The sequence below is a fragment of the Citrobacter sp. HN-141 genome, assembly GCF_033341895.1.
GTDB lineage: Bacteria > Pseudomonadota > Gammaproteobacteria > Enterobacterales > Enterobacteriaceae > Citrobacter.
In genome coordinates this window covers 1-55,374 of the sequence record NZ_JAWPBF010000003.1, presented here as the reverse complement: position 1 = coordinate 55,374, position 55,374 = coordinate 1, and the positions used below count along the sequence as shown (strand labels likewise).

Here is a 55,374-nt window from a genome sequence, read left to right as displayed (position 1 = left end):
TTGTCGATTCCGCCGTGGATCGCATCGTGCCGCCATCGGCTTCTGCGACCCACGATCCGCTGGAAGTCACCGTCGAAACCTTCAGTGAGTGGATTGTCGACAAAACGCAGTTCAAAGGCGTGCTGCCGAACATCCCGGGAATGGAATTAACTGATAACCTGATGGCATTTGTCGAACGTAAACTCTTCACGCTGAACACCGGGCATGCTATAACCGCGTACCTCGGAAAATTGACCGGCCATCAGACCATCCGTGACGCGATTCTCGACGAGAAAATCCGCGCAGTGGTAAAAGGTGCAATGGAAGAGAGCGGCGCGGTACTGATCAAACGCTATGGCTTTGATGCAGCAAAACATGCGGCATACATTCAGAAAATCCTCGGTCGTTTTGAAAACCCGTACCTGAAAGATGACGTTGAGCGCGTTGGCCGTCAGCCGCTGCGTAAACTGAGCGCAGGCGACCGTCTGATTAAACCCCTGCTGGGCACGCTGGAATATGGTCTGCCGCACGTTAATCTGGTGCAGGGTATTGCTGCAGCGATGCATTACCGCAGTGCAGAAGACCCGCAGGCGCAGGAACTGGCTGCACTGATTGACGAAAAAGGCCCACAGGCCGCGCTGGCGCAAGTGTCCGGACTGGATGCCAACAATGATGTGGTGGCGGAGGCGGTTAACGCATATAACGCAACCAAATGATACAGAATACGGCGCAGGCCATCCTGCGCCGACATGACAGATTGTCAGATATGCAGGCAATAATGGAACAAACACAGGCCTTTGAAAATCGTGTGCTTGAGCGTCTGAATGCTGGCAAAACCGTACGCAGCTTCCTCATCACCGCCGTAGAATTACTCACCGAGGCGGTGAATATCCTGGTGCTTCAGGTATTTCGCAAAGACGACTATGCGGTGAAATATGCCGTAGAACCGTTACTCGACGGCGATGGCCCGCTGGGCGATCTTTCAGTGCGTCTGAAGCTCATCTACGGCCTGGGCGTACTCAGTCGTCCGGAGTATGAAGATGCGGAACTGTTGATGGCACTGCGTGAAGAGTTAAACCACGACGGCAATGAATATGCGTTCACCGATGACGAAATTCTTGGGCCATTTGGGGAGCTGCACTGCGTGACGGCGCTCCCGCCACCCCCGCAGTTTGATACCTCAGACTCGGGTCTGCACGCCATGCAAATCCAGCGCTACCAGCAAATGGTGCGCTCCACGATGGTGCTTTCCCTGACCGAGCTGATTTCTAAAATCAGCTTAAAAAAAGCCTTTCAAAAATAAAGCGGTGCGCTTTACTTCTCTTCCTGCTGTGGCCGGTACAGCTGTCGATAGTACGCCAGGCGTTGCAGATACAGCTCGGCATTCTCTTGCGGCACTTCAGAAGGGACAACGTTGCGCGGCGGCGTTTTATTCAAATACTCGCGGAAAGCCTGGCTTGAAGCCATAAAATCGATAGTTTTATCAATAAGAATAGAAACGTTCTCACCTATTTTCGCCATGATGACCAATCCTCCATGTATTCTCCGCGTACGGCCTACGCGGTCGATGATTTAAGTTTAGGATCGGTTGAGCAATTACATTGAGGAAAACGTGCTTCACTATGAACCTGCAAATAAAAAGCACCATCGCCGATCTTATCGCTTAAAATTCCATATTAATCAAAACACTAGCATTATCATTAGCGGAGTAATACTTGCGGTATTTGATTATTTATCTTCGATTAGTTGTGAATAATCCCGCTCTGCGCGCATACTATAGGATATTCATCCTATTTTTATCAGAAGCTATCCTATGAAAGAAGTCGAAAAAAACGAAATTAAACGCCTGAGCGATCGTCTGGACGCCATCCGCCACCAGCAGGCTGACCTCTCGCTGGTTGAAGCCGCCGACAAATATGCCGAGCTGGAGCAAGAGAAAGAAACGCTGGAAACCGAGATTGCGCGTCTGCGTGAAGTGCATGGTCAGAAGCTGAGCAAAGAAGCGCAAAAGCTCTCTAAGCTCCCCTTCCGCCGCGCCATCACCAAAAAAGAACAAGCAGACATGGGTAAGCTGAAGAAAAGCGTACGCGGCCTGGTAGTCGTACACCCGATGACCGAACTGGGTCGTGAAATGGGCCTGAAAGAGATGACCGGCTTTTCAAAGACTGAGTTTTGATTACCCTCCGGGCAACGTCCGTTTGCCCGGCCTCCTGCTTCCCCGTCAATTGGCCCTACCAATTATCACCAGATCCGAATACCCCCTCACATTTCGTTAAAATTAGCCTACAATACCGTTGCCAATAAATAACATCTGGTTAACCATTCGTTGTCATTATCCCTACACAACAATATTGGCAGGGCCACTTTTACACATAATGTGACTAAGAGATGAGCAAAGACTCATTCCATTATGTTGAAGGCCCTCAGGAGACCTGCAATGAATCTCTGGCAACAAAACTACGACCCGGCGGGTAACATTTGGCTTTCCAGCCTGATAGCATCGCTACCGATCCTGTTCTTTTTCTTCGCGCTGATTAAGCTCAAGCTGAAAGGTTATGTTGCGGCGTCATGGACGGTCGTGATTGCCCTGTCGGTTGCCCTGTTGTTCTATAAGATGCCGGTCGATCACGCCCTGGCCTCCGTGGTATACGGCTTCTTCTATGGTCTGTGGCCGATAGCCTGGATCATCATTGCAGCGGTGTTTGTCTATAAAATCTCGGTGAAAACCGGGCAGTTCGACATCATCCGCTCATCCATTCTCTCAATTACCCCTGACCAGCGCCTGCAAATGCTGATTGTCGGTTTCTCCTTTGGGGCGTTCCTCGAAGGGGCCGCGGGCTTCGGCGCACCAGTGGCGATAACCGCCGCACTGCTGGTTGGTCTTGGTTTTAACCCACTGTATGCAGCAGGCTTGTGCCTGATCGTCAACACCGCGCCGGTGGCGTTTGGTGCGATGGGAATCCCTATTCTGGTTGCCGGTCAGGTCACCGGGCTGGACAGCTTTGAGATTGGCCAGATGGTTGGCCGCCAGCTGCCGTTCCTGACGATTATCGTACTGTTCTGGATTATGGCGATTATGGATGGCTGGCGTGGTGTCAAAGAAACCTGGCCTGCGGTGATGGTCGCTGGCGGTTCGTTCGCTATCGCGCAGTACCTCAGCTCTAACTTTATCGGACCAGAACTGCCGGACATCATCTCTTCTCTGGTTTCGCTGGTCTGTCTGACGCTGTTCCTGAAGCGCTGGCAGCCGGTACGCATCTTCCGTTTTGGCGATATGGGCGCTTCTCAGGTCGATATGGACCTGTCGCGCACCCGCTACACCGCCGGGCAAATCATCCGCGCCTGGTCTCCGTTCCTGTTCCTGACCGCCACCGTCACACTGTGGAGCGTACCGCCGTTTAAAGCGCTGTTTGCACCTGGCGGCGCGATGTACCACTGGGTGGTCAATATTCCGGTTCCGTTCCTCGACAAGCTGGTTGCCCGTATGCCACCGGTGGTACACGAAGCCACAGCGTATGCCGCAGTGTACAAATTTGACTGGTTCTCAGCGACCGGCACCGCCATCCTGTTTGCCGCCCTGCTGTCTATCGTTTGGCTGAAGATGAAACCCTCTGCCGCACTGCAGACCTTTGGCAGCACGCTGAAAGATCTGGCACTGCCTATTTACTCCATCGGGATGGTACTGGCATTCGCATTTATCTCTAACTACTCCGGGCTGTCTTCAACGCTGGCGTTAGCACTGGCTCACACGGGCAGCGCGTTCACTTTCTTCTCGCCGTTCCTCGGCTGGCTGGGGGTGTTCCTGACGGGCTCTGATACCTCGTCAAACGCCCTGTTCGCAGCGCTACAGGCAACGGCGGCGCAGCAAATCGGTGTTTCTGACGTACTGATGGTAGCGGCAAATACCACCGGCGGCGTAACCGGCAAGATGATCTCTCCGCAGTCTATCGCCATCGCCTGTGCGGCAGTGGGACTGGTTGGCAAAGAATCTGATCTGTTCCGCTTCACCGTCAAACACAGCCTGATTTTCACCTGCATGGTGGGTGTGATCACCACACTGCAGGCCTATGTCTTAACCTGGATGATTCCATGATTGTGATGCCCAGACGCCTGTCAGACGAGGTTGCATCTCGTGTGCGGGCGCTGATTGAAGAACAACAGCTGGAAGCGGGCATGAAGTTGCCCGCTGAGCGCCAACTGGCCGTACAACTGGGCGTATCACGCAACTCGCTGCGTGAGGCGTTAGCCAAGCTGGTGAGCGAAGGGGTGTTGATCAGCCGCCGCGGCGGTGGGACGTTTGTCCGCTGGCAGCATGAGGCGTGGTCTGAACAAAACATCGTTCAGCCGCTGAAAACGCTGATGGCAGACGATCCCGATTACAGTTTCGATATTCTGGAAGCCCGTCACGCCATCGAAGCCAGCACCGCCTGGCATGCCGCCATGCGTGCCACAGCCGCCGATAAAGAGAAAATCCGGCTCTGTTTCGACGCCACGCAAAGCGAAGACCCCGATCTCGCCTCGCAGGCAGACGTGCGTTTTCACCTCGCCATTGCCGAAGCGTCGCACAACGTGGTGCTGCTACAAACTATGCGCGGTTTCTTCGACGTCCTGCAGTCTTCGGTTAAACAGAGCCGCCAACGTATGTATCTGGTACCGCCCGTTTTTTCACAGTTGACGGAGCAACATCAGGCTGTGCTGGACGCCATCGTTGCCGGGGATGCCGACGGCGCCCGGAAGTCCATGATGGCGCACCTTAGTTTCGTCCACACCACAATTAAACGATTTGATGAAGATCAGGCCCGCCAGGCGCGTATCACCCGCCTGCCCGGTGATCCTGGTGAGAATAGCAGGGAGAACAACACATGATTATTTCAGCAGCCAGCGACTATCGCGCCGCAGCCCAGCGCATCCTACCCCCTTTCTTGTTCCACTATATTGACGGTGGAGCGTACGCAGAACACACCTTGCGCCGTAACGTGGCAGACCTGTCGGAAGTGGCGCTGCGCCAGCGCGTGCTGAAGAACATGTCCGACCTGAGTCTGGAAACCACTCTGTTCAACGAAAAATTGTCGATGCCGGTGGCATTAGCCCCGGTCGGTTTGTGTGGCATGTATGCGCGTAGGGGTGAAGTTCAGGCCGCCGCCGCCGCTGACGCCAAAGGTATTCCATTTACGCTTTCTACGGTTTCTGTCTGCCCGATTGAAGAAGTCGCCCCGACCATCAAACGCCCAATGTGGTTCCAGCTGTACGTCCTGCGCGATCGCGGCTTTATGCGTAATGCCCTGGAGCGCGCCAAAGCGGCAGGCTGCTCCACGCTGGTCTTTACTGTCGATATGCCCACGCCTGGCGCCCGCTACCGTGATGCCCATTCCGGTATGAGCGGCCCGAATGCGGCGCTGCGCCGTTACTGGCAGGCGGTCACCCATCCCCAGTGGGCATGGGACGTTGGTCTGAATGGTCGTCCGCATGATTTAGGCAATATTTCGACTTATCTTGGCAAACCTACCGGCCTTGAAGATTACATCGGCTGGCTGGCAAATAACTTCGATCCGTCTATTTTCTGGAAAGACCTCGAGTGGATCCGCGAATTCTGGGAGGGTCCGATGGTGATCAAAGGGATCCTCGATCCGGAAGATGCCCGCGATGCCGTACGCTTTGGCGCAGATGGCATTGTTGTTTCTAACCACGGTGGTCGCCAGTTGGATGGTGTACTGTCTTCTGCTCGTGCGCTGCCCGCCATTGCCGATGCGGTCAAAGGGGATATCGCTATCCTGGCCGACAGCGGGATACGTAACGGTCTGGACGTCGTGCGTATGATTGCGCTGGGTGCTGATAGCGTCCTGTTGGGTCGCGCTTACCTGTACGCGTTGGCGACACACGGACAGGCTGGTGTGGCGAATCTGCTGAACCTGATCGAAAAAGAGATGAAAGTGGCCATGACCCTGACTGGCGCGAAATCGATTAGCGAAATCAGCCACGACTCGCTGGTTCAGGAACTGGGCAAAACCCTACCTCCGCTCGCTCGGGGTGATGCTGCATAATCACACCCTCATACTGCCTCTTCTCTTGATGGTCGGCCTGTTTTTCGGTCCGACCATTTTTTATGCAAAAGTAACGACTACTTAACATTTACAACCAATATATTTGACAACTTTTTATCCGCCTGCCAAATGTATATACAAGCTAATACAACAGCATTTTATACATGTACCCTAAATAATTCGAGCTGCAGGAAGGCGGCAACGCAGCGAATCTCAGAAGCGTACATAAGTACGTGACTGGGGTGAGCCAGTAAAGCCAACGCACATGCAGCTTGAAGTATGACGGGTAGATAACAACCATCATAACGGGCGAGGGTAACATGGCTTATTCCGGAAAAGTGAATATCCAGCAGGCGATAGATGACACTCCTTTTTCACGGTTTCACTGGGTCATTATTGTCCTGGGCTTTCTGGTTTTAGCCATTGATGGCTTCGATACGGCGGCAATGGGCTACATTGCCCCCACACTCTCTGCTGACTGGGGCATCAAGAAACAAGATCTGGGACCGGTATTGAGTGCCGCGCTATTGGGACTCTCATTTGGCGCACTGCTGGCCGGGCCAATTTCCGATCGTATGGGACGTAAGCGCGTACTGGTCTTTTCCTGCCTGTTCTTTGGACTCGCCAGTCTGGGTACAGCGTATGCCGAGACGCTAAATATGTTAACGTTCTGGCGGTTCCTCACCGGCCTTGGACTCGGTGCCGCAATGCCCAATGCCATCACGCTGGTCTCAGAATTTGCCCCTAAACGCTGCCGTTCAATGGCCATTAACACCATGTACTGCGGCTTCCCCCTTGGTGCTGCGGGTGGCGGGGTTATCTCCTCCTGGCTCATTCCCAGTTACGGCTGGCACAGCGTACTGCTGGCTGGCGCAATCGCCCCACTGGCGCTCACCGTGTTATTAGTGCTGTTCCTGCCAGAATCGGTGAAGTATTTGGTTCACCGTGGCAAAGAGATCGCACAAATCAAACGCATTGCCCAACGCTTTATGTCGGGGAGCCTGGAGCAGGTCACCCAGTTTTACCTGGAAGAAGATCGGGTGGCGGTCAAAAAAGGCAGCGTAGCGCAGCTATTCAGTATGCCCTGGCTGCCGGGTACGCTGATGCTGTGGATGACCTACTTTATGGGGCTGGTGATCTATTACGTACTGCTCAGTTGGATGCCAACGTTAATGCTGGGAATGGGCTACCCGCTGGCAGAGTCCGCCTGGCTGACATCGCTATTCACCTTCGGTGGCACGGCAGGGATCCTGCTGGCCGGCTGGTTGATGGATCGCTGGGAAGCACACAAAGTGGTATCACTCGGCTTTATGCTGACGATGCTGTTTGCCCTCGCGCTCGGCTTTGAGCATAACCACATCGTCCTGTTCGGCGCACTGATCTTCCTGATGGGGATTACCATGAACGGCGCGCAGTCCGGGCTACAGACGCTGGCTGCAACGTTTTATCCCACTCATTGCCGCGCAACCGGCATTGCCTGGATGCAAGGTGTGGGCCGCTTTGGTGGAGTAGCCGGCACCATGATGAGCGCCCAACTGCTCTCCCTGCAATGGCAGGCCGACAGCATCCTGATGTTCCTCAGCCTTCCAGCGCTGGTCGCCGCTGCCGCAACAATTTACAAGCTGCAGCGCTATAAACCGCACGCGCTGACCGTCGCATAGTACCCGCTCTTTCTGCTATTCTGCCCCCCGTTATCAAGGGGGCAGTATGCTTAACATCGTTTTATTCGAACCAGAAATCCCGCCAAATACCGGCAATATTATCCGTCTTTGCGCCAACACCGGCTTTCGTCTGCATATTATTGAGCCAATGGGCTTTACCTGGGACGACAAGCGGCTGCGTCGCGCGGGGCTGGACTACCACGAATTTACCGCCGTGCTACGCCACCCTGATTACGCCGCCTTCGTCGCCGCAGAACATCCGCAACGTCTGTTCGCCCTGACGACCAAAGGTACGCCTGCACACAGTGCGGTAAGCTATCAGGATGGGGATTACCTGATGTTTGGCCCGGAAACACGCGGTCTTCCAGCCAGCATTCTTGATGCCTTGCCTGCCGAACAAAAAATTCGTATTCCGATGATGCCGGACAGCCGCAGCATGAATCTGTCAAATGCAGTGTCGGTGGTAGTGTATGAGGCCTGGCGCCAGTTAGGTTATCCCGGCGCGGTATTACGTAGTTGATTTTAGTCGGATGCGGCTAGCGCCTTATCCGACCTACATTAATTTGATGTTATTCGTTTCGAGCGTTATCGGCGCAGACAGATTGAACACGGACTGCGCTTGCCGACCTGCGCGTACACGCAGTACGTGAGGATGACGAGCACAGCCCAGGTTCAATATGGCAAGTAAGATAGCTCGAAATCAGATGCCATCGCCGTATTCGAACGTATGATGTATCCCATTGAAATGCTGATCCATATCCATGGACGGTTTATCGCTGTCGGGCTTGCCGACGATGCGGGCCGGAACGCCTGCGGCGGTAGTGTGCGGCGGTACAGGCTGGAGAACGACAGAGCCTGCGCCAATCTTCGCGCCGCGTCCAACCTCGATATTGCCAAGGATTTTCGCGCCAGCGCCAATCATCACGCCTTCACGAATTTTCGGGTGACGGTCGCCGCCTGCTTTACCGGTCCCGCCAAGCGTGACGGATTGCAGAATAGATACGTCGTTTTCAATGACCGCCGTTTCACCCACCACAATGCCTGTAGCGTGGTCGAGCATAATTCCGCGACCAATTTTTGCCGCCGGGTGGATATCCACCTGGAAGGTAACAGAGACCTGATTTTGCAGGAAGATCGCCAATGCCTGACGCCCCTGATGCCATAGCCAGTGGCCGATGCGGTAGGCCTGCAGCGCATGGAAGCCTTTCAGATACAGAAGTGGGGTGGAATATTTATCGACTGCCGGGTCACGCGTGCGCACAGCCTGGATATCGCAGGCCGCCGAGGCAATCATTTCAGGATCGGCCGCATAAGCCTCTTCCACAACTTCGCGAATAGCAATAGCGGGCATGATCGGAGAAGCAAGTTTGTTCGCCAGCATATAGCTCAGCGCACTGCCGAGATTCTCATGCTTGAGCAGCGTTGCGTGGTAAAAACTGGCCAGCATTGGCTCACATTCCGCCAGTGCCCGGGCTTCCGCTTTAATATTTTTCCAGACAATATCCAGTTCTTCACACGGCATTGCTTACTCCAGAAGGTAGCAAAACGACCGACCCGTTCTTCGCGGGTCGGGTCGTTATATTCAACAGTTTCCTTGCAGCTAGTGGCGACTCAGCTCGTCCTTGCGTGCACGACCTAGTAACGTCAATGCTGCCTCGCGCGCGTTTTTTCCGCAATACAATACTTGATAAATTTCCTCGGTTATTGGCATTTCGACACCAAAACGGTGCGCCAACTCACGAACTTCTTTTGTATTGCGATAGCCTTCAACCACTTGACCAATCTTGTCCTGCGCGCCCTGCACATCCATACCCTGTCCGAGCATCATGCCAAAGCGGCGGTTACGCGACTGGTTGTCGGTACAGGTCAGCACCAGATCGCCTAAACCAGCCATCCCCATGAAGGTGGCAGGATCAGCGCCCAGTGCCGCACCAAGCCGCGACATTTCGGTAAGCCCACGGGTGATCAATGCCGTTCGTGCGTTTGCACCAAAGCCGATACCGTCAGACATCCCAGCGCCAATCGCAATCACGTTTTTCACCGCGCCACCAAGCTGCACGCCAATGAAATCCGGGTTACTGTAGACGCGGAAGCTTTTGCCACAGTGCAGTAACTGCTGAAGATCATCAGCAAACGTCTCGTCCGTTGAGGCCAGAGAAATCGCCGTCGGCATGCCCGCCGCCAGTTCTTTGGCAAACGTAGGACCGGAGATAACGGCCAGCGGAATTTCATCCCCCAGCGCTTCACGCGCGACATCCTGCAACAGGCGTCCCGTTTCTGCTTCCAGTCCTTTTGTCGCCCAAACCAGTCGCGCGTCAGCACGCATCAACGGTTTAATTTTGCGCAGCACCTCACCAAAGACATGGCTCGGCACCACCACCAGAATGTTACGGCTGGCGGCCAGCGCAGTAGCTAAATCACTTTCCAGGCGCAGCGTTTCGGGAAAAGGCACATCAGGGAGGAACGCGACATTGCAGCGATCGCGCTCAAGGGTCGCGATATGTTTGGGATCATGGCCCCACAGGACAACCTGGTGGCCGTTTCTTGCCAGGGTGATAGCAAGAGCGGTGCCGTACGAGCCGGCACCAATCACAGTCATTGAAGCATTACTTTGGTTCATCAGGCATCCTGATGTTCTTCAGTACCTTCGCCAGCCTGCTGCTGTAAATAGTTCATGAACAGCGCATCAAAGTTGACCGGCGCAAGGTTCAGTTGCGGGAACGTACCGCGTGAAACCAGGCTGGTGATGCATTCTCGGGCATACGGGAACAGGATGTTCGGGCAGTATGCACCCAGGCAATGCGCCATCTGAGTCCCTTCAATACCACTGATGGAGAAAATACCGCCCTGCTGAACTTCGCACAGGAACGCAGTTTCTTCGCCCAGAGAAGCCGTAACGGTGACACGCAGCACTACTTCATACACATCATCTGCCAGTTGGGTAGATGCGGTATCAAGATCCAGTTTAACCTCTGGCTGCCAATCTTTCTGGAAAACATGCGGTGCATTTGGCGCTTCGAAAGACACATCCTTGGTATAAATACGTTGGATCTGGAAAGCCATTTCAGTGTTATTTTGTTCTGACATGTTTAGAAAACCCTTAGTGTTGTCCTTTAAATACTTCGGTACGCCTTAACGCAGCAGGGGATCCAGTCCACCACGCGCATCCAACGCATACAAGTCGTCACAACCGCCAATGTGCTGTGCATCAATAAAAATCTGCGGAACCGTCGTACGGCCACTGCGCTTGATCATCTCTTCACGCTTCACGGCATCACCGTCAATCGGAAGTTCCTGGAAACTCACACCCTTACTGTTCAACAGCGCCTTTGCGCGATGGCAAAACGGGCAGGTTGCTTTGGTATAGATCTCAATATTGGCCATGACTTATCTCCAGTGTTCTTTTTACCCTGCGGTACGAAAGAAGACGGGTAAATTACTTGCCGCGAACCAGTGGCAGATTCTCGCCACTCCAGCCCGCTACGCCGTCTTTCAGTACAGATACCTGCTCAAAACCGGCTTTAATCAGCGCAGTTGCGGAATCCTGGCACTGCATGCCTGAGCCATCAACCACAATAACAGGTTTGTTTTTGTGTTTTTCCAGCTCGCCAAAATTATTGGCTTTGATTTCGCTCGGCAGCAGGTTCGTGGAACCTGCGATATGACCTTTGCGGAAGTCGTCACGCTGACGTAAATCCACAATCACCGCATCTTCTTTATTGATTAGACGTGTCGCTTCGCCGCGTGTAATTACCTTCACTTTTGAGGTCAGGCTCTTAAACGTGGTAAACAATACCGCCGCCAGTAACGCAATCCAGGCGATACTCAAGACAGGGTGGCGGCTAACAAATTGCATAATTTCTTGCATGGGGGGTAACAACTCCCGACTCAGTGATTAAAAAAACCAGGAAAGGAGTATACCTGCGCGTTGGCGCAAATACAGCCAGAGCATGCATTGGATTGCATTTTTGCGGGGCGCTACGGAAAAAAAAACACAAATCGCCCCCCTACCCGAACCGCTCTGGTCGATTATTTGATCTTCTGGGGCTACTTTATCGATTCAGCTGTAGTAAAATTACGCAATTATTTTTTATCTATTAAGTGTGAGGTTGTCGCAATGTCGGTTTCTAAAAAGCCTATGGTACTGGTGATTCTGGATGGCTACGGCTATCGTGAAGACAGCCAGGATAACGCTATTTTTAATGCCAAAACCCCGGTAATGGATGCTCTGTGGGCAAAACGTCCGCATACCCTGATTGATGCGTCTGGCCTGGAAGTTGGCCTGCCCGATCGCCAGATGGGCAACTCCGAAGTGGGTCACGTCAACCTTGGCGCGGGCCGTATCGTGTATCAGGATCTGACCCGTCTGGATGTGGAAATTAAAGAACGGACTTTCTTCGCTAACCCGGTGCTGACCAACGCAGTCGACCAGGCCAAAAATAGCGGCAAAGCGGTACACATTATGGGTCTGCTCTCTGCCGGCGGCGTTCACAGCCACGAAGATCACATAATGGCGATGGTAGAAATGGCCGCTGAACGTGGCGCTGAGAAAATCTATCTGCACGCTTTCCTTGATGGCCGTGATACCCCGCCGCGCAGCGCTGAACATTCACTGCAGAAATTCGAAGAGAAATTTGCCGCGCTGGGCAAAGGCCGCGTAGCGTCCATCATCGGTCGTTACTACGCTATGGACCGCGACAACCGTTGGGATCGCGTTGAACAGGCTTATGACCTGATGACGCTGGCAAAAGGTGAATTCAAGGCACATACCGCAGTAGCGGGTCTGCAGGCTGCCTATGCTCGCGACGAGAACGACGAATTCGTAAAAGCGACCGTGATCCGCGCTGAAGGCCAGGCTGATGCCGCAATGGAAGACGGCGATACGCTGATTTTCATGAACTTCCGTGCTGACCGTGCGCGTGAAATCACCCGTGCGTTTGTTAACGCTGACTTCGACGGCTTCGCCCGTAAAAAAGTCGTTAACCTCAACTTTGTGATGCTGACTGAATACGCTGCCGACATCAAAACCGCGGTGGCTTACCCACCAGCGTCACTGGCCAACACCCTTGGTGAGTGGATGGCGAAGAATGACAAAACCCAGCTGCGTATTTCTGAAACAGAAAAATACGCGCACGTGACCTTCTTCTTTAACGGCGGTGTAGAAGAACCGTTCAAAGGCGAAGACCGCATCCTGATCAACTCGCCAAAAGTCGCTACCTACGACCTGCAGCCAGAAATGAGCTCTGCAGAACTGACCGAGAAGCTGGTTGCTGCGATTGAGAGCGGTAAATACGATACCATCATCTGTAACTACCCGAACGGCGACATGGTTGGCCATACCGGGGTGATGGAAGCGGCGGTTAAAGCGGTTGAAGCGCTGGATCACTGCGTGGAACAAGTGACTAAAGCCGTTGAATCCGTTGGCGGCCAACTGCTGATCACCGCAGACCACGGTAACGCAGAGCAGATGCGCGATCCGTCTACCGGTCAGGCACATACCGCGCATACCAACCTGCCGGTTCCGCTGATTTATGTTGGTGGCAAAAACGTCAAAGCAGTTGAAGGCGGTAAACTTTCTGATATCGCCCCAACTATGCTGACGCTGATGGGTATGGAAATCCCGCAAGAGATGACTGGTAAGCCGCTGTTCATCGTGGAATAATCCCTCCCCATGAGGGGAAAGGCGATTAATACCATCACTCGGGCCGTGAAACCGCGTAAGATTTCAGTCAGGCCCTTGTTCTACGCCAGCGCGCTTAGCGCTGGCGTATTGCTGTGCGCCTTTTCCGCCCACGCGGACGAACGCGACCAGCTCAAATCTATTCAGGCCGATATCGCGGCAAAAGAACGCGCGGTACGCCAGCAACAGCAACAACGCGCCACCCTCCTCGCTCAGCTTAAAGCTCAGGAACAAGCCATCGCCGTTGCCGCAAGGCAGTTGCGCGAAACGCAAAACTCACTGGCACAGCTGAATGCGCAAATCGCAGAGATGAATGCAGCACTCGCGAAGCTGGAAAAGCAGCGGGCAGCGCAAGAACGCAGCCTGGCTGCGCAGCTAGATGCAGCGTTTCGCCAGGGTGAACACACCGGTATTCAGTTGATCCTCAGTGGTGAAGAGACTCAGCGCGGGCAACGCCTGCAGGCCTATTTCGGCTATCTGAACCAGGCGCGCCAGGAGACTATCGCACAGCTGAAGCAAACCCGCGAAGAGGTCGATTCGCAAAAAGCCGAGCTGGAAGATAAGCAAAGCGAACAGCAGACGCTGCTGTACGAACAGCGTGCTCAGCAGGCAAAACTGGAGCAGGCGCGTAATGAACGCCAAAAAACGCTCGCGGGCCTGGAATCATCCATTCAGCAGGGCCAGCAGCAGTTAGGCGAGATGCGAGCCAACGAATCCCGTCTGCGCAACAGTATTGCGCGAGCCGAAGCCGCCGCGAAAGCCCGCGCAGAGCGTGAAGCGCGTGAGGCGCAGGCTGTACGTGATAAGCAGCAGGAAGCATCACGCAAAGGCTCAACCTATAAGCCAACCGAAAGCGAGAAATCACTGATGTCTCGTACCGGCGGGTTGGGTTCACCACGCGGTCAGGCCTTCTGGCCCGTTCGTGGTCCAACGCTGCATCGCTATGGCGAACAGCTGCAAGGTGAGCTACGTTGGAAAGGGATGGTTATTGGTGCCTCCGAAGGTACCGAAGTCAAAGCCATCGCCGATGGTCGCGTCATTCTGGCAGACTGGTTGCAGGGCTATGGACTGGTCGTCGTGGTTGAACACGGTAAAGGCGATATGAGCCTGTACGGTTACAACCAAAGCGCATTGGTCAGCGTGGGTACGCAGGTTCGCGCCGGGCAGCCTATTGCACTTGTGGGTAGCAGCGGTGGTCAGGGCAGGCCAGCACTCTATTTCGAAATTCGCCGCCAGGGTCAGGCGGTCAATCCACAGCCGTGGTTGGGAAGATAAGTTTTGCCTCAGTTTCGTCGTACTTTGCTCTCACTCGCCAGCCTGCTGGCATTCGCAACACCTGTTTTCGCCGGCAAACTTGCTATCGTCATTGATGATTTCGGTTATCGTCCGCAAACGGAAAACCAGGTGCTGGCAATGCCTTCCACTGTCTCCGTTGCCGTTCTGCCAAACGCGCCACATGCACGTGAAATGGCGACTAAAGCGCATAACAGTGGACATGAGGTGTTGATCCATCTGCCGATGGCTCCACTGAGCAAGCAACCGCTGGAGAAAGACACGTTACGCCCGGAGATGAGCAGCGAAGAAATTGAACGGATTATTCGCGACGCGGTAAGCAAAGTGCCGTATGCAGTGGGACTGAACAACCACATGGGGAGTGCGATGACGTCCAGCCTGTTCGGCATGCAGAAAGTGATGCAAGCTCTGGAACGCTACGACCTCTACTTCCTCGACAGTATGACCATCGGCAACAGCCAGGCCATGCGCGCGGCGGCAGGAACCGGGGTGAAGGTCATCAAACGCAAAGTCTTCCTCGACGATACACAAAACGAAGCGGATATTCGCCGTCAGTTTAATCGTGCAGTCGATCTTGCTCGCCGTAACGGATCAGCGATTGCCATCGGGCACCCTCACCCTTCTACGGTACGCGTATTGCAGCAGATGCTGTATAGCCTGCCAGCCGATATTACGCTGGTTCGTCCGAGCAGTCTGCTCAATGAGCCGCAGGTCGATACCTCCAGGCCTAATCTCACTCCACCGAGAAACGGTACGCCAGATGCGCCCCGTAATCCTTTCCGTGGGGTAAAATTGTGCAAACCGAAACAACCTTTGGAGCCGGTTTACGCCAACCGATTCTTTAGCGTGCTAGGGGAAAGCATCACACAAAGCACGCTGGTGCAGTATATGAGACTGCAGTGGCAGGGCTGGGGGAACACATCTTCACCCAGCACCATGAACGCTAACGTAGATTAAGCGCTTTTCGGGCAATACGCGAAGGCGTTGATGTTTTATCGCGCCATTTCCATAAACGGAATGTCCATAGCAGTGCCTGATACAATACTTTGGCACTGCGTACGTTAGTTATCATGCGCTTATACATACCCGAGACAAAAATCTCTGCGATCATACGCTGACGAATATGCACATCCTGTTCTTTACGGACCGCATGGCATACGCGTAATGCTTCATAGGTGACTTGCTGATGAAATTCCGGATAAATAGTAATCCGATCGGCATATTCACGATTCAGCCTATCCAATAACCGCGTAATTTTAATATAGTGTCGCTGGTAGTTGAGATTTTTTAAACCTTGTCGTTTAAGACGGCTGATTGATTGATCATGTAAGAAGTATTTATATAAAGATTGTTCGGTATATCGCACACGTACAGCGTTAAACATAAACTCCGTCGTCCAGACAATATCCTGGTGATGTAACCCCGGAATAAACGTTATTTTATTTTTCTCAATAACATCCCGGCGATAAATTCCCATCCACACCACATGTGTCCAGCGGCGTGAAGCCAACGCCATACGTAACCAGTCAGGGCCGGTCAACACCCCCGTAGACCGAAGACGATCCGTCGGTATTGATTGCCAGGTGTGTCCCGTTTCGAGAATGCACCAGTCGGAATTACACTGGGCTAAATCCAGGTCATCCTTAATTGCCATGGTCATCAGGGTTTCGTACATATTGGGATAAACCAGGTCATCGGCATCAACAAATGCAACATATTCCCCTTTGGCCGCTTCCAGGCCGCGGTTACGCGCTACGGATGCCCCTGTGTTAGCCTGATGCAACAACCGCACGTGGGAATAGTTATCCGCATAATGTTGTGCAATATCAACAGAGTTATCCGTTGAACCATCATTCACAATGATGATCTCTAGCGCAGTCCATGTCTGTGCGATCAACGATTCCATGCAATCCCGAAAACTATCACCCACGTTATACAACGGAATAATAACACTCAACATACTTGTGCGGTTTCTCATCAGCTAACCCAGGTTTGTCATTACGCTGATGACTTTTACTACAGTTTCATTAAGGAATTATTAAGGTTAGAACGTATTTATGGGCAGAAACGCTGCAGCGAAAGCATCCGGCTTGAGAAAGATGCCCTGCCACGCCTGCGTTTAGCAGGTTGATGATAGCTCAGATCGTCTACATATCGGTGTGCACAACCTGTATACTCTATCCCTATGAATTAACGTACTCTATAGGCTGATATTGAGGGAAAAGATGGCCATCAGTAAGACACACGAAAAAGGTTATACGGTCTATTGCAAAGAGACCAGAAAAGACCTTAAGTCACTGATGAATAAATACATCAAAAAAGAAATCAGTGGCAAACCGCTGAGCAGTGGTAACGCATTGCGCAGCGTGGAGTTGGTCGAGTACAACTCACAAAAATTTATCATCAAAAATGACCGTGAAGTTGATCCTCGATTTGAGAAAAAATTACAGAGCTTTATCTCCGGCCCTTTCTATTCCCGACTGATCAGGAAGCTGGACAAGCTCCCGCCGGAAATGCGCATCTGTACTGCCGATCTCTATTATGCTGCTGAGAAAACACGTTTTCGCCAGTGCTATGATGTTTATACTATTCATGAATATATTGAAGGGGTTCCTTTAAGGAAAATTAACCAGCAGAATGCTGACGAGGTAAAGCAATGCGTGCTGCGTCTTCACAAAGCAGGACTGGCATCAAATGATATTCACCCTGGGAATTTCATTCGCACACCAACGGGTGAGTTAAGGATTATTGACCTGTCCTGTAAGGGAAATATGAAGGTCTGTCAGGCAAATGACATTCTGGCATTACAACGAAAATATAATATTAACGTTAACGGCAGAGGGTTAATTTATAAACTCATCCTGCTTAAAGAAAATATAAGATCGTTATCCAGAAAGATCCGCGGAAAATAAAATCTATGGTTTATACGGCCAGATAGCAATATCTGGCCGTAATTAACATTGAATGCACGCTGCGCACTCAATCCCAGCTCAGGATCACTTTCCCGGACTGGCCTGAACGCATGGCATCAAAGCCCTGCTGAAACTCATCAATCGAGAATCGATGGGTGATGATCGGCGACAGATCAAGACCGGACTGGATCAGTGCCGCCATCTTGTACCAGGTTTCAAACATTTCGCGACCATAGATACCTTTAATAAACAGACCTTTAAAGATAACTTTCGTCCAGTCTATCGACATGTCTGATGGCGGGATCCCCAACATGGCAATACGGCCACCGTGGTTCATGGTGTCCAGCATGGTGCGGAACGCTGGCGGCGCTCCGGACATCTCCAGGCCCACATCAAACCCTTCGGTCATCCCCAGTTCAGCCATCACGTCGGTCAGATTCTCTTTCGAGACGTTGACTGCGCGGGTAATACCCATTTTACGCGCCAGCTCCAGACGGTACTCATTAACATCGGTAATCACTACGTGGCGTGCACCAACGTGCTTCGCTACCGCGGCAGCCATAATGCCAATCGGACCCGCACCGGAAACCAGCACATCTTCGCCAACCAAATCAAACGACAGCGCCGTGTGTACCGCGTTACCGAATGGATCGAAGATGGAAGCTAAATCATCGGAGATATTGTCCGGGATTTTAAAGGCGTTAAACGCCGGGATCACCAGATATTGTGCAAAACAGCCTGGACGGTTTACGCCGACACCGGTCGTATTGCGGCACAGGTGAGTACGGCCACCGCGGCAGTTACGGCAATGTCCGCAGGTAATGTGGCCTTCACCAGAAACGCGATCGCCGATTTTGAAGCCTTTAACTTCCTGGCCGATGCCAACAACTTCACCGACATATTCATGCCCTACAACCATTGGAACCGGGATGGTTTTTTGCGACCACTCATCCCAGTTATAAATGTGAACGTCAGTCCCGCAGATGGCTGTTTTACGGATTTTAATCAGCAAATCGTTATGGCCGACTTCCGGTTCAGGAACGTCGGTCATCCAAATGCCTTCTTCCGCTTTCAGTTTGGATAACGCTTTCATTTCACATCCTCAGGCAATTACGCCCAGTTGTTTACCAATGCGTGTGAACGCGTCGACTGCACGCGTAATCTGTTCAGGGGTATGTGCCGCAGACATCTGGGTACGAATACGCGCCTGGCCTTTTGGAACCACTGGATAAAAGAATCCAGTAACGTAAATCCCCTCTTTTTGCAGTTCGCGGGCAAACGCCTGTGCAACAACCGCATCACCCAGCATGACCGGAATAATCGCGTGATCGGCCCCAGCCAGCGTGAAGCCTGCTGCGGACATTTGCTCACGGAATTGACGCGCATTCGCCCACAGACGATCGCGCAGGTCGCTACCCGCCTCAACCATCTCCAGCACCTTAATGGAAGCGGCAACAATGGCCGGAGCCAGTGAGTTAGAGAACAGATACGGACGAGAACGTTGACGCAGCCACTCAACAACTTCTTTACGTGCCGCAGTGTAACCACCCGATGCGCCACCGAGTGCTTTGCCCAGCGTGCCGGTGATGATGTCCACACGACCCATCACGTCGCAATACTCATGAGAGCCACGGCCGTTCTCACCCACAAAGCCTACCGCGTGGGAATCATCTACCATCACCAGCGCATCATATTTGTCTGCCAGATCGCATACGCCTTTCAGGTTAGCGATAACGCCATCCATAGAGAACACACCATCGGTGGCGATCAATACGTGGCGGGCACCAGCTTCACGCGCTTCTTTCAGACGCGCTTCCAGTTCCTGCATATCGTTGTTGGCGTAGCGGAAACGCTTCGCTTTGCACAGGCGCACACCATCGATAATAGAGGCGTGGTTCAGGGCGTCAGAGATAATGGCATCTTCTGCTCCCAGCAGCGTTTCGAACAGGCCACCGTTGGCGTCAAAGCAAGAAGAGTAAAGAATGGCATCTTCCATACCCAGGAACGCAGCCAGTTTTTGCTCCAGTTGCTTATGGGTGTCCTGAGTGCCACAAATAAAGCGCACCGAGGCCATACCAAATCCGTGAGAATCCATACCCGCTTTTGCCGCTGCAATCAGTTCCGGGTGGTTAGCCAGCCCTAAGTAGTTGTTCGCACAAAAGTTAATAACATGGCTTCCGTCAGCCACGGTGATATCAGCCTGCTGAGCAGACGTAATAATGCGCTCTTCTTTAAACAACCCTTCCGCGCGTGCGGTTTCCAGATCGTTCGTTAACTGCTTATAAAAATTCCCACGCATTGCAATTCTCCAGACTGGGCAAATTTCAGCACATATTACCCAATGCTATTGGTTTGTACGAGATGACTCATCATGACTTGTCTAAAATGCAGCATAAATCACGTGTACCCACATAACCTTTCAGGAATGACAGACCTGGCATCACAACCTGACTTACGTTGTCGCGTCATCAATGACCTGAGACGCTGATGACGGTGCCAGAGTAAATCCTGCCATAGCAAAGGCCTTATTAACCTTAATGATATAGTTGTCTTCGTAGAATTCCTCAATCGCCTGCTGAATCTGCTCGCCGGCAGGCAACGCTTTGTCATCAACGATTTCCTGCAGCAAGGAAACAAATTTTTCTGGTTCATCAGTCGGGTATAAATTACCGTTTATCCCTTCTTTGATAATGTCTGCTGGCCCCGTTTCACAATCAGAGCTAATGGCATAAACACCGTGAGCGCTGGCTTCAACCAGAACCATAACGAAACCTTCAAAATGGGAAGTTAGCAGCAGGCAAGTGATATTTTTCAGCGTATTTTGAATATATTCCCACGGTGATTTCTGCCAACCATGCCAGTGAATGTTTTCGCTAATCCCCAACGTTTCAGCTAATGCCGTTAAGGTATCAACATCCGGGCCGGTGCCGACAATATCTAAGGACCACTTCCCTTTTAGTTTAGCCAACCCATTGAAAAGACTACGTACATTTTTCTGTCCATCTGCTACAACCCTGCCTACATACACAAACCGGGCATGCTTCTCAGGGGTAGGGATACGGATATCGCATCGCGCAACGGGATTGTAAATCGTTGCAATAGTGCTTTTTTCTATTCCCATCTCAATGAGTTGCTGAGTTATCCCAGAGCTAATTGAAAGATGATAGTCAGCTTTATTAATGTACTTGATTTTTTTCTTGTAATTATTTTTGTAGAAGTTAAAAATAGAGAAGTGAAACCATGAAAATATTTTAACCTGCTTGCTTGTATATTTTCTTGCAACGTGACTGATATAACATGAAAGCGTATCCAGGGATATAATTACATCAGGACTTTCCTGATGTATAATTTTTCGCAAACCATAAGCAAAACTTAGTCTTCTTAATTTAGTTATTTTTATATTAGAAGAAAGATGACAATAGCGCTGCCCCGTAAGCCAGCCAATATTGACATTGCTATTATTATTTTTCTTAAAGAAAACAAAGGAGACATCAATATCAGGGTCTTGCATCCGCAGCAGCTTCACCAGATTAATACATACTGTCTCCATACCGCCGAGGCCACTTGTTTCATAACCTGTAATAATTATCTTCTTAAGTTGCATATGTTATTTTCATTCCAACGACTATTGTCAGCCCCAACACAGTGCTTTACCTTGCTTATTGATTCGTTGATGGCTCCGAAAAAGCGGGCACCGCGCACTTGAACACTCATTCACAACACGAATCATACACCACTCTGCCTAAACCATTTCAATCAAGAATATAAACATTGAAAGCAATAACCAGCACAAATTCTACACGCTACATGACGCGACGTACTGCTGAAGCCGAAGCCATGTAGTGATATGATTAGAGGTATTCGTGTCTGAGATTGTCTCTGACTCCATAATTCGAAGGTTACATTTATGATCATCGTTACCGGCGGCGCGGGCTTTATCGGCAGCAACATCGTTAAGTCCCTGAATGACAAAGGCATCACCGATATTCTGGTGGTGGACAACCTAAAAGACGGCACCAAGTTTGTGAATCTGGTGGATCTGAATATTGCTGACTATATGGATAAGGAAGACTTCCTGATCCAGATTATGGCTGGAGAAGATTTCGGCGATATTGAGGCAATTTTCCACGAAGGCGCGTGTTCTTCCACGACCGAGTGGGATGGCAAGTATATGATGGACAACAACTATCAATACTCCAAAGAGCTGCTGCACTACTGTCTGGAGCGTGAAATTCCTTTCCTGTATGCCTCTTCTGCAGCAACGTACGGCGGTCGTACCTCTGACTTCATCGAATCTCGTGAATATGAGAAGCCGCTGAACGTCTATGGCTACTCAAAATTCCTGTTCGACGAATATGTACGCCAGATCCTGCCAGAAGCAAATTCTCAGATCGTTGGCTTCCGTTATTTCAACGTCTACGGGCCGCGTGAAGGTCACAAAGGCAGCATGGCGAGCGTAGCTTTCCATCTCAATACTCAGCTCAACAACGGCGAAACACCCAAGCTGTTCGAAGGCAGTGAAAACTTCAAACGTGATTTCGTTTATGTCGGCGATGTTGCGGCAGTAAACCTGTGGTTCCTGGAAAACGGCGTTTCCGGCATCTTTAACCTCGGTACTGGTCGCGCAGAGTCTTTCCAGGCCGTCGCGGATGCCACGCTGGCATACCACAAAAAAGGCAGCATTGAGTACATTCCGTTCCCGGAAAAACTGAAGGGCCGCTATCAGGCATTTACTCAGGCGGATCTGACTAACCTGCGCGCTGCGGGCTATGACAAACCGTTCAAGACCGTTGCCGAAGGCGTGACGGAATATATGGCCTGGCTGAACCGCGACAACGCTACAAATTCACAAAATCATTCGAGCGGTATCAAGGCGGCAACTAAGTGAATCTCCGGGAGCTTACAAGAGTAAGTGACCGGAGTGAACGCAGGCAGCCAACGCAGAGACAGCTTGAAGGATGAAGTGAATGAAGATTTTGGTGGTAGGCCCGTCATGGGTGGGCGACATGATGATGTCGCAAAGTCTCTATCGCACGCTCAAGGCGCGCTATCCCCAGGCAATAATCGACGTGATGGCACCTGCATGGTGCCGTCCGTTATTATCGCGCATGCCTGAAGTCAACGATGCTATCGCCATGCCGCTTGGACACGGCGCACTGGAGATTGGCGAGCGCCGCAAACTGGGCCACAGTTTGCGTGATAAACGCTACGATCGCGCGTACGTCCTGCCGAACTCATTTAAATCCGCACTAGTACCCTTCTTCGCGGGTATTCCTCATCGTACCGGCTGGCGTGGCGAGATGCGGTATGGTCTGCTGAACGATGCACGTGTACTGGATAAGGAAGCCTGGCCGCTGATGGTCGAGCGCTATGTCGCGTTAGCGTACGATAAAGGCGTGATGCTCACAGCCAAAGATTTACCACAGCCGCTGCTGTGGCCGCAATTGCAGGTCAGTGAAGGCGAAAAGTCACTTACCTGTAGCCAATTTTCCCTCTCAGCTGAACGTCCAATCATCGGTTTCTGCCCTGGTGCAGAATTTGGTCCAGCGAAACGTTGGCCACATTACCACTATGCTGAACTGGCAAAGCAGTTGATCGACGAAGGTCATCAGATTGTCCTGTTTGGCTCGGCTAAGGATCATGAAGCTGGCAATGAGATTCTGGCTGCACTGAGCGTTGAACAGCAGGCATGGTGTCGGAACCTGGCTGGTGAAACGCAGCTGGAGCAGGCCGTTATTCTTCTCGCCGCCTGCAAAGCCGTGGTCACCAATGACTCCGGTTTGATGCACGTGGCTGCCGCACTAAATCGTCCGCTGGTCGCTCTGTATGGCCCCAGCAGCCCGGATTTCACTCCACCACTCTCCCACAAAGCTCGCGTGATTCGCCTGATTACGGGGTATCACAAGGTGCGTAAGGGGGATGCTGCACAAGGGTATCACCAGAGCCTGATTGACATCACGCCTCAGCGCGTACTGGAAGAACTGAATGACCTGTTGTTACAAGAGGAAGTCTGACGGATGCGGGTTCTGATCGTTAAAACATCGTCCATGGGCGATGTGCTGCATACGTTGCCCGCACTAACAGATGCGCAGCAGGCCATTGCGGATATTCAGTTTGATTGGGTAGTGGAAGAAGGGTTTGCTCAAATCCCCTCCTGGCATCCGGCCGTTGACCGTGTGATCCCGGTGGCGATTCGCCGCTGGCGTAAAGCCTGGTTTTCCGCCCCCATTAAAGCGGAGCGCAAAGCTTTTCGCGATGCGGTGCGTTTACAAAACTATGACGTGGTTATCGATGCGCAGGGGCTGGTAAAAAGCGCCGCGCTGGTCACACGTCTGGCGCACGGCATTAAGCATGGTATGGACTGGAGTACCGCGCGTGAACCGCTGGCGAGTCTGTTTTATAACCGTAAGCATCATATCGCCAAACAACAGCATGCTGTTGAACGTACTCGTGAGTTGTTCGCGAAAAGTCTGGGATATGCCAAACCCCAGTCGCAGGGTGATTACGCGATTGCACAGCATTTTCTGAATGAACGCAATGCCGATGCAGGGCAGTATGCCGTCTTCCTGCACGCCACCACTCGTGATGACAAGCACTGGCCGGAAGCAAAGTGGCGGGAGCTCATTGGCTTATTCAATCACGCAGGAATACGTATTAAGCTCCCCTGGGGTGCTCCGCATGAAGAAACGCGAGCCAGACGACTGGCAGAAGGATTTGATTACGTAGATGTTTTACCGCGCATGAGTCTTGGGGATGTCGCCCGGATATTAGCCGGCGCTAAGTTTGTGGTATCCGTTGATACCGGATTAAGCCACTTGACCGCCGCACTGGATCGGCCGAATGTTACGCTATATGGCCCTACGGACCCGGGGTTGATTGGGGGATACGGGAAGAATCAGGTCACATGTCGTGCCCCGGAAGGAAAGCTTGCTTTGCTTGAACCCACTCAGGTTTATTCTCACATAGCGCTGCTGTAATTATTCAGGTTTCGCAGATATGTTAAATTCGTTCTTATACAATCGCTTTGCTATTTAACATATCTGCAGCTGACTAAAACTATGCACTATATCGTATTTCATCCACGATTAAGCATTGTTGCATTCATCTACTTCCACCAACATAAACCAAGAATAATTCGTCGGGCATGCCAGTATGAGGAGGAAATTTTACGTCTGAAAAGTGATTTTTTCTTTTTCTTGTGACTCTTTATCTCTTTACGTTCTTTCTCTAACCAGCTCCCGGACAACTCTTCAGGGTGATGGACAAAGTTTGCCAGGTATATATCAGAAAAATACCCCTGGCGCATCAGATATGCCCATTCGTCTATGATGAAAAAGTTATTTTCAAAACGGGAAACAAGTTTTTGAGCTGTTACAGAATTCATTAAATAACCGCAGGCTCGCAAAACATATCCATGACCAAATATGACTTTGCCGAAGGTCTGGCCACCAATTTTCTTGAGTTTAAGCAAATTTAAGACAACTTTATTCTTATACCTTAAACCATCCTGCCCACCAAGTAGGTATAACGCGTCTTTATTGAGAACACTTTCATCGACAGTCGATATAAATTCCTTAAAATCCTGATCGATAATTGCGTCATCTTCAAGAATACAAACCCAATCTTGCCCACTCTGCCCAAACTGTTTAAATGCCTTCATATGGCTTAGTGAGCAACCCAGTTCACCATCAGTAGGCGTATGGTTTTCCCTGTGCTGAAAGTCAGTTAACGGTATCTTGCGCTTTTCTTCGGCAGACAAATTTTTCCCATAGATAGCATCAACAAACGAATACTCGATATTTAATTCATTCATTATATCTGATACGCGTTTTCGTCGGGCATCGTCAAAAGGAAGCGAAATGACCAGCACGTGCATGAGTTCAAACCCTCTAATATAATTAAGCCGGCACAGTCATCATGAAATAAAGGTTAACAATTACTGGCCAGCTGAATAAACTTAACTAACTATTCTATGTAGCTATACAAAGTCTATTATTCCATATTTATAGTTTATTTTTCGATGTATGATTAATAATCTTATCAGTTTTTCTTGCATAGGTTGCAAAGAGTTCAGACTCATCACGAATAATTTGATTAATGTCTTTTTTAAAGTATATCTTCAGAAATCTGAAGTAGTCTCTTTGCGTTAACCCGATGTTTAACGAGGAGAAGTACAAACCAATCAGATCTTTATTGCGCCAACGAATAGGAACCGCATTTCTTATCTGAGCTCGGTGCAGATCAATAACCGACAGTTTGAACGCATTATCCTCAAAATTGGCCGGTTGATGCAATAAGAAGTGACAGAGATAGCAATCGCGGTGATTAACGCCTCCCTGATGCATCCTTCTGACCATAATGGCAAGACGCTCAATTAATGCCATTTTAATTTTCCGCGCGGGTGGATTCACCAACCAATTTGCGCAATAGTCTTCCAGGCTAACCGCCGGACTCAGATCTTCAGTTATAATAAATGAGATACGGTTGAGCGGATTTATACCTTGTTGCCCGAAACCAACACCGTACATTGTATCAACGTCCAGTTCCTGCAAACGGTGTATAGCATTCCATTCTCTATCAGCTCCGAGTACCGGCAAACGTAAAGAGAATAAGTTTTTGATAACTTCCTTCAGTTTAGTTCCCTGGTGCCATTTCAGGAAATAGCTTTTACCTGCAATCTCAAACCTTATCGTTCTACGCGTTTCGAGCTGCCTAAATGTTTCTCCCTGCAGCTTCTGCACTTCAGAAAAAGCATCTTTCCCTTTCCACAAGGATAAAAATGGTTCTTTTAACTCAACCATGGGCACCACCTATAATAATATCAGCTGCTTTCTCAGGTAGACTATAAAGGTCTTGAGTATCAGCAAAGTGTTGTGCATTCTCTTTCCATGCTTTTCTCTGCCCTGAGTCAGTTAAAGATAAATAAACAGCTTCATTTAATAATTTTTGTTCAAATGGTTCATCAATAACAATCCCGCACTCAGCATCTCTAACATAATGAGCATATCCGCATACTGCCGTTGTTATGACAGGTAAACCTGCTGCAATTGCTTCAACCAGCACGATCCCTGCGGCCTCCTGGTATGCCGGATGAATCAATAGATCGGCTGCTGCCATTAACTCTGAGACATCATTACGACCAGGGAAGAACTTGATATTGTCAGCAACAGCATACTCTGTTGCCAGCTTTATATAGCGATCAGGCTTATCCTGACCCACAACAAAAAGAATCGTTTGTTTGCGGACAGCTTCCGGTAAGGAAGCGATCGCCTTGATAGTTCTGTCGACACCCTTACGGGTAAAATCAGAACCGATTTGTATAATTAAATACTGGGAATCACTGATATCATTTTCTTTCCTGAAGCTAGCTCTACAATTTGTTGGCTGAGAGCTGTATTTTCTGTCAGGATAAATCCCCGGCGGAAGGATATGAAAACGCGCTGGCTCAGTATGATAGTGCTTCTGAAAATCCGCAATTTGCTTATCTGTTAGCATTAACAGCTGTGTTGATTTTCCCTCAGCAAATGTAGCTTTTTCAAAGGCGGCATAATGTCGGTATCGCGGTGTCAGACGATAGAGCAAACCTTTTTCTTGCGCGACTTTTTCTGCGTAGCAGACATCAGCAGCATAATAAACATCTAACCCAGGCATTTTATTGAACCCAACGATCCGGTCTGCTGGATTACTCTCAAGATGTTTACTTACCCACCGATGATACTCAGCATTTTTCCCGTTGTTGGAGCATGACCTCACAGGAACAATGATGATCTCCAGGCTGTCTGGAATATTTCCTTGCCATGATTGTGTGTAAACCCGAACATGATGTCCACGTGATGCGACTGTCGACGCTATACGCAAAAAATCACGCTGTAACCCACCAAAAGGGAAATATTTATACAAACAGAAAGCAATAACCATTTTATATATCCGGATGCTTTATTAATCGAGTTTAGGTAACCGTAACGCTATGGCTGCAATCACGTCTTCCGCAGGTATAGCTGATAAATATTTCTTACTTCGATCAAGTTTTTCACGCACAGGCATTGGTTGGTAATCACCAGCCCAAAATTGAACCACATCATCAGACCATGGTCGCCAAGCGATATGATCGGTGGCGCCGAAAAGACAAATGATGGGGGTTTTAACAGCTGCGGCAATATGCATCGGGGCAGAGTCGACACCAATAAAAAGCACAGCATGATCAATTAATGCAGCAAGCTCAGGGAATGTTGTCTTCCCGGCAATTTCAGTTAACGGTTTGGTTTCACATGCCCTGGCAATCTCATCGACGCAGGCAATATCGCTGGCACCGGGTCCAGAAGTCAGTACAACCTGATACCCCAAATGATGTATCGCATCAATCACCAGGGAGAATCTATCATTCTCCCACGACTTGAATTCTTGTCTCGCCGTAGGCTGTATAACAACATACTTCTGGGTATCAACTTGAGGAAGTTTTTTCCGAACAGATTGCCAGACTTGCTCACCATAAACCATTTTCAGTACCGGGACTGATTCTTTTAGATTTAATGGCGTCAGCACAGACAAATTACGTTCAACCCAATGATCGCCACTTAGAGGAACGTGATGAGTAAAACTGTCGCGCCAGAATTTCTTATTTCTGTGCGAGAAATCATGTGTCAACTTTATTGGGCAATCCAAACAACGACACAGTAAAGCAACTATCCACTGATCGGTAAGGTTGACCACTAAATCATAATGATTACCACGTAGTACCTTGATCAGCGCTAAGAAATTTTTTGCTTTCTCAAAAGCAGAGCTCTTTTTATTTTTTATCCCATATAAAGCATGGATATCGGGATTTTCAGATAAAATAGGAATGGTATCTTCGTAGAGTAAAACATCAATATCAGCATCAGGATAATTTTTTTTAAGCGTGCTGATGACCGGTGTGGTTAGCAACATATCGCCGTGAAAGCGCATTTTTATTACCAGGATCTTTTTCACACTCTACCCTTTCAGGTTATTGTTAATTTTCAAATCACGCTACCGCCCCAGGCTCAACAGCTACCTGTGTACTGCAGATCACACCATCTTATTTTATCGCTTATATTATACCACTAATCACTTGACAATTCGATATCTATAGAAATTTTCTATGTGAATTAGAAAAAAATGAATATTTACAGTATATGAGACTATCTATCATGTTATGAATATTGAGCCTATATTCTCAACTACGTCACATAGGCTCATTTTAATTTTAATTCGTTACCCTGCCGACTCATTTTTGTCATACAACATCAGGATAGCTATGCTGTATAATAAAAAGACATTTATGAACATCTTTTCAAATAAACAATATACCAGAATATAGCCAACAAGAGAGCACAGTAATGAAATGCTAAAAATATCTTTTTGGCTTCTAGCTCGGATATATATGTCTTTAAATGTAATGAAAAAAGCCGCAGTAAACAAAAAGAGACCAATTACCCCAACATTATAAAGAATTATAATAAAGAATGGTTCATCTATATTATAGCCATTGTTCCGTTCAGAATATACCCCGTCATTTTTCGGCGCATTATGGTCCTCTAAATACTGATTGTATGTAGAATTTCCATATCCAATACCAAAGACGGCATTGTTGATATTTTCCATTACTAACGGGAAACGGTCTAAGATAATTTCATCACGACTGGATGTGATGTTATTCATTTGCAGCGTTTGATCGACTTTAATTTTTACCTGACCCACGGTGTTGTAGGCCCCGATAAGCAAAACAACCATTATAACTAGCAAGCCACAGGCGGCAGCCATAAATCTCTTGATGGTTTTACCCACCAGAAATGAAATCAGGAAAATCTCTACAACAACTGCTAATATCCCTGCCCGACTCCCGGTGTATGATAAAAAGACAAATGCAAGTGCGGAAATGATATATAATACTGTTTTCAGGAAGTGATTATTGAATAAGATCGCCCCTGTTAATACAAAAGGAAATAGCATAACAACATAGAATGCGAAACCATAGCGAAGCTGTAGATACAGTTCCTGCGGGTTATTTTTTATAATTCTTAAAATCGGCACCACTAAGATAATATAGGATAGAGTAAGTATCGCACCAATGACAAAGACCTGTCTCAGTGAGGTTGTATGCTTACTGAATGCGCCAAAAAACAACATCATCACTAACGGGTAACGCCAGTCTTTTATCAATATGATAAAAGCATCAAGAGACTTATCTTCATAGGTGAAAAATACTATACAGAAAACACACCATAACGTGAAGAGTAACAATAATTTTCTCTTCTGCATGAGATCGAGCACAATGTTTTTAATATCTATTTTATTGGCTTTAATATAGTAAATAGATAAAACTACAGCGAGCACAGAGGTCATATTTAGCACCCCTTGATTATCTATCGTAAATAACCCAAAAATCATTAAAACCAATACAAGTTTGCTTAAAATCAAGATATTACCATTTTGACTGTATCTTACTTGATTCATAAAATTCAAATCTCACTTCTTCAAATTGCCTTGTTAATCAACGACAAACACTCGCTCGCACGATTTATGGGGCATATCTTATTATATAACATCGTAAAAATCCCCCATTAATTTTAGTCTCTTCCTCTCACCGTGTACCTTCATTCTGGTCACAAAAAGATTTTCACATAACATAATGATTAATAAAAGAAATTTAGTCTCCAAGTATCTCTTTCCTTCCTTTACAGTTTGTTCTATTCTATGCCGACAGGAGAGCCATTTTGTCTTACATAAACACGCGTGCACTCTGAAAGAATCAAAAGGAAAAAGATGTGAAAGAAAATATAATAAAATATATTAAGAATGCACATATTGAAAATGACGATAAAAAAAGTACATGTGTCAATATTACCTATGGCGCTGACAAACCCTTTCTCTACGGTACGGGCGTTTCAATAACATCGGTACTTTTAAATAACCAGGATCTGAACTTCCACTTCCATATTTTCACTAATTATCTTGATGAACATCAACTTCATCTTTTTTCTGTCCTGGCAAGTCAATACAATACCCGCATTACGTTTTATGTACTGGATGATAATGAATTAAAAAATCTACCTACTGCATCTAAGGCATGGAATTACTCAATCTATTTCCGACTTATTGCAATCGATTACTTTGCCGATAAACTCAGCAGCATTATATATCTAGACTCTGATATTATATGTAAAGGAAGTCTTGCCTCGTTACTCACGGAAGAATTTAATGGCAATGTATTAATGGCTGTTCATGATAGCTTTGTCGATACGTCTGCTGTTGCCGGCATAAATCCAGGCCTGTACTTCAACTCAGGCTTTATGTATTTTAATCTTCCAGAATTAAAAGATACTAATTTGACTCTACAGGTCATTTCAAAGGTCAATGAAAACCGTTTCTCACATCCCGATCAGGATGCGTTGAATATTCTCTTTAATGATCGCGTAAAAATTCTGGACCATAAATTCAATTCATTCTTTAACATCGATACGTTAGCCAAGAAAGGGGGGGATGCCTTTAAAATCACATCACAAACGGTATTCATTCATTATGTCGGCGTCACTAAACCCTGGCATGACTGGGCGCAATATTATGCTGAAGTAGAATACTTCAAAATAGCCAGAGCGAATTCACCGTGGAAAGATATTCCTTTATTGGCACCCACTACGTATAAACAGCTATCGCGAAAAAGCACACATTTAAAACACAATGGCCAACTCCTCGGTGCTTTTATTTTCTATGTTAAGTATTTAGTTAACAAGTACCAAACACAGAAAAAACTCTAATACATTGATATTATTGTATTTTTAGGAATGGTTATGTTTCTGGCATATTCTATAAAGTGTTCGGTTTTTATGACCATAACCATTCCGTTTTTAGCCTTCCACTGCAGAGATTACCAAGCGGGACAACACAACTCAGGCCCCCTTTCTCGTGATCCGTACAGTTTCCTCAAAAAATCAGCAAAAATGATGGTAAAGCCATAGTTAAATACATAGAATCCCCAGCACATCCATAAGCCAGCTACTATTATGCTAGAATTGCTTTACACCGCTCTTTTCTACCTTATTCAGCCTTTGATCTGGATACGGCTTTGGGTGCGCGGACGTAAAGCTCCGGCGTACCGTAAACGCTGGGGTGAACGCTACGGTTTTTATCGCCGCCCACTGAAACCAGGCGGCATCATGCTCCATTCAGTTTCCGTGGGTGAAACGCTGGCAGCAATCCCATTAGTCCGCGCTCTGCGACATCGTTACCCGGATTTGCCGATCACGGTAACAACCATGACGCCAACCGGTTCTGAGCGCGTGCAATCTGCTTTTGGCACAGACGTTCAACATATCTATCTTCCCTATGATTTACCGGATGCACTGAACCGTTTCCTGAATAAAGTTGACCCCAAACTGGTGCTAATTATGGAAACCGAGCTCTGGCCAAATCTGATCGCCGCTCTGCATAAGCGCCATATTCCGCTGGTCATCGCCAACGCACGCCTTTCCGCTCGTTCAGCCGCTGGCTACGCTAAATTAGGGAAATTTGTTAGCAGGCTATTACGCCGCATTACGCTGATTGCTGCACAAAACGAAGAAGATGGCGCTCGCTTCATTACATTGGGAGCCAGAAGCAATCAGGTCACCGTCACCGGTAGCCTGAAGTTCGATATTTCCGTCACCCCACAGCTGGCCGCTAAAGCGGTTACGTTACGACGCCAGTGGGCACCTCATCGCCCGGTATGGATTGCGACCAGCACGCATGACGGGGAAGAAAGCATCATCATCGCAGCTCATCAGGCGCTGTTACACCAGTTCCCGAATCTTTTATTGATTCTGGTACCCAGACACCCTGAGCGCTTCCCGGATGCCATTAACCTCGTACGCCAGGCTGGTCTAAGCTTTACCACACGCTCTTCTGGCGAAGTTCCGTCCTCAAGTACCCAGGTGGTTATTGGCGACACGATGGGTGAGTTGATGCTGCTGTACGGCATTGCCGATCTTGCTTTTGTCGGCGGCTCTCTGGTTGAGCGTGGTGGGCACAACCCACTGGAAGCAGCGGCACATGCCATTCCTGTATTGATGGGCCCGCATACCTTTAACTTCAAAGACATTTGCGCCCGACTGGAACAGGCAAGTGGGTTGATTACCGTCACCGACGTCACCACGCTGGTGAAAGAGGTTTCGTCCCTACTGACCGATGAAGATTATCGTAATTTTTATGGTCGCCATGCGGTTGAAGTACTGTATCAAAATCAGGGCGCGCTACAGCGTCTGCTGCAGCTGCTGGAACCTTACCTGCCACCCAAAACGCATTGAGGGCTGTCATGCAAAAACGGGCGATTTATCCAGGAACCTTCGATCCCATAACTAACGGCCATCTTGATATCGTGACACGCGCGACAAGCATGTTTGATCACGTGATCCTGGCAATTGCCGCAAGCCCCAGTAAAAAACCGATGTTCACGCTGGAAGAACGCGTTCAACTGGCCCAGCAGGCAACGGCGCATCTGGGTAATGTAGACGTCATGGGATTTAGCGATTTAATGGCAAACTTTGCCCGCGATAATCAGGCTAATATTCTGATTCGTGGCCTGCGCGCGGTAGCAGATTTTGAGTATGAAATGCAGCTGGCGCACATGAACCGCCACCTAATGCCGCAATTGGAAAGCGTCTTTCTGATGCCTTCTAAAGAGTGGTCGTTTATTTCATCATCGCTGGTTAAAGAAGTCGCCCGCCACCAGGGTGACGTGACCCACTTCCTGCCCAATAATGTTCATCAGGCGCTAATGGATAAGCTGAAGTAGCGCATTTAGCCGGGTAAGCCGACAAGGTTTATCCGGCCTGCAATGAATGTTATTTCTGACAGCGACGGCAGTAGAACGTCGTTCGCTGAGCGTGCTTAGTCGCAACAATTGGCGCTCCGCATACGCGGCAAGGCTCACCTTCATGTCCATAAACCTGTAATTCCTGAGCAAAATAGCCTGGCTTACCGTCACTTTGCAGAAAATCTTTCAGCGTCGTTCCACCCTGCTCGATAGAGCGCAGCAATACAGCCTTAATCACGCGCACCAGCAGCTCACACTCATCTTTCGACAGTGATGATGCCAGGCGGTCAGGATGAATGCCAGCCGCAAAGAGAGACTCACTGGCGTAGATATTTCCCACCCCCACCACCAGCTTGTTATCCATCAGCCAGGGTTTTATCGCCGTTTTCTTCTTTGCGCATTTCTGCTGGAGATAAACAGTGTTGAAATCGTCGCTCAGCGGCTCTGGGCCAAGATGAGCGAGGACATTATGTCCATCCAGTTCTTTTGTCCACAGCCAGGCGCCAAAACGCCGAGGATCGGTATACCGCAGGACTTTGCCATTACTCATCACTAAGTCGACGTGATCATGCTTTTCTGCGGGAAGTTCTTCAGGAAGAATACGCAGACTACCCGACATCCCCAGATGAATGATAATCCAGCCATCCGCCAGTTCCAGCAGCAGGTATTTCGCGCGGCGCTGTACGCTCAGTACAGGTTTATCGCTCAGGCGATAGATTTCCTCAGATACCGGCCAGCGCAAACGACCATTACGCACAGTGGCGTGTAGAATCGTCGCCCCTACCAGATGCGGCTCAATACCACGGCGACTGGTTTCGACTTCAGGTAATTCAGGCATAGCATCTCCGGCGCTGTAACAGGTCTCATTAATATGGGGACGGCCAGAAAACAAAAAACCCCGCCGAGGCAGGGTTTTTCTTTACATCAAAACGAAAATTATTTGATTTTCGCTTCTTTGTATAAAACGTGCTGACGAACAACTGGATCGAATTTTTTCAGTTCCAGTTTTTCCGGCTTAGTACGTTTGTTCTTCGTAGTGGTATAGAAGTGACCAGTACCAGCAGAAGAAACCAGCTTGATTTTCTCACGAATACCTTTAGCCATGATTTATTTCCTCTTAGTACTTAGTACTTTTCGCCACGGGCACGCAGTTCGGACAGAACTGTTTCGATGCCTTTCTTATCAATTACACGCATACCTTTAGCAGATACACGCAGGGTGACAAAACGCTTCTCGCTCTCAACCCAAAAACGGTGAGAGTGCAGGTTAGGCAGGAAACGGCGTTTAGTCGCGTTCAGTGCGTGGGAACGGTTGTTACCGGTCACCGGACGCTTGCCAGTAACTTGGCAGACTCGGGACATGTCTATTCTCCAAAAATCAAATTAGCTCGAGCTTCGTATGGGGTATCGGCGCCTCGTCAGGCTTTACAGCCCGGTCATCGCATAGTTCTAAGTGAACTCTCGATTGCCAGGCCCAAATGCCAAACCCGAGATTCTCAAAGGTGGCGTAGTATACGCTGACCCGGCGTTATGCTCAAGTCCCGAACAGACAAAGATCCCGATGGATCGCGTAAAGTGCGTTAAATCCAACCGCGTTCCGCAAAAGAAACGTACTCTCCGCGCCCAATGACCAGATGATCAAGCACCCGGATATCCATGAACTGACAGCATTTCACAACACGCTCGGTGATGAGTTTATCTGCTTTACTCGGCTCTGCACAACCAGAAGGGTGATTATGCGCAAGGATCACCGCTGACGCATTCATTTTTATCGCTTCGCGGACAATTTCTCGCGGATGCACCTCAACATGGCTAAGCGTGCCGGAAAAAAGTTTGCTGTGTTTAATCACGCGATGTTGAGAATCCATAAAGATCACCAGAAAGATCTCGCGTTCCTCTTGCGCGAGCTGGCTTTGCAGAAATTCTCGCGCCATTTCCGGGCTAAGTAACGCGCGCTCCTCCATCACTCGCACGTTATGGTAGCGCCTTGCCAGTTCGGCAATCCCTTTAAGCTGTGCATACTTCGCAAGGCCAATGCCGTGAACGTGGCTAAACGCCATATAGTCTGCTGATAACAGGCCATACAGCGAACCAAAATGCTGAATCAATTCTTTTGCCAGCGTCAGCACATCTTTACTCAGAATCCCGGTGCGTAAAAAAAGCGCCAGCAGCTCAACATCGCTAAGTGAACCAGCCCCCTGCGCCAACAGTTTTTCCCGGGGCATCATACGTCCTGTATTTTCCATGCTTCCCCCTCCTTTCGCGTCCGCATAGTGGCATAACGCCTGTCGCGAATCGACGCTCTGTTATCGCTTCTTCGTAGCGGCTCGCAAACTGAAGCGCGGGCAAAAGCACGACTCATTGCGGATTGTGATAAAATATCCGCCTTCTGGTGAAACCCAACAGGAAAGATCATGATGAGCCTGGCCGGTAAAAAAATCGTACTTGGCGTCAGTGGCGGTATTGCTGCGTACAAAACCCCTGAGTTGGTGCGTCGTTTACGGGAACGCGGCGCTGACGTCCGCGTGGCGATGACCGAAGCGGCAAAAGCGTTTATTACTCCCCTGAGCTTACAAGCGGTTTCGGGTTATCCCGTTTCCGACAGCCTGCTTGACCCCGCAGCCGAAGCCGCAATGGGTCATATTGAACTGGGTAAATGGGCCGATTTGGTTATTCTGGCCCCCGCCACGGCAGATCTGATTGCTCGCGTCGCAGCAGGTATGGCCAACGATCTGGTTTCAACAATCTGTCTGGCAACTCCTGCTCCTGTTGCAGTGCTGCCGGCCATGAACCAGCAAATGTACCGCGCCGCCGCCACTCAACATAATCTTGACGTCCTCGCCTCCCGCGGTTTGCTTGTTTGGGGACCCGACAGTGGTAGTCAGGCATGTGGCGATATCGGGCCTGGCCGTATGCTGGATCCCTTAACAATTGTGGATATAGCGGCAGAACATTTTTCGTCTGTAAACGATCTGCAACATCTCAACATCATGATTACCGCGGGCCCAACGCGCGAACCGCTGGATCCCGTGCGTTATATTTCCAACCACAGCTCTGGGAAAATGGGATTTGCTATCGCCGCCGCTGCCGCAAAACGCGGGGCAAACGTCACGCTGGTATCGGGTCCTGTTTCGTTACCCACACCGCCATTTGTGCAGCGCATTGATGTAATGACCGCGCTGGAAATGGAAGCAGCCGTGCAATCTTCAGTGCAGCAGCAGCATATTTTTATTGGCTGCGCCGCAGTTGCTGATTACCGCGCGGAGACCGTCGCCCACGAAAAAATCAAAAAGCAGGCGACGCAGGGCGATGAATTAACAGTAAAAATGATCAAGAACCCGGATATTATTGCCGGCGTTGCCGCACTGGATGCTAACCGTCCTTTTGTCGTTGGGTTTGCCGCCGAAACAAATAATGTGGAAGAATATGCCCGGCAAAAACGCCTCCGCAAAAACCTTGATGTGATCTGTGCGAACGATGTTTCGCTTTCTACTCAAGGATTTAACAGCGACAGCAACGCATTACACCTTTTTTGGCAGGATGGAGATAAAGTCTTACCGCTTGAGCGCAAAGAACTCCTGGGCCAATTATTACTCGACGAGATCGTGACCCGTTATGATGAAAAAAATCGACGTTAAAATTCTGGACCCGCGCGTAGGGAAACAATTTCCGCTCCCGACGTACGCCACCTCTGGTTCTGCCGGACTTGACCTACGTGCCTGTCTTGATGACGCCGTAGAATTAGCGCCTGGCGCAACGACTCTGGTGCCAACCGGGTTAGCCATCCATATCGCCGATCCCTCACTGGCCGCGGTGATGTTGCCACGCTCTGGTCTGGGTCATAAGCACGGTATCGTACTGGGTAACCTGGTCGGTTTGATTGATTCCGACTACCAGGGTCAGCTGATGGTATCCATCTGGAACCGTGGCCAGGATAGCTTCACCATTGAACCTGGTGAACGTATTGCACAGATGGTCTTTGTACCGATTGTGCAGGCTGAATTTAATCTGGTGGAAGAGTTTGAAGCCACCGATCGTGGAGAAGGCGGCTTCGGCCATTCCGGGCGCAAGTAACCCGTAAAGAAGCATCCCGCAGCGTAATAACGCAATAACATACCGCAAACAGTCGTTTGCGGTCGCTGTGTGGATGCCTGCCTGGCAAGTGCTTATTTTCAGGGGTATTTTGTAACATGGTAGAAAAGCAAACTGCGAAAAGGAATCGTCGCGAAGAAATACTTCAGTCTCTGGCGCTGATGCTGGAATCCAGTGATGGAAGCCAGCGCATCACGACAGCAAAACTGGCAGCCTCTGTGGGCGTTTCCGAAGCGGCATTGTATCGCCATTTTCCCAGCAAGACCCGCATGTTCGATAGCCTGATTGAGTTTATCGAAGATAGTCTGATTACCCGTATCAATCTGATCTTAAAAGATGAAAAGGACACCAACGCACGTCTGCGCCTGATCGTTCTGCTGATTTTAGGGTTCGGTGAACGTAACCCCGGTCTGACGCGCATTCTGACCGGGCATGCGCTCATGTTTGAACAGGATCGTCTGCAAGGCCGTATTAACCAGCTTTTTGAACGCATTGAGGCACAGTTGCGCCAGGTTCTGCGAGAAAAAAGAATGCGTGAAGGCGAAGGTTACACCGTAGATGAAACGCTGCTGGCCAGCCAGTTGTTGGCTTTCTGCGAAGGTATGCTGTCCCGGTTTGTACGTAGCGAATTTAAATATCGTCCAACGGATGATTTCGACACCCGCTGGCCGTTGGTGGCTGCTCAGTTGCAGTAACGGATTCGTTTAGTCCGGCCTACGGGGTTACGTAGGCCGGATAAGCGCAGCGCCATCCGGCAGTTCTTAAACGCCGAACTCTTCGCGATATGCTCGCACGGCTGCCAGATGCTCTGCCATTTCAGGCTTCTCTTCCAGGTAGGCAATCAGGTCTTTCAGGGTAACAATAGAAATCACCTTGCAACCATAGTCTCGTTCTACTTCCTGGATAGCTGAAATCTCGCCACGTCCACGTTCCTGACGATCGAGAGAAATCAATACGCCAGCAAGCCGTGCGCCATTCGCCTGGATAATCTCCATTGACTCACGAATCGCTGTCCCGGCGGTGATCACATCATCAACCAACATCACACGACCTTGTAGCGCGCTCCCTACCAGGTTACCGCCTTCGCCGTGGGTCTTAGCCTCTTTACGGTTAAAGCAGTACGGCAAATCTTTGTCGTGATGCTCCGCCAGTGCAACAGCTGTTGTGGTAGCGATAGGAATACCTTTGTACGCCGGGCCAAAAAGCAGATCAAAATCAATACCGGAATCCACCAGCGCCTCGGCATAAAAACGGCCTAGCAGTGCCAGATCGCGCCCGGTATTAAACAGCCCGGCGTTGAAGAAATAGGGGCTTTTGCGCCCGGATTTCAGCGTAAATTCGCCAAACTTTAGTACCTGCTTGCTAAGCGCAAACTCAATAAACTGGCGCTGATACGGTTTCATGGATTCGCTCCTCATCTCACTTTATTACAGACAAAAAAAAGGCGACTAATCAGTCGCCTTTAAAATCAATTTTCTAACGCCGCCTTCTGCGTCGCTACAATGGATTCGATTCCCCCTCGGGCCAATGCCAGTAGGGTGAGTAGCTCTTCGTGGCTGAACGGCTCGCCTTCTGCCGTACCTTGCACCTCAATAATGCGACCGTCCTCGGTCATCACTACGTTCATGTCGGTCTCTGCAGCAGAATCTTCAACGTATTCCAGGTCGCAGAGTGCTTCGCCATTCACAATACCTACGGAGACCGCCGCAACCATCCCTTTCATTGGGTTGGTTTTCAGCTTACCGCTTGCTACCAGTTTGTTCAGCGCGTCAGCCAAAGCGACACAAGCACCGGTAATGGATGCGGTACGCGTACCGCCATCAGCCTGGATAACATCGCAGTCCAGCGTAATGGTGAACTCGCCAAGGGTTTTCAGGTCAACTGCGGCACGCAGCGCACGCGCAATAAGACGCTGAATCTCCATGGTGCGGCCACCCTGCTTACCTTTCGCCGCTTCGCGCGCGTTACGGGTATGCGTGGCACGAGGCAGCATGCCATATTCGGCGGTGATCCATCCCTGGCCCTGGCCTTTCAGGAAACGCGGAACACCTTCATCAATAGAAGCGGTACACAGCACTTTGGTATCACCAAATTCGACCAGCACGGAGCCTTCAGCGTGTTTTGTATAATTACGGGTCAGGGTGACGGGACGCACCTGATTGGCACTACGACCTGCTGGACGCATGATAAAATCTCCGGCTTGAAACGAATGTGGCTGCGCATTATACGGACTTCCGACGGTTATTCCTATCCTGACAAGACGTGGATGGCTATAATCCTTCCATCTCATCGTCAAAAACAGGAACGTCTATGATCCGCAGCATGACCGCCTACGCCCGGCGTGAAATCAAGGGTGAATGGGGTAGCGCTACCTGGGAAATGCGCTCGGTAAACCAGCGTTATCTGGAAACCTATTTTCGTCTGCCGGAGCAGTTCCGTAGTCTTGAACCTGTTGTGCGTGAGCGCATCCGCACACGTCTGACACGCGGTAAAATCGAATGCACGCTGCGTTTTGAACCTGATGCCAGCGCGCAAGGCGAGCTTATTCTGAATGAAAAGCTCGCTAAACAGCTCGTTAGCGCTGCTAACTGGGTCAAGATGCAGAGCGATGAAGGCGAAATTAATCCGGTCGATATCCTGCGCTGGCCGGGTGTAATGGCCGCTCAGGAGCAAGACCTGGATGCTATTGCCGCTGAAATCCTCGCCACGCTTGACGGTACACTGGATGATTTCATTGTCGCACGTGAAACTGAAGGTCAGGCGCTGAAGGCGCTGATCGAGCAACGCCTGGAAGGCGTCAGCGCTGAAGTGGCGAAGGTACGTGCGCATATGCCGGAGATTCTGCAATGGCAGCGTGAACGTCTGGTGGCCAAACTGGAAGACGCGCAGGTCCAACTGGAAAATAACCGTCTTGAGCAAGAACTGGTGCTGATGGCGCAGCGCATCGATGTGGCAGAAGAGTTAGATCGTCTGGAAGCCCACGTCAAAGAAACCTACAACATTCTGAAGAAAAAAGAGGCCGTTGGCCGTCGTCTGGACTTCATGATGCAGGAATTCAACCGTGAGTCGAACACTCTGGCATCCAAGTCCATCAATGCCGAGGTGACGAATTCCGCGATTGAGCTGAAGGTATTGATCGAGCAAATGCGCGAGCAGATTCAGAATATCGAGTAAGCTATCAGCAAGATTCAAGACGACGCATAAATCACATCAAGCCCGCAATTCAGCGGGCTTTTTTGTTATCATGGGCTATCATAAAGACGCAACAAAGCGCATGATTGTCGTGTACATAGTGGTGTACATAATGCGGTTTATGTACATCGGTTTATGTACACACCCCTATTCAATGTTCAGGTATTCGCAATGCCAAAGATTACAGACATGCAGATCCGCGCATGGATAAAGGCTGGGGACAGATTCGACGGCAAGGCCGACGGCAACGGCCTGTATATTTGCTACCCCAAAAACTACACAGTCCCTTTCTGGCGATTCCGCTATAAGTTCGCAGGGAAACAACGGGCGATGGTAATCGGCTCATATGCCGAGCTATCACTATCAAAGGCCAGAGAGACGGCGAGAGAGCTTTCGGCGCGTGTTGCGCTGGGTTATGACGTCGCGGGAGAGAAGCAGGAACGGAAAGCCGAAGCGCTGGCGAAGATGGAAGCAGAGAGAAACGCCATGCGCGTTTCAGAACTTGCCGCTGAATACTTTGAGCGTCAGATCCTGCCGCGCTGGAAGCACCCCGATATACTCCGCCGCCGTATCGACAAAGATATAAACCCCTGCATTGGCAGCATGAAGGTAGAGGACGTGAAGCCGCGCCATATTGATGACATGCTCAAAGCGATAGTAGACCGTGGAGCGCCCACCATAGCGACGGACGTTTTACGTTGGACGCGCCGCATATTCGACTACGGTATCAAACGGCACGCGCTGGAGATAAACCCCTGTTCTGCCTTTGAGGTTTCGGACGCTGGTGGGAAGGAAGTTAGCCGTGACCGCTGGTTAACACGTGGCGAACTAATCCGACTGTTTCAGGCCATGCGTATGGCGAAGGGATTCAGTCGCCAGAACGAAATCACGTTCAAATTACTGTTAGCGTTATGCGTCCGCAAAATGGAGTTATGCGCCGCCCGCTGGGAGGAGTTCGACCTTGATCAAGCCGTCTGGCGCTTGCCAGAGGAACGCAGCAAAAACGGCGACGCTATAGACATCCCATTAGCACCGCCAGCCGTCGAATGGTTGAGAGAGCTTTACACGTTTTCATGCAATACCGCGTGGGTACTGCCAGCCAGAAAGATGCAAAGCCGGATGATTCCCCATATTCAGGAAAGCACCCTGCCCGTGGCGCTGGCAAAGGTTCGCCATGAGATGCCGGATGTACCTAACTTCACAATTCACGACTTCCGACGCACTGCCCGCACGCATTTAGCCGCGCTGGGCGTTGATCCGGTAGTGGCTGAAAGATGCCTTAATCACAAAATTAAAGGCGTGGAGGGTATCTATAACCGTCACCAGTATTTTGATGAGCGTAAAGCGGCGCTGGCGCAGTGGTGTGATTTGCTGGTGGCACTGGAACGCGGTGAAGATTACAACGTGACGCCTATCATAAAGGCGCATAAGCTATCGTAAGAACAGATTGAGCCTAGTTCGACGGGACGAAAAGCGGATAGCCTTACCGCCTGACTCAATCCTATTTTAGGCATTGCGTGAAAGGTTACGCTATGAGCAAATTGTTCCAGTTAAAAAGTTGGTTGACCATCGAGGAAACCGCAAACAGGTTAACCACAACTCTCGGTGAAAAGGTATCTGTAGCGGATTGTCTACAATTGGCTGTAGAAGGCCACATTACAATTTCAGCAATGCTGGATGAAGGCCGTTACGCTATCGCTTCACAGGTCATCAAAACATCACAACGAAAGGTTTGTGAAAAATGGATCATTGAAACCAATAGCGACGGCGCAGTAATTAGAACCATTGCTGGTGATGAGTTCTATTCTAACGAGCAACTAGATTATGAATACGAAGATATAGAAAGAGTCAGTGATGTTTTTCGTATAAATCATGGCATATACGATCTACCGATGGTTGGGGCAGAATCTTTAGATGTTATGCACGAGTTTGACCTTTCACGCGACAAGGTTCCCCGTGAATTTCACAACATGGAAGGTGCTTTCCTCTTAACAGAATTTGGTCTGGTGAATATTCTGAACGCGTTCAATGAATATGCCATCAAGTCAGATGAAAATGGAAAACCTAAACTGTACGACAAAGAATCACAGAGGTTTGTTGACTTTAGCCTCGATGGTTATCATCCCTTTTTCTATCCTGCTGATGGGCTGGGTAATGTCGAGTTCGTATTCAGAAAAGAAAATATTGCAGAATTTGAAAAGAAAACACTCAGTGATAACAACAGTCTCCTGAACCTCGATGAAAGCCTTTTACTGCTTGGCGCGGTGCTCAACGCTTTAAAAAAAGCCGAACCAACCTCTAAAAGGTGGACACAAGAAGCCCTCAAAGCAGAAATGCTGGATAGGGGTTTAAAATTAAGCTCCCGTTTACTGGATGAATATTTCTCATCGGCTAACAAATCTTTTAAATCATAAAGATAATTTCGCAGCGAAAATCCATTTTTCGTTGCGATGACATCTAATCCCCCTGCTCACATGATTACCGTAACTTCAACAGCTATCACAGGAGTTACAGGACATATGACAGCACATAACGCAGCGCAATCAGCACTTCCTACTACTGGCTATATTCGCCGCTTCCGTATGCCGGAATTGCTGGGCGTTTCCATGCCTACTATTGATCGCTGGGTGAAGAACGGCACACTGCCGCGCCCGGTGAAACTCACCGATAACGTGACCGCCTTTGATGCGGTAGAGATTAATAACTGGCTGGCTGAGCGCCGGGGAAAGGTGGCGTAATGGAAAAGAAAAACCGCCCCGTACAGCAGGCGGCTAACTCAGATATTCGCACGTCTGATATTACGCCGACCACCAGCCCGGTACAAGTACCTAAGCGAACCCCAAAGAAACACCGCGCCCGCGTCTACATGCTACGCACTGGCGTAGAGGGATGGACAGAAAACGACATTCTGCGCTACTGCCGCCTTTCATCCGGTCGCAACTATGCAAGCGAGCTGGAGCGCCGTCTTGATATTCTCCTTGAGCGTATCGACGAGAAGAACCCGGACGGCATCGGCGCACATCTGCGCTACCGGTTTGCCTGCCGTGGTGACGTTCTCCGGGTAATTCAGCTACTCAACCATAACGCCGCCTCTGGTGGCTATACCGGATTATCTCAGCAGGATATTACCGACATTCTGAACCTCTACCCGGACGCGTTTAACGCCGCATAACGGAGCCGAAAATATGACTATCGAAAAAAGCCGATTCAATTCGGAGGCCGCCCCACAATCCTGCGTTACCCAGAAAATTATTCCTCAAGCGGTCGAGGGCGATATTTCTGTTATCCGGTTTGGTGGCATCAAAGTTCGCATCGTCAATATGGGCGGTGATCCGTGGTTTATTGCCAAGGATGTTTGTGCGGCACTGGAAATTGTGGATCACAAAGTGCCTATGCGCCGACTGAACGACAACGAAAAGGAGGGGTATTCAATACCCACCCTTGGTGGCATTCAGACAATGACAATTGTCTCTGAGTCTGGTTTCTACAAACTGATCGCCCGCAGCCGTAAAGCGTCAATCCCCGGAACGGCTGCCAACCGATTCAGCGAGTGGGTATTTGGTGAGGTTATCCCGTCTATTCGTAAAACCGGCTCCTATGGTGTGCCGTTCGCCTTCCTGAACGACCACAGCAAACGCAAAGCAGCTTACGACAAGAAGGCCAGCAAGCGCGGTAAAGACCTGCAAGCCTGCAAAGGTGAGAAGTTCCGCCTTATCGCCGAAGAATCGGAGCTATGGCGCAAATATCAGCCTCAATTGCCGGAGGTTCACTAATGCCCACCGTCCAGAATAAAGCCTTTCCCCTGGCTGGCAGCAAAGAGCCGGACGTGAACGGGCTACCGTTGTCGATGGTTCACCAGTGGCAGGAGTACCCGACTAAACGCTCGTTTGCCGTTTCCGTACCCACGGAGCTACGTCGCCAGTATTACCCCGATGATGCCACTTTTGGTAAAGCGATGCGTGAGGCGGGTTATGTTCCGGTGCGCACCCGAAAACTGACCGGGAAACAGGCGAGCTACTGGCTGTACCGTGTAACGGGCGATGATAAAGGGGTATGCACAGCAGAACCCGCGCCCCGCAAGGCTTCCGCGCCCGTTGTCCAGACCATGACAAAGCCGCATCCGTGGTTTAAACGCGTGGCGCTCGATGGTAAATGGCAGCACGTCTACGCCGACCATATCCGCTTTCTGACGAAGAAGCGTCACCGTGTAGATGGTGTACGTGTGCAGGGTTATACCGCTGGTGGGCTAACCGTAAAGGTGATTGCATGATGTATGCAAATGTTAACGCTAACGACTCAGCAAAACCCAAACGTTATAAGCCAGAAACGGGGGGTATTCTTCCCCAAATGGCTGATGTTGTGGAATGGATTGCTACCGCTGACAACCGCGCCACATGGACTTTCGAGACCAGTACGCGCAAGGGTGAAGGTGTATTTTCGGAGTCCATAAAAAAGGGCTTGCCGACTATCGCCAACCCGGTTTATGGTTATAGCGCACCAGCAAAATCTGGTGCCGGGATTGGCGTCCCGGAAATGATTAAGGCGACACACGACGCGCCTAGCGTCTTTTTTTGTGCCGTTAATCCAACTCACGCTTTTTTCAGCGATGCGGGTATTATTATTCGCGCCGCTCACGAAATAATGGTGGGCTGGATGGGGGCTTCTACGGAAGCGCCGGTTTCCTTGATCGCCGGTTACGCCAACCCTGTTCAGTCCACCACCAGCAAGATTGGCGTCTTTGGTGGTGGGTTTAAAACCCTGATCAAGGAGGCTGCCGCTATGCTGGCTACTACCCCTACCCAAAATCCGCAATTCATCTGGTTAATCGCTGCTGTTCGCCGTGATATGCCGACCATTACCGCCAAAATCCATCATATCGCTGCTGAAACTGAGCGCGAAGCCCGCCGCACTCTGGCGCGGGATCACGTCTGTTTCTTTGCAGGCCGTATCCGTCTGGAGGTGGCAGCATGAACATTAACGCTTTATACCGCCATCCGTCCGAGCTTGAAGCCGAAGCGATGTTATCCCGCGAGCAGGCTTACCCGGATGATTTTACGCTGGCAGACCGAACAGCAGAACGTATGACCCGCGCCCGCAATGGGCTGGCTCACGTTATGACCGATTTAGTCACTCAACTCGACGATGAACAAGCCGCTATCGTGTATTGCTGGTTGAGTAAAGTCCTGACGATTATCGATATAGCCAGAATTGATGCGGAGGCCAGCGCATGAGCCAGTTACAACTGATTGATGCTGCCTGCCAGATTGAACAGGCACAGGCTGTTTTATCCATGTGGCTGGAGAGCACCACCAATAAAACAGATCCCGATTTACCGCGCCTGATTGGTTCCATTCTGACGCTGTTACACGGTGTACCCGAAGCAATGAGCGAGGCTGAAAGCAAGCTGGCTGACCATGTAATGCGTGAATATCGGGAGGGCAAAGCATGAGCAACGTGCTGACCATTAAACCGGGAAATCCCGACCTGTTCCACGCAGAAGCCACACCGCACGGCGTAAACATCATGACCCGCAATGATGCCGGGATGTATGAGCATGTTTGCCTTATTCCCTATTCAGACGCGGTAACTCATCTCGATAGCGGCAGGTATGACGACATCCCTGATGAAGGATTTACCCTGCATCTGGCAGTGGCTGACGGCGGGGAGCGTGGCTGGTTCGACTTCACCCAGCAGCATGAAGTAACCATGTGGCGCTGGCTGATTGCGGCATGTTTCGTTGCCGAAATGAAGCGCGAGAACGGCACAACCACCGTTACAGAGTCTGACGGCACATCGTCGCAGGTGGCGATTTACTCCAATGGCACAGCGGGCATTGTGGTTTACCCGTTTGCTGAACGGCTGGCGATGGCGAACAACATCGAGGGCGCAATGATTGAGCGATACGGCGCTGAGCAGGGTACGGAAAACGCCATTGTGTTCTACCGCGCCATGCTGGATGCGGAGCGCGGAGAGTTAACCCCGTTCGGGCGTGAAACGCTGGCAGAGCTACACGATCACTTCATTGCTGATCTGAATGAAAACGGCTGGCCTGAAATGCCAGTGGCGCACTGAGGGGGCAATATGATTACCAAAAACTTCCGACTGAATGCGCTGGCGAATCAGTATGCCGCAGCGCTGTATGACCATATCAAGACCACCAGCGGCGGCGATTATTTCATGATTGATGCGGATGGCGAGCCTGTTCGCGTGGAGATCGCCGGGGGCGTAAATGGCGTCCGTGACCTTGTAGACGGCTACGCGCTGGAAGCGCTGAAAGAGCATTACCCGCAATGGGAAAGCGTAGGGATCGGGCTACTGGAAAAGTGCGTTAATGCTGGTGGCCTGACTGATACCGGGCGCGAGATATGGCAAAGCATGACCGCCGACATGGGCGCAACGGTAGGGGGTCACAATGCGTAATATCGACCTTATCCGCGAAGTGACCAGCGCCGCAGCAGGGCGCTGGCCTTATGTGCTGGCTGGCCTGTCTATCGACGTGCCTGATTCATCGCGCTGCCATTCCTCATGCCCTGCATGTGGCGGTACGGATCGCTTCCGGTTCGACGACAACGGGCGCGGCGCTCACATCTGCAACCAGTGCGGCGCTGGCGACGGTTTAGACCTGATTAAGAAGGTGAACAACTGCGACACCACAGAAGCGGCGAGGCTTGCCGCTGATGTGCTGGGTATTGATTACCGGGCAGCGGAAACCGATCCGACAGCAGCCAGCCAGAGGCGGGAGCAAATGGAGTCTGAGCGCCAGCAGCGCGAGCAGGAGCGCCAGAAACAGGCCGCAGAAAGCGCAGGGCAGCGCCGGGCTACGTTTGCCAGCCTGTATGCAGAAAAGCGCCAGAGCGTCACACAGGGCGAATCTGAATACCTGATTGCTAAGGGGCTGGACGGGTTCACTTTCCCGCTATTGCCTGATGGTTCAGTCCTGCTTGAGCTGGTGGACGAATCCGGCGCAGTGGCAGCAGCGCAGACCATTACACCGCAGGGAGAGAAGCGACTTCTGACAGGTTCAGCGAAGCGCGGAGCATATCACGCCGTAAACGCACCAGAACAGCCGCAGAGCGTATTAATTGCCGAGGGGCTGGCTACCGCTCTGTCTGTTCACCTGATGCGCCCGGAGGCGCTGACAGTGGCAGCAATCGACGCTGGCAACCTGCTACCCGTTGCCGAAGTGATGCGCCGTAAACACCCGAAGGCGCAAATTATTATCGCCGCAGACAACGACCACCACCAAAACGGAGAAGCCAATACAGGCAGGGAGGCCGCAGAGAAAGCCGCCTTATCCGTGGCTGGCTGGGTATCAATGCCACCGACAGACTACAAAGCCGACTGGAACGACCACCACCAGCAAAACGGGCTGGAAGTCGCTACGGCTGCGTTTAATGATTCGATGTACCAGATTCAGGGGGGAGCCGTGAAACCACAACTACAGGCCATTGAGGGCGGTAAATCCCGCCGTAAAGCCGATGCCGGAGATATTGCACAAATGGCAGCCAGCCAGAAAGCGCGGTTGCTTTCATCTCGCTGGGATATGTTGGCGGTTAACCCTGATAGTGGCGCTGTTTACTGCTACGAATCTGGCGTATGGGTGAAGCTACCAGACAGCGAATTAGAAAGGGTTATGGTGGCAATTTTCGACGAGCACGAAGCCCACTACACCGAAAAGGGGATTAAATCGGTTGTCGCAACCATGAAACTGCAAATCCCGGTAATTGGTGAGCGGAGCGGGGATCTGATTGGTTTTGATAACGGCGTTTATGACCTCGCCACACAGACGTTTTCCGCCCATTCGCCGGGTAACTGGCTGATGAACCACAATGGGATCACCTACACCCCGCCAGCGCCGGGGGAGAATATTTCCACCAGCGCCCCCGATTTTACCCGTTGGCTGAATCATGCAACGGCTGGCGACCATCATAAGGCCGAGCGTATCAAAGCAGCCTTGTTTATGGTGCTGGCGAAGCGTCACGACTGGCAGCTATTCATTGAGGTAACTGGCGAGGGCGGCAGTGGGAAATCCGTATTCAGCAGCATAGCAATCACGCTGGCAGGTGAACACAACGCCGCCAGCGGTAGCATGATGACGCTGGACACCGCACGGGGACGGGCGCAGTTCGTAGGAAAAAGCCTGATTATTATGCCTGACCAGACCCGCTATGTTGGAGAGGGCGCGGGGATTAAGGCCATTACGGGCGGCGATCCGGTAGAGATTGATGGGAAATACGAAAAGCAGTTCACAACCGTGCTAAATGCCGTTGTTATGGCAACCAATAACGAGCCGATGACATTCACGGAGCGAAACGGGGGCATTGCCCGCCGCCGCGTGATATTCCCGTTTAATAACCCGGTATCAGACGCAGACAAAGACCCGGATTTAACCGCAAAAATCAGGCGAGAAATCCCGGTGATTATCCGCCACCTGCTAACCACCTTTGCCGACCAGAACAAAGCAAAGGCACTATTACTTGAGCAGCGCGATTCTCAGGAGGCGCTAGACGTTAAACGCGGCACAGATCCGGTTATCGATATGTGTGCGGCACTTTTTTTCATGAACGAACCCAAAGGCATGATGATGGGCGGAGGTACATGGGCAGGCCAGCCAGAGCCGAGGACGTATCTTTATCATCTTTACCTGGCGTTTATGGAGTATCACGGTCTGGGTAAGCCGCTTTCCGTCAATAAGTTTTCACGCGCCATAAAATCAGCAGCAAAAGAGTACCGAGCCAGCTACCTGACGAGAAGCATTAACGGCAGAGCGCAAACCAACGTGGGCTATAACGAGATGGCTGAGGAGTTCATTCCCCGTGCTTACGGTGTGGAGAGCGGGCAGAGTGATGATTGAAACTTTTACGGCAGCACTTATCCCTACTGCCCTACTAAAAACGAGACGAGGCCAGACGTAGCAAGGATTTAAACTAGGTAGGGATATATATTTTTATCCCTACTTATCCCTACATATCCCTACCAAATAAAACAGGCAGTAAAATGCCGTTGAAGTGATTTAGTAGGGATAAGTAGGGTTATGTAGGGCAACAAAATTGAATGCCTACCAGTCTGAAAGCCTTGCCATTCGTGGCCTGAGCCAGTTAGTAGGGATTGGTAGGGATATTACACCCCCAAAAAGATTCTATGGGGGGTAGCTTAAAACGAAGGTGGGCAATGAATACAGAAACCAGCCAGAAAATGACCTATCAGGAGCGTGAAGCATTGAAGGGGTTTACTGACAAACGCGCATTACAGGGCGACACCCAAAGCCTGCAAATGTCCTTGAGGATGATCGCCCACTGGATGAGGCAGCCAGCAGAAATTGGATTTACAGAATATGCAGCACACTGGACGGCAGCTCAGGCCGGACGTGATGACGGGAATCACTCGACCGCAGCAATGGCGGAGCAGTGGCCTTTAAGGGAAGAAATGAAAATTAGTCCCGGAGGTAGTGACTACATGAGGAAATATCTATGACCGCACAAATTTCAGCATATGGGCGGCTGGTGGCAGCCCCCCAGACTCGCACCACAACGAACGGTAACAACATGGCTATGGCGCGACTGGCGGTGTCACTCCCCTGTAATGCGGCAGAGGCGGGAGAGTCAACCTTCTGGCTGGGCGTTATTGCTTTTGGGAAGCAGGCCGATGCGCTGGCAAAGCACCAGAAAGGCGACCTTGTGAGCGTGGCAGGCAATATGCAACTCAACCAGTGGACAGGGCAGGACGGCGGTACACAGCAGGGGTATCAGGTAGTAGCCGACAGTGTGATCAGCGCCAGAACGGTACGCCCCGGCGGGAAGGCAGGACAGCAGGGACAGGCAACGGACGCGCTGAGACGTGCGCAGCAGTCATCCCGTGATGAATACGACCAGCGCCCACCATTCGACGATGAAACGCCATTCTGAGGGAGATAAGCATGGTCAACGATAGTAAAGCAGAGGCTCTGGAAGCAAAGGGGCTGTATCGCAGGGCTGCGACGCGCTGGCAGGAAGTCATGATGCTTTGTGCTGAGGACGATGATCGGGAATGGGTAAAGCAGCGCCGTGATACGTGTCTGACGAACGCGAAGCGCCCGCCAGTGAAAACCGATGATTACGGCGATCTGCATAAAGCAGTCACTGAGACACAACACCGCATGGGGATAGCGCAACCGAACGGTAACGCCTTCCGGTTAAATGGCGGTAAGAGGCAGCCGTAGGCCACCAGCGGGGGGCGATGGTTCGCAGCCAGGTTCGCACCAGAACGGCTGTAAATTTTGGACTGTATTGGACGGATTTAAAACCTTTGTAGCGCTAAACCCGCTCCAGTCGAGGGCTGGAAGCCAGAGCGTGATTCAGGTCGTCCAGAATATTCAGGTTCGCGCCACTGATTCGCAGTACGCAGTCAGGTAGGCGGCGAAAAGCGCACGAAATTTGGATTGTTCTGGAAGGATTGCGGCGAGGGATCGACAGAAAAGCTTCTCCAGTAAAGGGCTAAAGCAATATTGACTCACTAACCCATCCAAAAACACGGAGCATGGTACGCAGTCAGGTACGCAGCAAAACTGCGCATTCAACGTGCGTACTACCTGACGAATCCTAACGGTGGTATTGCAAACAGAAATTGCGAATTCGCAAAATAGCTCAGAGGGCTGATATTACTAGCGCAGGTTAATCCATTCGCAGTTGGTAGCGCCACGGATATGCTAAGTTTTGCTAAGGTTTTGGGCGCAGTAAATTGCGCAGGAAGTGGTTGAGAAAAGTTGAGTTCTCGCCAGTATTCACAGGTGCGCAAAATTGCGCAATATGAAACCAATTCGCAGCTGCCTATCAGCCTGTAAGGCGCAGCATATCTAGGTTTCTACAGTTGTGCGCAGTACGCAAAGTGGAAAATCCTCCGAATACGAAACCCGAGCATTGCGCAGTAAATTGCGAATTGCGCAGTTAACAAAATATCTGCGCAAAACGAAACGGATACCAATGTGCAAACCATCCTCAAACCCGTGCCATTACTGGATTTATAGATATACAGTGCGCAAAATAGTGCGCAATTCGCAGTCAAATATGCATATTATTTCGTATTCAATTTGCGCACCGTTCGCAGTTAATGCGCAGTAATTCGCAGGAGGTCAGCCAGTGAGAGACAGAACGCGCAGCTATACCACCGACCTGCCCCGCATAGGGTTGCCATTCCTTGCGAACATGCGTAGCAGGCTGGCTGACGCTGAACCCGGGACACAGCTTTCCTGTCAGACAGAGTGCGGAACCCTGTATATCCTCCGACAGGCAGACGGCTATGCCATGACAATCAACGGCGTTACGCGACCAATCAGAATCACTACTACACAGGCTGGCTACGGCGTTCGGCAATGGTACGTTTGCCCCCACTGCATAAAGCGGGTAGCGAAGCTGTATATCGGCAAAAAAGATATTGGCTGCCGGGGATGCTGGAAACTCCACTACAAAAGCCAAAGCGGGGATAAGTTAGATCGGATGCGCATGAGCATACGCCGGCAGCGGTACGCCATTTGGGGAGACGGTGAGCAGTTTCGCAACCTGTTTAACCACCCGAACACTTTTCCTAAGCCAAAGGGGATGCGCTGGGAGACGTTCGAGCGGAAGTTAGCCAGGCTTATACATTACGAGGCTGCATACTGGCGGGCATTCAGTCCGGTTGTCGACAGGATAACCGGCCATATACGGTAGCAATCCGTTTAACGGCTAATACAATGACCGGACACCACCAGCCAACGAGCAATCACCATGACACCACGCGAAATAGCTTTATTGACCACCGCCAAACTGGAGCACGAAGGCCACCAGCTAACCCCGGCAGATCAACGGGAGATAGAACGTTCAGTTAATGCCGATATAGCCCGGCGTGACAAATTCCGCGAAATGATGCGATCACCCGCCTATCAGTGGAGGAAGCCAGAGCCGCGCAGGTAGATACGGGATTATTCCGCATGTAACTTATGCGTATTAAGCAAATTACCTTTATTCACCTTTACAGAATTGTGAGTGCGTCAGTATCGTTATCCTTCCGATTCGCATTTATTCAGGATTTGCATGTACCAGCTAAAGATAACCATCCGAGACAGCAAACCACCAATATGGCGGCGTGTGTTGGTTCCAGAGCAAATCCCCTTTAGTAAACTTCATGCCGTGATCCAGTTAGCTTTTGGCTGGAATGACGAACACCTGTATATGTTCGAGAAAGGGCGTAAAGGTTATCCCGGTAGCGAGTATCGCGTATGGGGTGAGGATGAAAGCATGGGTAACGCGGCAACCACGCCACTATGGGCGGCGCTCCAGAATGAGGGTGACAAGCTGGTTTACACGTATGACTTTGGCGACTGGTGGGATTGCCTTGTTGTACTGGAGAAGCAAACACATGATACCAGCATCCAGCCTGTTAGCTGTTTGCGTGGGAAGGGGACTACCCCGGCGGAAAATTCGGGTGGGTTGCATGGTTACAATGAATTGCTCTTACAGGCCAGAGAGTCTGATAATCCTGAACAGGCCGAGATCCACGATTTCCTGATGATGGATATTGAGCGCCGGGTTTACGACCTAAGCAGCATTAACGACAGATTGCAGGCTCTTAACTGATCCGCATGTATTCACCTGGTATTGCGTTATCAGCGCCGCCAGTATCACAACTAACTGCACATTTTCAGTGAGGTGATCACGCCGGGGGGTAAAACTATTTGCGATATAATGTTACTTTGTGATGCTTCACGCTCCCTCTTAAGGCGATGGATATGGCTAAAGATCTTACTACCTCCGCACACGACCGACAGAACATACTTAATAACGCCTATGCACTAACTCATGCTGAAAAACATATGGCCTTAGGTGGGATTGAGTTCAATGGCGAACGGCTTTTTACAAAAAGTCAGCTAATGGAGATTTTTGGTATCAGTGATGCCACAGTGGAACGGTATATCGCAAATCATAGCAATGAACTCAAAAACAATGGATATCGACTCATAAAAGGAAGGGAGCTTAAAGAATTCAAGGGGTTAGAACATGTCTCCTTCATCAATGAGGGTAACAAGGCACCTACTATTGGGGTGTTTAATTACCGAGCTGTTCTGAACTTTGCCATGCTACTGGTCGAAAGTGAGCAAGCTAAGATTATACGTACACGCCTGCTTGATATTGTCATTGATACTTTAGCTGAAAGGGCTGGTGGGCATACCAAGTACATCAACCAACGCGATGAAAATTACTTATTGGCTTCTTTTCAAGAAGAAAGCTATCGCAAGCAATTCACTGATGCTCTAGATGAATGCGTTGAGGGGAACAATTGGAAGTATGCAAAGTTTACTAACCTTGTATATCAAAGCATCTTTCACGAAGACGCAGCAGAGTACCGTAAAGTATTGAATCTTGCGCAAAAAGAAAAGATACGGGATACCATGTATTCCGAAGTCCTGACTCTTATTGCTGGTTTCGAATCTGGTATTGCACATGAATTAAAACAAGAATTCTCTCGTTTAGGCCGAAGGCTTACACAGCCGGAAGCTGAAACTCTTTTTAAACAATTCGAATCCCATCCATTGTTTAAACCTATGATGCTGGATGCTAGAACCAAAATGGCAAGTAGGGATCTCTGTTTTAGAGACGCGCTGCATGAAAAGCTTGAGGCATACGTAAGAGCTGTACCTGAAGGCGATTTTGAGCGTTTCTTGGGTGAAAAAAGTAAATCGCTTGAAGAACGTTTGAACGACCCTGAAACCCTAGAAGTGTTTAAAAGACTGAAAGATCGCTAGGGGTATCAATGGACGATATAAATTTCAATTATTTTGACATTCATCACGCCATCCGTGTTCATGATTGGATCATTGATAAAACAGGCGGCTTACACGGAATCAGAGACCAAGGGGTACTAGAAAGTGCCCTTGAGCATATCCAAAACGATTGGTACTACCCCGAATTCGTGGATAAGCTATGTCACTTATTCTTTGCAATAAACAAATTTCATGCTTTTACTGACGGAAACAAAAGATCAGGCATCGCCCTTTCAACATACTTTCTTGAGATAAATGGTTTCGGCCATTGTGTACAACTTTTTGTGCGCGAAATGGAAAACATCGCGGTTTGGGTGGCTGATGGGGCGATAGAAAAGGAATTGCTCATAAACATCATCCATGATCTGATCTTGTGCGAAGAAATACTTGAAACAACCAAGCTGGATATCGCCATAGCTGTAATGGAGTTTGACGCCCAAAGGCATGGTTAAAAAAAATACACATTGATTTTATGTGTACACAAGGGTGTACCTAATGAAAAAACGCATTATTAAAAAACCAGTAACCATACTGCCTTGAGGCACCTACTCAATAAACAGATTCAATCGAGTAATTTTGCGTATCATGCCTATGCTATCGTAAAGCACAGGATAGCCTGCTAAATGCGGGCTATCCCTACCGTCAATAAGTGCTGATTGATATAAAATTGGAGTAATTATTTATCTGGCATATATTTGTCGTTATAAAGACTCTTCAGAATATCAACCCGAACAGCGTTGCTGCTGTTCATCTTCACTACTGTCAGTACTTCATCAGACCCCCTGAGGCGCCAGCATTCTGCCTCTATATCGCATTTTTCCTGTTTTTCATAGCCCACCATTGAGAGATATTCACTAATCTTCCCCGGTGATGCTGCCAACTTACTGATTTAGTGTATGATGGTGTTTTTGAGGTGCTCCAGTGGCTTCTGTTTCTATCAGCT

General features: G+C 50.0%; 63 protein-coding genes (1 of these 63 only partly in view). 42 read left to right on the top strand and 21 right to left on the bottom strand.

Features of this window, described 5'->3' with window-relative positions; genetic code table 11:
- On the top strand, positions 1 to 695 hold the 3' portion of the coding sequence (gene mtlD, locus RYZ59_RS04915; protein WP_318045573.1) for a mannitol-1-phosphate 5-dehydrogenase. Its footprint begins 454 nt before the window's first position; the window shows 695 of its 1,149 coding nt (coding positions 455-1,149); its start codon lies beyond the left edge, outside the window; its stop codon occupies positions 693 to 695.
- The gene (gene mtlR, locus RYZ59_RS04910) at positions 692 to 1,282 is read left to right on the top strand and encodes a mannitol operon repressor MtlR (RefSeq protein WP_137382083.1); all 591 of its coding nucleotides are present in this window, start codon (positions 692 to 694) and stop codon (positions 1,280 to 1,282) included. Before mtlD ends, mtlR begins: the two co-directional genes overlap by 4 nt.
- Before the next feature lie 11 nt (positions 1,283 to 1,293).
- Here the strand turns inward: mtlR and RYZ59_RS04905 are convergent, their stop codons facing one another.
- Entirely contained in the window at positions 1,294 to 1,500 is a 207-nt protein-coding gene (locus RYZ59_RS04905) for a hypothetical protein (protein ID WP_137382084.1), read from the bottom strand.
- Between the two features lie 292 nt (positions 1,501 to 1,792).
- Between RYZ59_RS04905 and RYZ59_RS04900 the strand changes: the two genes are divergently transcribed.
- From RYZ59_RS04900 to trmL, 6 genes are all read left to right on the top strand, one after another.
- On the top strand, positions 1,793 to 2,155 hold the full coding sequence (locus tag RYZ59_RS04900) for a YibL family ribosome-associated protein (protein WP_202037421.1): 363 nt from the start codon (positions 1,793 to 1,795) through the stop codon (positions 2,153 to 2,155).
- Between the two features lie 261 nt (positions 2,156 to 2,416).
- Positions 2,417 to 4,072, top strand: coding sequence for an L-lactate permease (lldP, locus tag RYZ59_RS04895; protein WP_137382086.1), 1,656 nt, complete (start codon positions 2,417 to 2,419; stop codon positions 4,070 to 4,072).
- Positions 4,069 to 4,845, top strand: coding sequence for a transcriptional regulator LldR (gene lldR / locus RYZ59_RS04890; RefSeq protein ID WP_202037419.1), 777 nt, complete (start codon positions 4,069 to 4,071; stop codon positions 4,843 to 4,845). Before lldP ends, lldR begins: the two co-directional genes overlap by 4 nt.
- Positions 4,842 to 6,020 carry an FMN-dependent L-lactate dehydrogenase LldD gene (lldD, locus tag RYZ59_RS04885; RefSeq protein WP_318045578.1) on the top strand — a complete coding sequence of 393 codons (1,179 nt, stop codon included), beginning with the start codon at positions 4,842 to 4,844 and terminating at the stop codon, positions 6,018 to 6,020. Before lldR ends, lldD begins: the two co-directional genes overlap by 4 nt.
- Positions 6,021 to 6,340: 320 nt before the next feature.
- Positions 6,341 to 7,681 (top strand): aromatic acid/H+ symport family MFS transporter, encoded by a 1,341-nt coding sequence (locus RYZ59_RS04880; RefSeq protein WP_318045580.1) that lies wholly within the window; start codon positions 6,341 to 6,343, stop codon positions 7,679 to 7,681.
- Positions 7,682 to 7,727: 46 nt separating this feature from the next.
- On the top strand, positions 7,728 to 8,201 hold the full coding sequence (trmL, locus tag RYZ59_RS04875; RefSeq protein WP_043018725.1) for a tRNA (uridine(34)/cytosine(34)/5-carboxymethylaminomethyluridine(34)-2'-O)-methyltransferase TrmL: 474 nt from the start codon (positions 7,728 to 7,730) through the stop codon (positions 8,199 to 8,201).
- 180 nt (positions 8,202 to 8,381) lie between these two features.
- On the opposite strand, the gene cysE is transcribed toward trmL, so the two are convergent.
- The 5 genes from cysE to RYZ59_RS04850 form a co-directional block, all read right to left on the bottom strand.
- Complete coding sequence (gene cysE, locus RYZ59_RS04870) at positions 8,382 to 9,203, bottom strand: serine O-acetyltransferase (protein WP_003024160.1); 822 nt, start codon at positions 9,201 to 9,203, stop codon at positions 8,382 to 8,384.
- A gap of 78 nt (positions 9,204 to 9,281) precedes the next feature.
- The gene (gene gpsA, locus RYZ59_RS04865) at positions 9,282 to 10,301 is read right to left on the bottom strand and encodes an NAD(P)H-dependent glycerol-3-phosphate dehydrogenase (RefSeq protein ID WP_318045582.1); all 1,020 of its coding nucleotides are present in this window, start codon (positions 10,299 to 10,301) and stop codon (positions 9,282 to 9,284) included.
- Entirely contained in the window at positions 10,301 to 10,768 is a 468-nt protein-coding gene (secB, locus tag RYZ59_RS04860) for a protein-export chaperone SecB (RefSeq protein WP_003024155.1), read from the bottom strand. The genes gpsA and secB overlap by 1 nt, the downstream gene beginning before the upstream one ends.
- 45 nt (positions 10,769 to 10,813) lie before the next feature.
- Positions 10,814 to 11,065, bottom strand: a complete 252-nt coding sequence (grxC, locus tag RYZ59_RS04855) for a glutaredoxin 3 (RefSeq protein ID WP_003024152.1) — start codon at positions 11,063 to 11,065, stop codon at positions 10,814 to 10,816.
- 52 nt (positions 11,066 to 11,117) lie between these two features.
- Positions 11,118 to 11,549 (bottom strand): rhodanese-like domain-containing protein, encoded by a 432-nt coding sequence (locus RYZ59_RS04850; protein WP_005120473.1) that lies wholly within the window; start codon positions 11,547 to 11,549, stop codon positions 11,118 to 11,120.
- A 249-nt stretch (positions 11,550 to 11,798) separates the two neighbouring features.
- On the opposite strand from RYZ59_RS04850, the gene gpmM reads away from it, so the two are divergent.
- From gpmM to RYZ59_RS04835, 3 genes are read left to right on the top strand one after another with little or no spacing between them, the layout of a single operon-like run.
- Complete coding sequence (gene gpmM, locus RYZ59_RS04845) at positions 11,799 to 13,343, top strand: 2,3-bisphosphoglycerate-independent phosphoglycerate mutase (protein ID WP_318045584.1); 1,545 nt, start codon at positions 11,799 to 11,801, stop codon at positions 13,341 to 13,343.
- Positions 13,344 to 13,376: 33 nt separating this feature from the next.
- Positions 13,377 to 14,636: a murein hydrolase activator EnvC gene (gene envC, locus RYZ59_RS04840; RefSeq protein ID WP_318045660.1), complete on the top strand. Its 1,260-nt coding sequence runs from the start codon at positions 13,377 to 13,379 to the stop codon at positions 14,634 to 14,636.
- A gap of 3 nt (positions 14,637 to 14,639) precedes the next feature.
- On the top strand, positions 14,640 to 15,611 hold the full coding sequence (locus tag RYZ59_RS04835) for a divergent polysaccharide deacetylase family protein (protein WP_202037413.1): 972 nt from the start codon (positions 14,640 to 14,642) through the stop codon (positions 15,609 to 15,611).
- Here RYZ59_RS04835 and RYZ59_RS04830 read toward each other — a convergent pair.
- Complete coding sequence (locus RYZ59_RS04830) at positions 15,598 to 16,632, bottom strand: glycosyltransferase (protein WP_318045587.1); 1,035 nt, start codon at positions 16,630 to 16,632, stop codon at positions 15,598 to 15,600. The two genes, RYZ59_RS04835 and RYZ59_RS04830, sit on opposite strands and share 14 nt — an antisense overlap.
- A 247-nt stretch (positions 16,633 to 16,879) precedes the next feature.
- On the opposite strand from RYZ59_RS04830, the gene rfaY reads away from it, so the two are divergent.
- Complete coding sequence (gene rfaY, locus RYZ59_RS04825) at positions 16,880 to 17,566, top strand: lipopolysaccharide core heptose(II) kinase RfaY (RefSeq protein ID WP_318045589.1); 687 nt, start codon at positions 16,880 to 16,882, stop codon at positions 17,564 to 17,566.
- A gap of 67 nt (positions 17,567 to 17,633) precedes the next feature.
- Here rfaY and tdh read toward each other — a convergent pair whose 3' ends face one another.
- The 3 genes from tdh to RYZ59_RS04810 all read right to left on the bottom strand — a co-directional run bounded on the left by tdh (position 17,634) and on the right by RYZ59_RS04810 (position 21,170).
- Complete coding sequence (gene tdh / locus RYZ59_RS04820; protein ID WP_005120462.1) at positions 17,634 to 18,659, bottom strand: L-threonine 3-dehydrogenase; 1,026 nt, start codon at positions 18,657 to 18,659, stop codon at positions 17,634 to 17,636.
- 9 nt (positions 18,660 to 18,668) lie between these two features.
- Complete coding sequence (gene kbl / locus RYZ59_RS04815) at positions 18,669 to 19,865, bottom strand: glycine C-acetyltransferase (RefSeq protein ID WP_061066827.1); 1,197 nt, start codon at positions 19,863 to 19,865, stop codon at positions 18,669 to 18,671.
- A gap of 153 nt (positions 19,866 to 20,018) precedes the next feature.
- Positions 20,019 to 21,170, bottom strand: coding sequence for a glycosyltransferase (locus tag RYZ59_RS04810; protein ID WP_318045592.1), 1,152 nt, complete (start codon positions 21,168 to 21,170; stop codon positions 20,019 to 20,021).
- Between the two features lie 303 nt (positions 21,171 to 21,473).
- Between RYZ59_RS04810 and rfaD the strand changes: the two genes are divergently transcribed.
- The 3 genes from rfaD (at position 21,474) to rfaC (ending at position 24,543) form a co-directional block, all read left to right on the top strand.
- On the top strand, positions 21,474 to 22,454 hold the full coding sequence (gene rfaD, locus RYZ59_RS04805) for an ADP-glyceromanno-heptose 6-epimerase (protein ID WP_048227317.1): 981 nt from the start codon (positions 21,474 to 21,476) through the stop codon (positions 22,452 to 22,454).
- Between the two features lie 79 nt (positions 22,455 to 22,533).
- Positions 22,534 to 23,580, top strand: coding sequence for an ADP-heptose--LPS heptosyltransferase RfaF (rfaF, locus tag RYZ59_RS04800; RefSeq protein ID WP_318045595.1), 1,047 nt, complete (start codon positions 22,534 to 22,536; stop codon positions 23,578 to 23,580).
- A 3-nt stretch (positions 23,581 to 23,583) separates the two neighbouring features.
- Positions 23,584 to 24,543, top strand: a complete 960-nt coding sequence (rfaC, locus tag RYZ59_RS04795) for a lipopolysaccharide heptosyltransferase RfaC (RefSeq protein ID WP_318045597.1) — start codon at positions 23,584 to 23,586, stop codon at positions 24,541 to 24,543.
- 128 nt (positions 24,544 to 24,671) lie between these two features.
- Here rfaC and RYZ59_RS04790 read toward each other — a convergent pair whose 3' ends face one another.
- From RYZ59_RS04790 to RYZ59_RS04770, 5 genes are all read right to left on the bottom strand, one after another.
- Entirely contained in the window at positions 24,672 to 25,442 is a 771-nt protein-coding gene (locus RYZ59_RS04790) for a glycosyltransferase family 25 protein (protein ID WP_318045600.1), read from the bottom strand.
- Between the two features lie 127 nt (positions 25,443 to 25,569).
- Positions 25,570 to 26,367, bottom strand: a complete 798-nt coding sequence (rfaP, locus tag RYZ59_RS04785; RefSeq protein WP_318045602.1) for a lipopolysaccharide core heptose(I) kinase RfaP — start codon at positions 26,365 to 26,367, stop codon at positions 25,570 to 25,572.
- On the bottom strand, positions 26,360 to 27,484 hold the full coding sequence (locus RYZ59_RS04780; protein ID WP_137382103.1) for a glycosyltransferase family 4 protein: 1,125 nt from the start codon (positions 27,482 to 27,484) through the stop codon (positions 26,360 to 26,362). The genes rfaP and RYZ59_RS04780 overlap by 8 nt, the downstream gene beginning before the upstream one ends.
- 21 nt (positions 27,485 to 27,505) lie before the next feature.
- Positions 27,506 to 28,510 (bottom strand): lipopolysaccharide core heptosyltransferase RfaQ, encoded by a 1,005-nt coding sequence (rfaQ, locus tag RYZ59_RS04775; protein ID WP_411961642.1) that lies wholly within the window; start codon positions 28,508 to 28,510, stop codon positions 27,506 to 27,508.
- A gap of 288 nt (positions 28,511 to 28,798) precedes the next feature.
- Entirely contained in the window at positions 28,799 to 30,040 is a 1,242-nt protein-coding gene (locus RYZ59_RS04770) for an O-antigen ligase family protein (RefSeq protein ID WP_318045605.1), read from the bottom strand.
- A 311-nt stretch (positions 30,041 to 30,351) separates the two neighbouring features.
- Here RYZ59_RS04770 and RYZ59_RS04765 point away from each other — a divergent pair, with 311 nt between their 5' ends.
- The 3 genes from RYZ59_RS04765 (at position 30,352) to coaD (ending at position 33,353) form a co-directional block, all read left to right on the top strand.
- Positions 30,352 to 31,341 (top strand): glycosyltransferase, encoded by a 990-nt coding sequence (locus RYZ59_RS04765; RefSeq protein WP_318045607.1) that lies wholly within the window; start codon positions 30,352 to 30,354, stop codon positions 31,339 to 31,341.
- A 246-nt stretch (positions 31,342 to 31,587) separates the two neighbouring features.
- Positions 31,588 to 32,865, top strand: a complete 1,278-nt coding sequence (gene waaA / locus RYZ59_RS04760) for a lipid IV(A) 3-deoxy-D-manno-octulosonic acid transferase (RefSeq protein WP_137382107.1) — start codon at positions 31,588 to 31,590, stop codon at positions 32,863 to 32,865.
- An 8-nt stretch (positions 32,866 to 32,873) separates the two neighbouring features.
- Entirely contained in the window at positions 32,874 to 33,353 is a 480-nt protein-coding gene (gene coaD / locus RYZ59_RS04755) for a pantetheine-phosphate adenylyltransferase (RefSeq protein WP_318045610.1), read from the top strand.
- Positions 33,354 to 33,402: 49 nt separating this feature from the next.
- Here coaD and mutM read toward each other — a convergent pair whose 3' ends face one another.
- The 4 genes from mutM to radC form a co-directional block, all read right to left on the bottom strand.
- On the bottom strand, positions 33,403 to 34,212 hold the full coding sequence (mutM, locus tag RYZ59_RS04750; RefSeq protein ID WP_318045612.1) for a bifunctional DNA-formamidopyrimidine glycosylase/DNA-(apurinic or apyrimidinic site) lyase: 810 nt from the start codon (positions 34,210 to 34,212) through the stop codon (positions 33,403 to 33,405).
- A gap of 98 nt (positions 34,213 to 34,310) precedes the next feature.
- On the bottom strand, positions 34,311 to 34,478 hold the full coding sequence (gene rpmG / locus RYZ59_RS04745; RefSeq protein ID WP_003024094.1) for a 50S ribosomal protein L33: 168 nt from the start codon (positions 34,476 to 34,478) through the stop codon (positions 34,311 to 34,313).
- A 20-nt stretch (positions 34,479 to 34,498) separates the two neighbouring features.
- On the bottom strand, positions 34,499 to 34,735 hold the full coding sequence (rpmB, locus tag RYZ59_RS04740) for a 50S ribosomal protein L28 (protein ID WP_003024071.1): 237 nt from the start codon (positions 34,733 to 34,735) through the stop codon (positions 34,499 to 34,501).
- Positions 34,736 to 34,953: 218 nt separating this feature from the next.
- A complete protein-coding gene (gene radC, locus RYZ59_RS04735) occupies positions 34,954 to 35,619 on the bottom strand; it encodes a RadC family protein (RefSeq protein WP_202037399.1) in 666 nt (221 codons plus the stop codon).
- A 171-nt stretch (positions 35,620 to 35,790) separates the two neighbouring features.
- On the opposite strand from radC, the gene coaBC reads away from it, so the two are divergent.
- The 3 genes from coaBC (at position 35,791) to slmA (ending at position 38,160) form a co-directional block, all read left to right on the top strand.
- Positions 35,791 to 37,011 carry a bifunctional phosphopantothenoylcysteine decarboxylase/phosphopantothenate--cysteine ligase CoaBC gene (coaBC, locus tag RYZ59_RS04730; protein ID WP_318045662.1) on the top strand — a complete coding sequence of 407 codons (1,221 nt, stop codon included), beginning with the start codon at positions 35,791 to 35,793 and terminating at the stop codon, positions 37,009 to 37,011.
- Positions 36,989 to 37,447, top strand: coding sequence for a dUTP diphosphatase (gene dut / locus RYZ59_RS04725; protein ID WP_170974356.1), 459 nt, complete (start codon positions 36,989 to 36,991; stop codon positions 37,445 to 37,447). The genes coaBC and dut overlap by 23 nt, the downstream gene beginning before the upstream one ends.
- 116 nt (positions 37,448 to 37,563) lie before the next feature.
- On the top strand, positions 37,564 to 38,160 hold the full coding sequence (gene slmA, locus RYZ59_RS04720) for a nucleoid occlusion factor SlmA (RefSeq protein ID WP_003827257.1): 597 nt from the start codon (positions 37,564 to 37,566) through the stop codon (positions 38,158 to 38,160).
- A 66-nt stretch (positions 38,161 to 38,226) separates the two neighbouring features.
- Here slmA and pyrE read toward each other — a convergent pair whose 3' ends face one another.
- A complete protein-coding gene (gene pyrE / locus RYZ59_RS04715) occupies positions 38,227 to 38,868 on the bottom strand; it encodes an orotate phosphoribosyltransferase (protein ID WP_137382110.1) in 642 nt (213 codons plus the stop codon).
- Between the two features lie 65 nt (positions 38,869 to 38,933).
- Positions 38,934 to 39,650 carry a ribonuclease PH gene (gene rph / locus RYZ59_RS04710; protein ID WP_003024054.1) on the bottom strand — a complete coding sequence of 239 codons (717 nt, stop codon included), beginning with the start codon at positions 39,648 to 39,650 and terminating at the stop codon, positions 38,934 to 38,936.
- A 125-nt stretch (positions 39,651 to 39,775) separates the two neighbouring features.
- Between rph and RYZ59_RS04705 the strand changes: the two genes are divergently transcribed.
- From RYZ59_RS04705 to RYZ59_RS04605, 21 genes are all read left to right on the top strand, one after another.
- Positions 39,776 to 40,639 carry a YicC/YloC family endoribonuclease gene (locus tag RYZ59_RS04705; protein WP_202037398.1) on the top strand — a complete coding sequence of 288 codons (864 nt, stop codon included), beginning with the start codon at positions 39,776 to 39,778 and terminating at the stop codon, positions 40,637 to 40,639.
- 189 nt (positions 40,640 to 40,828) lie between these two features.
- On the top strand, positions 40,829 to 42,097 hold the full coding sequence (locus tag RYZ59_RS04700) for a tyrosine-type recombinase/integrase (protein ID WP_318045617.1): 1,269 nt from the start codon (positions 40,829 to 40,831) through the stop codon (positions 42,095 to 42,097).
- 92 nt (positions 42,098 to 42,189) lie between these two features.
- A complete protein-coding gene (locus RYZ59_RS04695; RefSeq protein WP_032635306.1) occupies positions 42,190 to 43,071 on the top strand; it encodes a hypothetical protein in 882 nt (293 codons plus the stop codon).
- Positions 43,072 to 43,176: 105 nt separating this feature from the next.
- Positions 43,177 to 43,395, top strand: a complete 219-nt coding sequence (locus RYZ59_RS04690; RefSeq protein ID WP_001705541.1) for a helix-turn-helix transcriptional regulator — start codon at positions 43,177 to 43,179, stop codon at positions 43,393 to 43,395.
- Positions 43,395 to 43,829, top strand: coding sequence for a hypothetical protein (locus RYZ59_RS04685; RefSeq protein WP_318045621.1), 435 nt, complete (start codon positions 43,395 to 43,397; stop codon positions 43,827 to 43,829). The genes RYZ59_RS04690 and RYZ59_RS04685 overlap by 1 nt, the downstream gene beginning before the upstream one ends.
- A gap of 13 nt (positions 43,830 to 43,842) precedes the next feature.
- On the top strand, positions 43,843 to 44,430 hold the full coding sequence (locus tag RYZ59_RS04680) for a Bro-N domain-containing protein (protein ID WP_318045623.1): 588 nt from the start codon (positions 43,843 to 43,845) through the stop codon (positions 44,428 to 44,430).
- Positions 44,430 to 44,927 (top strand): hypothetical protein, encoded by a 498-nt coding sequence (locus RYZ59_RS04675; protein ID WP_318045625.1) that lies wholly within the window; start codon positions 44,430 to 44,432, stop codon positions 44,925 to 44,927. The genes RYZ59_RS04680 and RYZ59_RS04675 overlap by 1 nt, the downstream gene beginning before the upstream one ends.
- Positions 44,924 to 45,628 carry a host cell division inhibitor Icd-like protein gene (locus RYZ59_RS04670; protein ID WP_318045627.1) on the top strand — a complete coding sequence of 235 codons (705 nt, stop codon included), beginning with the start codon at positions 44,924 to 44,926 and terminating at the stop codon, positions 45,626 to 45,628. The genes RYZ59_RS04675 and RYZ59_RS04670 overlap by 4 nt, the downstream gene beginning before the upstream one ends.
- Positions 45,625 to 45,888 carry a nicotinic acetylcholine receptor subunit beta gene (locus tag RYZ59_RS04665; RefSeq protein ID WP_318045629.1) on the top strand — a complete coding sequence of 88 codons (264 nt, stop codon included), beginning with the start codon at positions 45,625 to 45,627 and terminating at the stop codon, positions 45,886 to 45,888. Before RYZ59_RS04670 ends, RYZ59_RS04665 begins: the two co-directional genes overlap by 4 nt.
- Positions 45,885 to 46,106 (top strand): hypothetical protein, encoded by a 222-nt coding sequence (locus RYZ59_RS04660; RefSeq protein ID WP_001651014.1) that lies wholly within the window; start codon positions 45,885 to 45,887, stop codon positions 46,104 to 46,106. Before RYZ59_RS04665 ends, RYZ59_RS04660 begins: the two co-directional genes overlap by 4 nt.
- A complete protein-coding gene (locus RYZ59_RS04655) occupies positions 46,103 to 46,729 on the top strand; it encodes a hypothetical protein (protein WP_318045631.1) in 627 nt (208 codons plus the stop codon). Before RYZ59_RS04660 ends, RYZ59_RS04655 begins: the two co-directional genes overlap by 4 nt.
- A gap of 9 nt (positions 46,730 to 46,738) precedes the next feature.
- Positions 46,739 to 47,077, top strand: coding sequence for a prophage protein (locus RYZ59_RS04650; protein ID WP_047389497.1), 339 nt, complete (start codon positions 46,739 to 46,741; stop codon positions 47,075 to 47,077).
- A complete protein-coding gene (locus RYZ59_RS04645) occupies positions 47,070 to 49,511 on the top strand; it encodes a toprim domain-containing protein (RefSeq protein WP_318045635.1) in 2,442 nt (813 codons plus the stop codon). Before RYZ59_RS04650 ends, RYZ59_RS04645 begins: the two co-directional genes overlap by 8 nt.
- Positions 49,512 to 49,828: 317 nt before the next feature.
- Complete coding sequence (locus tag RYZ59_RS04640) at positions 49,829 to 50,131, top strand: hypothetical protein (RefSeq protein ID WP_318045637.1); 303 nt, start codon at positions 49,829 to 49,831, stop codon at positions 50,129 to 50,131.
- Complete coding sequence (locus RYZ59_RS04635; protein WP_318045639.1) at positions 50,128 to 50,562, top strand: single-stranded DNA-binding protein; 435 nt, start codon at positions 50,128 to 50,130, stop codon at positions 50,560 to 50,562. Before RYZ59_RS04640 ends, RYZ59_RS04635 begins: the two co-directional genes overlap by 4 nt.
- Before the next feature lie 11 nt (positions 50,563 to 50,573).
- Positions 50,574 to 50,855, top strand: coding sequence for a PerC family transcriptional regulator (locus RYZ59_RS04630; RefSeq protein ID WP_203452522.1), 282 nt, complete (start codon positions 50,574 to 50,576; stop codon positions 50,853 to 50,855).
- 916 nt (positions 50,856 to 51,771) lie between these two features.
- Positions 51,772 to 52,341 carry a hypothetical protein gene (locus RYZ59_RS04625; protein ID WP_318045643.1) on the top strand — a complete coding sequence of 190 codons (570 nt, stop codon included), beginning with the start codon at positions 51,772 to 51,774 and terminating at the stop codon, positions 52,339 to 52,341.
- A 57-nt stretch (positions 52,342 to 52,398) separates the two neighbouring features.
- On the top strand, positions 52,399 to 52,584 hold the full coding sequence (locus RYZ59_RS04620; protein ID WP_318045645.1) for a hypothetical protein: 186 nt from the start codon (positions 52,399 to 52,401) through the stop codon (positions 52,582 to 52,584).
- A gap of 120 nt (positions 52,585 to 52,704) precedes the next feature.
- Entirely contained in the window at positions 52,705 to 53,247 is a 543-nt protein-coding gene (locus RYZ59_RS04615; RefSeq protein WP_318045647.1) for a plasmid pRiA4b ORF-3 family protein, read from the top strand.
- Between the two features lie 152 nt (positions 53,248 to 53,399).
- Positions 53,400 to 54,413, top strand: coding sequence for a DNA-binding protein (locus RYZ59_RS04610; RefSeq protein ID WP_286470931.1), 1,014 nt, complete (start codon positions 53,400 to 53,402; stop codon positions 54,411 to 54,413).
- Positions 54,414 to 54,421: 8 nt separating this feature from the next.
- Positions 54,422 to 54,883, top strand: a complete 462-nt coding sequence (locus RYZ59_RS04605; protein ID WP_286470930.1) for a type II toxin-antitoxin system death-on-curing family toxin — start codon at positions 54,422 to 54,424, stop codon at positions 54,881 to 54,883.
- Positions 54,884 to 55,374 lie beyond the last annotated feature (491 nt).

Excerpts from the sequence above, each read along its gene's own strand:
- RYZ59_RS04635 (WP_318045639.1), top strand. The coding sequence starts at position 50,128 with ATGACCGCACAAATTTCAGCATATGGGCGGCTGGTGGCAGCCCCCCAG.
- RYZ59_RS04695 (WP_032635306.1), top strand. The coding sequence starts at position 42,190 with ATGAGCAAATTGTTCCAGTTAAAAAGTTGGTTGACCATCGAGGAAACC.
- RYZ59_RS04645 (WP_318045635.1), top strand. The coding sequence starts at position 47,070 with ATGCGTAATATCGACCTTATCCGCGAAGTGACCAGCGCCGCAGCAGGG.
- waaA (WP_137382107.1), top strand. The coding sequence starts at position 31,588 with ATGCTAGAATTGCTTTACACCGCTCTTTTCTACCTTATTCAGCCTTTG.
- coaBC (WP_318045662.1), top strand. The coding sequence starts at position 35,791 with ATGAGCCTGGCCGGTAAAAAAATCGTACTTGGCGTCAGTGGCGGTATT.
- RYZ59_RS04655 (WP_318045631.1), top strand. The coding sequence starts at position 46,103 with ATGAGCAACGTGCTGACCATTAAACCGGGAAATCCCGACCTGTTCCAC.
- rfaD (WP_048227317.1), top strand. The coding sequence starts at position 21,474 with ATGATCATCGTTACCGGCGGCGCGGGCTTTATCGGCAGCAACATCGTT.
- secB (WP_003024155.1), bottom strand. The coding sequence starts at position 10,768 with ATGTCAGAACAAAATAACACTGAAATGGCTTTCCAGATCCAACGTATT.
- dut (WP_170974356.1), top strand. The coding sequence starts at position 36,989 with ATGATGAAAAAAATCGACGTTAAAATTCTGGACCCGCGCGTAGGGAAA.
- rfaQ (WP_411961642.1), bottom strand. The coding sequence starts at position 28,510 with ATGCGCTTTCACGGCGATATGTTGCTAACCACACCGGTCATCAGCACG.
- RYZ59_RS04660 (WP_001651014.1), top strand. The coding sequence starts at position 45,885 with ATGAGCCAGTTACAACTGATTGATGCTGCCTGCCAGATTGAACAGGCA.
- rpmB (WP_003024071.1), bottom strand. The coding sequence starts at position 34,735 with ATGTCCCGAGTCTGCCAAGTTACTGGCAAGCGTCCGGTGACCGGTAAC.
- RYZ59_RS04810 (WP_318045592.1), bottom strand. The coding sequence starts at position 21,170 with ATGCAACTTAAGAAGATAATTATTACAGGTTATGAAACAAGTGGCCTC.
- RYZ59_RS04605 (WP_286470930.1), top strand. The coding sequence starts at position 54,422 with ATGGACGATATAAATTTCAATTATTTTGACATTCATCACGCCATCCGT.
- RYZ59_RS04670 (WP_318045627.1), top strand. The coding sequence starts at position 44,924 with ATGATGTATGCAAATGTTAACGCTAACGACTCAGCAAAACCCAAACGT.
- rpmG (WP_003024094.1), bottom strand. The coding sequence starts at position 34,478 with ATGGCTAAAGGTATTCGTGAGAAAATCAAGCTGGTTTCTTCTGCTGGT.
- pyrE (WP_137382110.1), bottom strand. The coding sequence starts at position 38,868 with ATGAAACCGTATCAGCGCCAGTTTATTGAGTTTGCGCTTAGCAAGCAG.
- rfaY (WP_318045589.1), top strand. The coding sequence starts at position 16,880 with ATGGCCATCAGTAAGACACACGAAAAAGGTTATACGGTCTATTGCAAA.
- RYZ59_RS04905 (WP_137382084.1), bottom strand. The coding sequence starts at position 1,500 with ATGGCGAAAATAGGTGAGAACGTTTCTATTCTTATTGATAAAACTATC.
- lldD (WP_318045578.1), top strand. The coding sequence starts at position 4,842 with ATGATTATTTCAGCAGCCAGCGACTATCGCGCCGCAGCCCAGCGCATC.
- RYZ59_RS04640 (WP_318045637.1), top strand. The coding sequence starts at position 49,829 with ATGAATACAGAAACCAGCCAGAAAATGACCTATCAGGAGCGTGAAGCA.
- RYZ59_RS04900 (WP_202037421.1), top strand. The coding sequence starts at position 1,793 with ATGAAAGAAGTCGAAAAAAACGAAATTAAACGCCTGAGCGATCGTCTG.
- RYZ59_RS04690 (WP_001705541.1), top strand. The coding sequence starts at position 43,177 with ATGACAGCACATAACGCAGCGCAATCAGCACTTCCTACTACTGGCTAT.
- RYZ59_RS04790 (WP_318045600.1), bottom strand. The coding sequence starts at position 25,442 with ATGCACGTGCTGGTCATTTCGCTTCCTTTTGACGATGCCCGACGAAAA.
- RYZ59_RS04615 (WP_318045647.1), top strand. The coding sequence starts at position 52,705 with ATGTACCAGCTAAAGATAACCATCCGAGACAGCAAACCACCAATATGG.
- mtlR (WP_137382083.1), top strand. The coding sequence starts at position 692 with ATGATACAGAATACGGCGCAGGCCATCCTGCGCCGACATGACAGATTG.
- lldP (WP_137382086.1), top strand. The coding sequence starts at position 2,417 with ATGAATCTCTGGCAACAAAACTACGACCCGGCGGGTAACATTTGGCTT.
- RYZ59_RS04700 (WP_318045617.1), top strand. The coding sequence starts at position 40,829 with ATGCCAAAGATTACAGACATGCAGATCCGCGCATGGATAAAGGCTGGG.
- gpsA (WP_318045582.1), bottom strand. The coding sequence starts at position 10,301 with ATGAACCAAAGTAATGCTTCAATGACTGTGATTGGTGCCGGCTCGTAC.
- tdh (WP_005120462.1), bottom strand. The coding sequence starts at position 18,659 with ATGAAAGCGTTATCCAAACTGAAAGCGGAAGAAGGCATTTGGATGACC.
- lldR (WP_202037419.1), top strand. The coding sequence starts at position 4,069 with ATGATTGTGATGCCCAGACGCCTGTCAGACGAGGTTGCATCTCGTGTG.
- RYZ59_RS04830 (WP_318045587.1), bottom strand. The coding sequence starts at position 16,632 with ATGAGAAACCGCACAAGTATGTTGAGTGTTATTATTCCGTTGTATAAC.
- trmL (WP_043018725.1), top strand. The coding sequence starts at position 7,728 with ATGCTTAACATCGTTTTATTCGAACCAGAAATCCCGCCAAATACCGGC.
- cysE (WP_003024160.1), bottom strand. The coding sequence starts at position 9,203 with ATGCCGTGTGAAGAACTGGATATTGTCTGGAAAAATATTAAAGCGGAA.
- RYZ59_RS04665 (WP_318045629.1), top strand. The coding sequence starts at position 45,625 with ATGAACATTAACGCTTTATACCGCCATCCGTCCGAGCTTGAAGCCGAA.
- kbl (WP_061066827.1), bottom strand. The coding sequence starts at position 19,865 with ATGCGTGGGAATTTTTATAAGCAGTTAACGAACGATCTGGAAACCGCA.
- RYZ59_RS04770 (WP_318045605.1), bottom strand. The coding sequence starts at position 30,040 with ATGAATCAAGTAAGATACAGTCAAAATGGTAATATCTTGATTTTAAGC.
- coaD (WP_318045610.1), top strand. The coding sequence starts at position 32,874 with ATGCAAAAACGGGCGATTTATCCAGGAACCTTCGATCCCATAACTAAC.
- RYZ59_RS04650 (WP_047389497.1), top strand. The coding sequence starts at position 46,739 with ATGATTACCAAAAACTTCCGACTGAATGCGCTGGCGAATCAGTATGCC.
- rfaC (WP_318045597.1), top strand. The coding sequence starts at position 23,584 with ATGCGGGTTCTGATCGTTAAAACATCGTCCATGGGCGATGTGCTGCAT.
- rfaF (WP_318045595.1), top strand. The coding sequence starts at position 22,534 with ATGAAGATTTTGGTGGTAGGCCCGTCATGGGTGGGCGACATGATGATG.
- slmA (WP_003827257.1), top strand. The coding sequence starts at position 37,564 with ATGGTAGAAAAGCAAACTGCGAAAAGGAATCGTCGCGAAGAAATACTT.
- RYZ59_RS04610 (WP_286470931.1), top strand. The coding sequence starts at position 53,400 with ATGGCTAAAGATCTTACTACCTCCGCACACGACCGACAGAACATACTT.
- radC (WP_202037399.1), bottom strand. The coding sequence starts at position 35,619 with ATGGAAAATACAGGACGTATGATGCCCCGGGAAAAACTGTTGGCGCAG.
- rph (WP_003024054.1), bottom strand. The coding sequence starts at position 39,650 with ATGCGTCCAGCAGGTCGTAGTGCCAATCAGGTGCGTCCCGTCACCCTG.
- RYZ59_RS04675 (WP_318045625.1), top strand. The coding sequence starts at position 44,430 with ATGCCCACCGTCCAGAATAAAGCCTTTCCCCTGGCTGGCAGCAAAGAG.
- gpmM (WP_318045584.1), top strand. The coding sequence starts at position 11,799 with ATGTCGGTTTCTAAAAAGCCTATGGTACTGGTGATTCTGGATGGCTAC.
- rfaP (WP_318045602.1), bottom strand. The coding sequence starts at position 26,367 with ATGGTTGAGTTAAAAGAACCATTTTTATCCTTGTGGAAAGGGAAAGAT.
- RYZ59_RS04685 (WP_318045621.1), top strand. The coding sequence starts at position 43,395 with ATGGAAAAGAAAAACCGCCCCGTACAGCAGGCGGCTAACTCAGATATT.
- RYZ59_RS04880 (WP_318045580.1), top strand. The coding sequence starts at position 6,341 with ATGGCTTATTCCGGAAAAGTGAATATCCAGCAGGCGATAGATGACACT.
- RYZ59_RS04780 (WP_137382103.1), bottom strand. The coding sequence starts at position 27,484 with ATGGTTATTGCTTTCTGTTTGTATAAATATTTCCCTTTTGGTGGGTTA.
- RYZ59_RS04630 (WP_203452522.1), top strand. The coding sequence starts at position 50,574 with ATGGTCAACGATAGTAAAGCAGAGGCTCTGGAAGCAAAGGGGCTGTAT.
- RYZ59_RS04850 (WP_005120473.1), bottom strand. The coding sequence starts at position 11,549 with ATGCAAGAAATTATGCAATTTGTTAGCCGCCACCCTGTCTTGAGTATC.
- mutM (WP_318045612.1), bottom strand. The coding sequence starts at position 34,212 with ATGCCTGAATTACCTGAAGTCGAAACCAGTCGCCGTGGTATTGAGCCG.
- grxC (WP_003024152.1), bottom strand. The coding sequence starts at position 11,065 with ATGGCCAATATTGAGATCTATACCAAAGCAACCTGCCCGTTTTGCCAT.
- RYZ59_RS04705 (WP_202037398.1), top strand. The coding sequence starts at position 39,776 with ATGATCCGCAGCATGACCGCCTACGCCCGGCGTGAAATCAAGGGTGAA.
- RYZ59_RS04680 (WP_318045623.1), top strand. The coding sequence starts at position 43,843 with ATGACTATCGAAAAAAGCCGATTCAATTCGGAGGCCGCCCCACAATCC.
- RYZ59_RS04620 (WP_318045645.1), top strand. The coding sequence starts at position 52,399 with ATGACACCACGCGAAATAGCTTTATTGACCACCGCCAAACTGGAGCAC.